54 protein-coding genes (1 of these 54 running past the window's edge) are annotated in these 54,887 nt (G+C 68.3%); 24 read left to right on the forward strand and 30 right to left on the reverse strand.

Going from position 1 to position 54,887, the window contains the following annotated elements; all coding sequences use genetic code 11:
• Nucleotides 1–25 precede the first annotated feature (25 nt).
• Together ACFOLC_RS04145 and ACFOLC_RS04150 are read left to right on the forward strand one after the other, a co-directional pair.
• Nucleotides 26–244 (forward strand): DUF4287 domain-containing protein, encoded by a 219-nt coding sequence (locus ACFOLC_RS04145; RefSeq protein ID WP_386757780.1) that lies wholly within the window; start codon nt 26–28, stop codon nt 242–244.
• A 56-nt stretch (nt 245–300) separates the two neighbouring features.
• Nucleotides 301–1,584, forward strand: coding sequence for an RNA polymerase sigma factor (locus tag ACFOLC_RS04150; RefSeq protein WP_386757782.1), 1,284 nt, complete (start codon nt 301–303; stop codon nt 1,582–1,584).
• Here the strand turns inward: ACFOLC_RS04150 and ACFOLC_RS04155 are convergent.
• Complete coding sequence (locus tag ACFOLC_RS04155; RefSeq protein WP_386757784.1) at nt 1,566–2,420, reverse strand: helix-turn-helix domain-containing protein; 855 nt, start codon at nt 2,418–2,420, stop codon at nt 1,566–1,568. The two genes, ACFOLC_RS04150 and ACFOLC_RS04155, sit on opposite strands and share 19 nt — an antisense overlap.
• A 167-nt stretch (nt 2,421–2,587) precedes the next feature.
• Between ACFOLC_RS04155 and ACFOLC_RS04160 the strand changes: the two genes are divergently transcribed.
• Nucleotides 2,588–3,577, forward strand: coding sequence for an alpha/beta fold hydrolase (locus ACFOLC_RS04160; protein WP_386757786.1), 990 nt, complete (start codon nt 2,588–2,590; stop codon nt 3,575–3,577).
• A gap of 141 nt (nt 3,578–3,718) precedes the next feature.
• On the opposite strand, the gene ACFOLC_RS04165 is transcribed toward ACFOLC_RS04160, so the two are convergent.
• Together ACFOLC_RS04165 and ACFOLC_RS04170 are read right to left on the reverse strand one after the other, a co-directional pair.
• A complete protein-coding gene (locus ACFOLC_RS04165; RefSeq protein ID WP_386757788.1) occupies nt 3,719–4,078 on the reverse strand; it encodes a DUF1428 domain-containing protein in 360 nt (119 codons plus the stop codon).
• A 446-nt stretch (nt 4,079–4,524) separates the two neighbouring features.
• Complete coding sequence (locus ACFOLC_RS04170; RefSeq protein ID WP_386757790.1) at nt 4,525–5,181, reverse strand: Pr6Pr family membrane protein; 657 nt, start codon at nt 5,179–5,181, stop codon at nt 4,525–4,527.
• Nucleotides 5,182–5,287: 106 nt separating this feature from the next.
• On the opposite strand from ACFOLC_RS04170, the gene ACFOLC_RS04175 reads away from it, so the two are divergent.
• The 4 genes from ACFOLC_RS04175 to ACFOLC_RS04190 all read left to right on the forward strand — a co-directional run bounded on the left by ACFOLC_RS04175 (nt 5,288) and on the right by ACFOLC_RS04190 (nt 9,181).
• Entirely contained in the window at nt 5,288–6,229 is a 942-nt protein-coding gene (locus ACFOLC_RS04175) for a DMT family transporter (protein ID WP_386757792.1), read from the forward strand.
• A gap of 75 nt (nt 6,230–6,304) precedes the next feature.
• Nucleotides 6,305–7,921 (forward strand): ExeA family protein, encoded by a 1,617-nt coding sequence (locus ACFOLC_RS04180; protein WP_386757794.1) that lies wholly within the window; start codon nt 6,305–6,307, stop codon nt 7,919–7,921.
• A gap of 4 nt (nt 7,922–7,925) precedes the next feature.
• On the forward strand, nt 7,926–8,705 hold the full coding sequence (locus ACFOLC_RS04185) for a general secretion pathway protein GspB (protein WP_386757796.1): 780 nt from the start codon (nt 7,926–7,928) through the stop codon (nt 8,703–8,705).
• An 80-nt stretch (nt 8,706–8,785) separates the two neighbouring features.
• Nucleotides 8,786–9,181, forward strand: coding sequence for a DoxX family protein (locus ACFOLC_RS04190; protein WP_386757798.1), 396 nt, complete (start codon nt 8,786–8,788; stop codon nt 9,179–9,181).
• 52 nt (nt 9,182–9,233) lie between these two features.
• On the opposite strand, the gene dbpA is transcribed toward ACFOLC_RS04190, so the two are convergent.
• Nucleotides 9,234–10,622, reverse strand: a complete 1,389-nt coding sequence (gene dbpA, locus ACFOLC_RS04195) for an ATP-dependent RNA helicase DbpA (protein WP_386757800.1) — start codon at nt 10,620–10,622, stop codon at nt 9,234–9,236.
• A 98-nt stretch (nt 10,623–10,720) separates the two neighbouring features.
• Between dbpA and ACFOLC_RS04200 the strand changes: the two genes are divergently transcribed.
• Nucleotides 10,721–11,299, forward strand: coding sequence for a hypothetical protein (locus ACFOLC_RS04200; protein WP_386757802.1), 579 nt, complete (start codon nt 10,721–10,723; stop codon nt 11,297–11,299).
• A gap of 169 nt (nt 11,300–11,468) precedes the next feature.
• Complete coding sequence (locus ACFOLC_RS04205; RefSeq protein ID WP_386757804.1) at nt 11,469–11,972, forward strand: GreA/GreB family elongation factor; 504 nt, start codon at nt 11,469–11,471, stop codon at nt 11,970–11,972.
• Nucleotides 11,973–12,052: 80 nt separating this feature from the next.
• On the opposite strand, the gene ACFOLC_RS04210 is transcribed toward ACFOLC_RS04205, so the two are convergent.
• On the reverse strand, nt 12,053–13,069 hold the full coding sequence (locus ACFOLC_RS04210; protein ID WP_386757806.1) for a fatty acid desaturase: 1,017 nt from the start codon (nt 13,067–13,069) through the stop codon (nt 12,053–12,055).
• 158 nt (nt 13,070–13,227) lie between these two features.
• Here ACFOLC_RS04210 and ACFOLC_RS04215 point away from each other — a divergent pair, with 158 nt between their 5' ends.
• Nucleotides 13,228–13,509, forward strand: coding sequence for a GIY-YIG nuclease family protein (locus ACFOLC_RS04215; protein ID WP_386757808.1), 282 nt, complete (start codon nt 13,228–13,230; stop codon nt 13,507–13,509).
• A 62-nt stretch (nt 13,510–13,571) separates the two neighbouring features.
• Entirely contained in the window at nt 13,572–13,790 is a 219-nt protein-coding gene (locus ACFOLC_RS04220) for an RNA-binding S4 domain-containing protein (RefSeq protein ID WP_386757810.1), read from the forward strand.
• Nucleotides 13,791–13,983: 193 nt separating this feature from the next.
• Here ACFOLC_RS04220 and ACFOLC_RS04225 read toward each other — a convergent pair whose 3' ends face one another.
• The 7 genes from ACFOLC_RS04225 to ACFOLC_RS04255 all read right to left on the reverse strand — a co-directional run bounded on the left by ACFOLC_RS04225 (nt 13,984) and on the right by ACFOLC_RS04255 (nt 22,329).
• A complete protein-coding gene (locus ACFOLC_RS04225) occupies nt 13,984–16,356 on the reverse strand; it encodes a Tex family protein (RefSeq protein WP_386757812.1) in 2,373 nt (790 codons plus the stop codon).
• A gap of 211 nt (nt 16,357–16,567) precedes the next feature.
• Nucleotides 16,568–17,713, reverse strand: coding sequence for a hypothetical protein (locus ACFOLC_RS04230; protein WP_386757814.1), 1,146 nt, complete (start codon nt 17,711–17,713; stop codon nt 16,568–16,570).
• A 67-nt stretch (nt 17,714–17,780) separates the two neighbouring features.
• Entirely contained in the window at nt 17,781–18,962 is a 1,182-nt protein-coding gene (locus ACFOLC_RS04235) for a COG3904 family protein (protein ID WP_386757816.1), read from the reverse strand.
• Nucleotides 18,963–19,113: 151 nt separating this feature from the next.
• The gene (locus ACFOLC_RS16195) at nt 19,114–19,287 is read right to left on the reverse strand and encodes an AAA family ATPase (protein WP_449284288.1); all 174 of its coding nucleotides are present in this window, start codon (nt 19,285–19,287) and stop codon (nt 19,114–19,116) included.
• Nucleotides 19,288–19,404: 117 nt separating this feature from the next.
• A complete protein-coding gene (locus ACFOLC_RS04245) occupies nt 19,405–19,764 on the reverse strand; it encodes a hypothetical protein (protein ID WP_386757818.1) in 360 nt (119 codons plus the stop codon).
• A 22-nt stretch (nt 19,765–19,786) separates the two neighbouring features.
• A complete protein-coding gene (locus ACFOLC_RS04250; protein ID WP_386757820.1) occupies nt 19,787–21,457 on the reverse strand; it encodes a PQQ-dependent sugar dehydrogenase in 1,671 nt (556 codons plus the stop codon).
• Nucleotides 21,458–21,831: 374 nt separating this feature from the next.
• Nucleotides 21,832–22,329, reverse strand: a complete 498-nt coding sequence (locus ACFOLC_RS04255; RefSeq protein WP_386757822.1) for a hypothetical protein — start codon at nt 22,327–22,329, stop codon at nt 21,832–21,834.
• 353 nt (nt 22,330–22,682) lie between these two features.
• Here ACFOLC_RS04255 and ACFOLC_RS04260 point away from each other — a divergent pair, with 353 nt between their 5' ends.
• On the forward strand, nt 22,683–23,048 hold the full coding sequence (locus tag ACFOLC_RS04260; protein ID WP_386757824.1) for a DUF1428 domain-containing protein: 366 nt from the start codon (nt 22,683–22,685) through the stop codon (nt 23,046–23,048).
• An 85-nt stretch (nt 23,049–23,133) separates the two neighbouring features.
• Here ACFOLC_RS04260 and hutU read toward each other — a convergent pair whose 3' ends face one another.
• Nucleotides 23,134–24,798, reverse strand: coding sequence for a urocanate hydratase (gene hutU, locus ACFOLC_RS04265; protein WP_386757826.1), 1,665 nt, complete (start codon nt 24,796–24,798; stop codon nt 23,134–23,136).
• Nucleotides 24,799–24,929: 131 nt separating this feature from the next.
• Here hutU and ACFOLC_RS04270 point away from each other — a divergent pair, with 131 nt between their 5' ends.
• The gene (locus tag ACFOLC_RS04270; protein ID WP_386757828.1) at nt 24,930–25,550 is read left to right on the forward strand and encodes a TetR/AcrR family transcriptional regulator; all 621 of its coding nucleotides are present in this window, start codon (nt 24,930–24,932) and stop codon (nt 25,548–25,550) included.
• Nucleotides 25,551–25,700: 150 nt separating this feature from the next.
• Here ACFOLC_RS04270 and ACFOLC_RS04275 read toward each other — a convergent pair whose 3' ends face one another.
• Nucleotides 25,701–26,144, reverse strand: a complete 444-nt coding sequence (locus ACFOLC_RS04275; RefSeq protein WP_386757830.1) for a hypothetical protein — start codon at nt 26,142–26,144, stop codon at nt 25,701–25,703.
• Between the two features lie 72 nt (nt 26,145–26,216).
• Entirely contained in the window at nt 26,217–26,558 is a 342-nt protein-coding gene (locus ACFOLC_RS04280) for a hypothetical protein (RefSeq protein WP_386757832.1), read from the reverse strand.
• A 303-nt stretch (nt 26,559–26,861) separates the two neighbouring features.
• Between ACFOLC_RS04280 and ACFOLC_RS04285 the strand changes: the two genes are divergently transcribed.
• On the forward strand, nt 26,862–28,124 hold the full coding sequence (locus ACFOLC_RS04285) for an alkaline phosphatase family protein (RefSeq protein WP_386757834.1): 1,263 nt from the start codon (nt 26,862–26,864) through the stop codon (nt 28,122–28,124).
• A 7-nt stretch (nt 28,125–28,131) separates the two neighbouring features.
• Here the strand turns inward: ACFOLC_RS04285 and ACFOLC_RS04290 are convergent, their stop codons facing one another.
• Entirely contained in the window at nt 28,132–28,545 is a 414-nt protein-coding gene (locus ACFOLC_RS04290; protein ID WP_386757836.1) for a protease inhibitor I42 family protein, read from the reverse strand.
• A 111-nt stretch (nt 28,546–28,656) separates the two neighbouring features.
• On the opposite strand from ACFOLC_RS04290, the gene ACFOLC_RS04295 reads away from it, so the two are divergent.
• On the forward strand, nt 28,657–30,246 hold the full coding sequence (locus ACFOLC_RS04295) for a DNA-3-methyladenine glycosylase 2 family protein (protein ID WP_386757837.1): 1,590 nt from the start codon (nt 28,657–28,659) through the stop codon (nt 30,244–30,246).
• Nucleotides 30,243–30,746 carry a methylated-DNA--[protein]-cysteine S-methyltransferase gene (locus ACFOLC_RS04300; RefSeq protein ID WP_386757839.1) on the forward strand — a complete coding sequence of 168 codons (504 nt, stop codon included), beginning with the start codon at nt 30,243–30,245 and terminating at the stop codon, nt 30,744–30,746. Before ACFOLC_RS04295 ends, ACFOLC_RS04300 begins: the two co-directional genes overlap by 4 nt.
• Before the next feature lie 193 nt (nt 30,747–30,939).
• Here ACFOLC_RS04300 and ACFOLC_RS04305 read toward each other — a convergent pair whose 3' ends face one another.
• Complete coding sequence (locus ACFOLC_RS04305) at nt 30,940–32,283, reverse strand: formimidoylglutamate deiminase (protein WP_386757841.1); 1,344 nt, start codon at nt 32,281–32,283, stop codon at nt 30,940–30,942.
• A gap of 63 nt (nt 32,284–32,346) precedes the next feature.
• Here ACFOLC_RS04305 and hutI point away from each other — a divergent pair, with 63 nt between their 5' ends.
• A complete protein-coding gene (hutI, locus tag ACFOLC_RS04310; RefSeq protein ID WP_386757843.1) occupies nt 32,347–33,600 on the forward strand; it encodes an imidazolonepropionase in 1,254 nt (417 codons plus the stop codon).
• Nucleotides 33,601–33,642: 42 nt separating this feature from the next.
• Nucleotides 33,643–34,854 (forward strand): dipeptidase, encoded by a 1,212-nt coding sequence (locus tag ACFOLC_RS04315; RefSeq protein ID WP_386757845.1) that lies wholly within the window; start codon nt 33,643–33,645, stop codon nt 34,852–34,854.
• A 129-nt stretch (nt 34,855–34,983) separates the two neighbouring features.
• Here ACFOLC_RS04315 and ACFOLC_RS04320 read toward each other — a convergent pair whose 3' ends face one another.
• Both ACFOLC_RS04320 and ACFOLC_RS04325 read right to left on the reverse strand, forming a co-directional pair.
• Nucleotides 34,984–35,169 (reverse strand): 30S ribosomal protein THX, encoded by a 186-nt coding sequence (locus ACFOLC_RS04320; protein WP_386757847.1) that lies wholly within the window; start codon nt 35,167–35,169, stop codon nt 34,984–34,986.
• 438 nt (nt 35,170–35,607) lie between these two features.
• Nucleotides 35,608–36,018, reverse strand: coding sequence for a MerC domain-containing protein (locus ACFOLC_RS04325; protein ID WP_386757849.1), 411 nt, complete (start codon nt 36,016–36,018; stop codon nt 35,608–35,610).
• Nucleotides 36,019–36,100: 82 nt separating this feature from the next.
• Between ACFOLC_RS04325 and ACFOLC_RS04330 the strand changes: the two genes are divergently transcribed.
• The 3 genes from ACFOLC_RS04330 to ACFOLC_RS04340 all read left to right on the forward strand — a co-directional run bounded on the left by ACFOLC_RS04330 (nt 36,101) and on the right by ACFOLC_RS04340 (nt 40,198).
• Nucleotides 36,101–38,311, forward strand: coding sequence for a TonB-dependent receptor domain-containing protein (locus ACFOLC_RS04330; RefSeq protein ID WP_386757851.1), 2,211 nt, complete (start codon nt 36,101–36,103; stop codon nt 38,309–38,311).
• A 16-nt stretch (nt 38,312–38,327) separates the two neighbouring features.
• Nucleotides 38,328–38,837, forward strand: a complete 510-nt coding sequence (locus ACFOLC_RS04335) for a DUF2938 domain-containing protein (RefSeq protein ID WP_386757853.1) — start codon at nt 38,328–38,330, stop codon at nt 38,835–38,837.
• 122 nt (nt 38,838–38,959) lie between these two features.
• Nucleotides 38,960–40,198, forward strand: a complete 1,239-nt coding sequence (locus ACFOLC_RS04340; RefSeq protein WP_386757855.1) for an MFS transporter — start codon at nt 38,960–38,962, stop codon at nt 40,196–40,198.
• A gap of 91 nt (nt 40,199–40,289) precedes the next feature.
• Here the strand turns inward: ACFOLC_RS04340 and ACFOLC_RS04345 are convergent, their stop codons facing one another.
• The gene (locus ACFOLC_RS04345) at nt 40,290–40,781 is read right to left on the reverse strand and encodes a transcriptional repressor (RefSeq protein WP_386757857.1); all 492 of its coding nucleotides are present in this window, start codon (nt 40,779–40,781) and stop codon (nt 40,290–40,292) included.
• Nucleotides 40,782–40,820: 39 nt separating this feature from the next.
• On the reverse strand, nt 40,821–42,242 hold the full coding sequence (gene gltX / locus ACFOLC_RS04350; protein ID WP_386757859.1) for a glutamate--tRNA ligase: 1,422 nt from the start codon (nt 42,240–42,242) through the stop codon (nt 40,821–40,823).
• A gap of 239 nt (nt 42,243–42,481) precedes the next feature.
• Between gltX and lpxH the strand changes: the two genes are divergently transcribed.
• On the forward strand, nt 42,482–43,216 hold the full coding sequence (gene lpxH / locus ACFOLC_RS04355) for a UDP-2,3-diacylglucosamine diphosphatase (RefSeq protein WP_386757861.1): 735 nt from the start codon (nt 42,482–42,484) through the stop codon (nt 43,214–43,216).
• Between the two features lie 107 nt (nt 43,217–43,323).
• Here lpxH and ACFOLC_RS04360 read toward each other — a convergent pair whose 3' ends face one another.
• The 7 genes from ACFOLC_RS04360 to ACFOLC_RS04390 all read right to left on the reverse strand — a co-directional run bounded on the left by ACFOLC_RS04360 (nt 43,324) and on the right by ACFOLC_RS04390 (nt 49,806).
• A complete protein-coding gene (locus ACFOLC_RS04360; protein WP_386757984.1) occupies nt 43,324–44,139 on the reverse strand; it encodes a ferritin-like domain-containing protein in 816 nt (271 codons plus the stop codon).
• Nucleotides 44,136–44,492, reverse strand: coding sequence for a ribonuclease E inhibitor RraB (locus tag ACFOLC_RS04365; protein WP_386757863.1), 357 nt, complete (start codon nt 44,490–44,492; stop codon nt 44,136–44,138). The genes ACFOLC_RS04360 and ACFOLC_RS04365 overlap by 4 nt, the downstream gene beginning before the upstream one ends.
• 2 nt (nt 44,493–44,494) lie before the next feature.
• Nucleotides 44,495–45,961 carry an amidophosphoribosyltransferase gene (gene purF, locus ACFOLC_RS04370; protein WP_386757865.1) on the reverse strand — a complete coding sequence of 489 codons (1,467 nt, stop codon included), beginning with the start codon at nt 45,959–45,961 and terminating at the stop codon, nt 44,495–44,497.
• Between the two features lie 117 nt (nt 45,962–46,078).
• Complete coding sequence (locus ACFOLC_RS04375) at nt 46,079–46,642, reverse strand: CvpA family protein (RefSeq protein WP_386757867.1); 564 nt, start codon at nt 46,640–46,642, stop codon at nt 46,079–46,081.
• A gap of 17 nt (nt 46,643–46,659) precedes the next feature.
• A complete protein-coding gene (locus ACFOLC_RS04380) occupies nt 46,660–47,679 on the reverse strand; it encodes an SPOR domain-containing protein (protein ID WP_386757869.1) in 1,020 nt (339 codons plus the stop codon).
• A gap of 142 nt (nt 47,680–47,821) precedes the next feature.
• Nucleotides 47,822–49,126: a bifunctional tetrahydrofolate synthase/dihydrofolate synthase gene (gene folC / locus ACFOLC_RS04385; RefSeq protein ID WP_386757871.1), complete on the reverse strand. Its 1,305-nt coding sequence runs from the start codon at nt 49,124–49,126 to the stop codon at nt 47,822–47,824.
• Nucleotides 49,127–49,164: 38 nt separating this feature from the next.
• A complete protein-coding gene (locus tag ACFOLC_RS04390) occupies nt 49,165–49,806 on the reverse strand; it encodes a histidine phosphatase family protein (RefSeq protein WP_386757873.1) in 642 nt (213 codons plus the stop codon).
• 132 nt (nt 49,807–49,938) lie between these two features.
• Between ACFOLC_RS04390 and ACFOLC_RS04395 the strand changes: the two genes are divergently transcribed.
• Both ACFOLC_RS04395 and ACFOLC_RS04400 read left to right on the forward strand, forming a co-directional pair.
• Nucleotides 49,939–50,334 (forward strand): DUF3224 domain-containing protein, encoded by a 396-nt coding sequence (locus ACFOLC_RS04395; RefSeq protein ID WP_386757875.1) that lies wholly within the window; start codon nt 49,939–49,941, stop codon nt 50,332–50,334.
• A gap of 287 nt (nt 50,335–50,621) precedes the next feature.
• A complete protein-coding gene (locus ACFOLC_RS04400) occupies nt 50,622–50,849 on the forward strand; it encodes a hypothetical protein (protein ID WP_386757877.1) in 228 nt (75 codons plus the stop codon).
• 82 nt (nt 50,850–50,931) lie between these two features.
• Here ACFOLC_RS04400 and ACFOLC_RS04405 read toward each other — a convergent pair whose 3' ends face one another.
• Both ACFOLC_RS04405 and ACFOLC_RS04410 read right to left on the reverse strand, forming a co-directional pair.
• Nucleotides 50,932–53,088: a S46 family peptidase gene (locus tag ACFOLC_RS04405; RefSeq protein ID WP_386757879.1), complete on the reverse strand. Its 2,157-nt coding sequence runs from the start codon at nt 53,086–53,088 to the stop codon at nt 50,932–50,934.
• 113 nt (nt 53,089–53,201) lie between these two features.
• A protein-coding gene (locus ACFOLC_RS04410) for a S46 family peptidase (RefSeq protein ID WP_386757881.1) crosses the window boundary here: on the reverse strand, nt 53,202–54,887 show its 3' portion. Its footprint extends 495 nt past the window's final position; the window shows 1,686 of its 2,181 coding nt (coding positions 496–2,181); the start codon falls outside the window, past its right edge — the gene reads right to left on this strand; its stop codon occupies nt 53,202–53,204.

Genomic DNA, 54,887 nt, shown 5'->3' on the forward strand with positions numbered 1-54,887 from the left:
GCAGTTCAACCCACATGGAGCACGCATGACCGAGAATGCCAAAGTGAAAGGCCCCGCCTCGTACTTTCCGTCGATCGAGAAGCAGTATGGCCATCCGATTGCGCACTGGCTGAGCCTGCTGGAGACGATGGCGGAGCGTCGGCACATGGCAATGGTCACCTGCCTCAAGACCGAGCATCAGATGGGCCATGGCCACGCCAATGCCCTGGTCGCCTACCATCTTTCGCGCAACAACAACGCTTGAACACATTCCGACCGTGGACTTGCACCGATGCAGCAGCGGTGGTCTGATCGGTCGCCATGACGGCGACCGACATCCATCGCACCATCGACGCTGTCTGGCGCATCGAATCGGCACGGCTCATTGCCGGCCTCGCGCGCATGGTGCGCGACGTCGGCCTGGCCGAAGAACTCGCGCAGGACGCGCTGGTCACCGCGCTGGAGCGCTGGCCTGAATCGGGCGTGCCGGACAATCCCGGTGCCTGGCTCATGGCGACGGCCAAGCACCGCGCCATCGACCGGCTGCGCCGCAGCAAGCTGCTGCAACGCAAGCACGAGGAAATCGCCCGCGAGCTGGAAGCCGAGCAGGCGCACGCCGGCGATGCCCAGCTCGATGCGCTCGACGACCCCATCGGCGACGACCTGCTGCGCCTGGTGTTCACCGCCTGCCATCCAGTGCTGTCGACCGAGGCCCAGGTCGCGCTCACCCTGCGCCTGCTCGGCGGCCTGAGCACCGATGAAATCGCGCGCGCCTTCCTCGTCCCGGAACCGACGGTTGCCCAGCGCATCGTCCGCGCCAAGCGCACCCTGGCCGACAAGCAGGTTCCGTTCGAGGTGCCGCGCGGCGACGAGCTGACCGCGCGCCTGGCCTCGGTGCTGGCGGTGGTGTACCTGATCTTCAACGAAGGCTATGCCGCTACCACCGGAGACGACTGGATGCGGCCGGCGCTGTGCGAGGACGCGCTGCGCCTGGGCCGCATCCTCGCCGGACTCGTGCCCAACGAGCCGGAAGTGCACGGCCTGGTCGCGCTGATGGAAATCCAGGCCTCGCGCGCCGCCGCACGCACCGATGCCTCCGGCCAACCGATCCTGCTGCTCGAACAGAACCGCGCACGCTGGGACCACCTGCTGATCCAGCGCGGGCTGGCCGCGTTGGAGCGCGCCGAACGTCTCAACCCCGCGCGCGGCCCGTACACGCTGCAGGCCGCGATTGCCGCCTGCCATGCCCGCGCCGCTACCGCCGAGGACACCGACTGGGCGCGCATCGCCGGCCTGTATGCCGCCCTCGCCCAGCGGGTGCCCTCGCCGGTCGTCGAACTCAACCGTGCGGTCGCGCTGTCGATGCTGTTTGGCCCGGAGGCTGGCCTGCGACTGGTCGATGCCTTGACCGGCGAGCCGTCGTTGAAGGACTACCACCTGCTGCCGGGCGTGCGCGGCGATCTGCTGCGCAAGCTCGGTCGCTTCGACGAGGCGCGGACAGAGTTCGAGCGCGCCGCCGCGCTGGCCCGCAACGCGCGCGAACGCACGTTGCTGGAGCAGCGTGCGCGCGACTGCGCCGCGCAGGCTCAGGCCGGCACGGCGTGATCGCGTCCTGCGCTGGCTGATCTCGGCGCCATGGGCGCTTCCACGTCCTCGCGTGCCAGTCGCCTGCACAGGTCCGCTGTCGCCTCGTCCACTGGAAAGCAGCACTCGATGTGCAGCTCGTCGATGGTCACGTCGCGCGACGTGCCGAAGGTGGTGAAGGTGGAGAAGAAACCCAGTTCCTGTGCATCGCGACGGAACCGCACCGTCAGCAGCGGCAACGGCGCGGCTCCCAGCTCGCGCGTGCGCCAGCGCGCCGGAACGCCGGGATAGGCGAGCACTTCGTCCAGCAACGCGCGTGATTCCGCGTCGGGCGCGGCCGCGACCGCGCTGTGGAGGTGGCGAAGGATGTCGCCGGCGACTTCCTCCCAGTTCACCACCGCTGCGCGCAGGTCGTCGGGGTCGAAGAAAGGGCGCAACAGGTTCTGGTGCGGGCTGTCGCGACCGCCCAGCACGAAGCGGTTGACCCGCGCGGCGGCGCGATTGGCCATCAGCACGTCCCAGCGCCGGTTGAGGACGAACGCCGGGTACGGCTCCTGCTGCTCGAGGATGAACTCGACCGCACGCCGGATCTGCGCCAGCTCCGGCGTGGCCAGTGCCGTCTCCGGGTATTTCGGTGCATAGCCCGCCGCGACGAACAATGCATTGCGCTCACGCAGCGGCATCTCCAGCACATCGGCCAAACGGGTCAGCAGCTCGCGGCTGGGCTGCGATTTTCCGGTTTCGACACAGCTCAGGTGCCGCGACGACAGCCCCGCATCGAGCGCGAGATCGAGCTGGCTCAGGCGCCGCGCCGAGCGCCATTCGCGGAGCAGGGTGCCTACGTGCGCTGCGGACATGGTCGACGACCGGGTCGGGAGAATGGTCCGGAGCATAAGGTTCCGCCTCGGCGAAAACCATGACCTGCCAAGTCATGACGCCATGACCTCCCAGGTCATTGCCGGCATGCCCTGGCGCGCCAATCATTTGCCCAACAACGGCTCCCCCCTTTCCAGGAGAGACACACATGCAGCGCAGGAATTTTCTCGTCATGGCCGCCAGTGCCATCGCCGTGGGCACGATCGGCGGCGGCCTGTCCCGCATCGCCGGTGCCACCGCCCCGTCGTTGGCGACGGCCAGCCGCCCGCTGGATGCCGCGGCCTTCCATGCCGCGCGCCGCTTCGCGAAGACCCGCTTCGGCAACATCGCCTACATCGACCGCGGTGCAGGCGACGCCGTGCTGTTCCTGCACGGATTCCCGCTCAACAGTTTCCAGTGGCGCGGCGCCATCGAACGCCTGTCACCGTACCGTCGCTGCATCGCGCCCGACTTCATGGGCCTGGGCTACACGCAGGTGGCGCATGGCCAGAGCCTTGCCCCCGAGGCGCAGGTTGCGATGCTGGTGACCTTGCTCGACCGGCTGTCGATCAAGACCGTCGACCTCATCGCCAACGACAGCGGTGGCCAGGCGGCGCAGCTCTTCGTTGCACGCCATCCCGAGCGGGTGCGCACGCTGCTGTTGAGCAACTGCGACACCGAGATCAACAGCCCGCCCGCGGCGATGGCGCCGGTCATCGCGCTGGCCAAGCAGAACCAGTGGGTGGACCAGTGGATCGCCCCCTGGCAGGCCGATCCGGCGCTCGCGCGTTCGGCGCAGGGCATCGGCGCGATGTGCTATGCCGACCCGGCAAACCCAAGCGACGAAGCGGTGGCGACCTACTTCACTCCGCTGGTCAGCACACCGCAGCGCAGGGAACTGGCCAATGGCTATGCCGTCGCGCTGGCGCGTAACCCGCTGGTGGGCATTGCAGCGGCGCTGAAGCGCAGCAAGGTGCCGACGCGGATCGTCTGGGGCATGGCCGACACCATCTTCGCACCGACCGATGCCGAGCATCTGGACCGCGCGTTTGGCAATTCGCGCGGCGTGCGTCGCCTGGACGGCAGCAAGCTGTTCTGGCCGGAAGAGCGTCCGGACGTGATTGCCGAAGAAGCGCGGCAGCTGTGGGGTGTGGCCTGAGTGCGCAGCGCCGGCACGGCGTCGCGATCGCCAGCATCCGGCAGCCGGTCAATGACTGGGCCTGATTCCAGGCGATCGCGCCGCGCGGCGTAACAGTCGGGAAAGGGTCGGCCCGGCAACCGGGCCGACCTCGAGCCTCGTTCAGAGCGTGACGATGGGCTTGAAGCCGCCCCAGAACATGCGCTTGCCGTCGAACGGCAGCTTCTTGGGATCCATCATCGAGGCCAGGCGCGGATCGCTCATCACCTTGGCGTTGATCTTGTCGCGTTGCGCGCGCGACTTGTAGACGATCCACGAGAACACCACGACCTCGTCGGGCTTGAGCTTCACCGCCTGCGGAAACGAAGTGACCTTGCCGGGCTGGACATCGTCGGCGACGCACTCGATGTATTCGATCGCGCCGTGCTCGCGCCAGACCTTGCCAGCCTTGCGCGCCATGCTGCGGTAGGCCGCGAGGTTTTTCTTGGGGACCGCCAGAACGAAACCGTCGACGTAACTCATGGGACTCTCCTGCGTTGGGGTTTGCAAAAGTGCGTACCGGTAGAACGGATGGCTGCGCCGCGGTGGCAACGCCGCATCCTGCAACAGTCGGCGTCAGCGCAGCGGCAAGGCCGCGTTGTGCGCGACCGCGTTCACTGCGCCTGCGTCGTCTAGACCTGAATGCGCAAGGTCATGTTCATGTCGAAGCCGAAGTCCTTGCCGGCATCGATGCCACTGGCCACGAGTACGGCCGTCAGCGGCGGCGTGGACGCAGTGTGTTGCGATGCGGCGGGAGATCGCGAAGGGCATGGCGGGTTCCTGGGTGGCGGTGGACGCGGGGAGCCAATCGGCGATGACGTCGGATTGCGGCCCTTATGAACCTGACGAACAGGGGCCGGCCAGATCGACATGCCGTCGACGGACCAAACGCATGCTGCGAGGACTGGCTCCGCCGCGACGGCGGGGCGTTATGCCCTGCCCCGGCCAAGCATTCGATCCACCCCGACCAGCACCGCGCCGACCGCCACAAACACGCCCAGCACCACCACGGCGTTGCCTATCACCACGCCCCAGCCGTGCTGGTCGACATCGAGGAAGGGGTACGGGTACTCGTGGACGACGGCCCCGCGCAGGAACACCCACAGCACGTAACCGGCCGGAAACAGCAGCCAGGCCGGCAGGTCGCGCCAGGCCAGGCGACCGTGCGGCGCCACCAGTGCCCACCAGGACAGATACAGCAGCGGTGTCGCGTAGTGCAGCCCGCAGTCAGCCCACCACTGCAGGCCTTGCGGGTGCCAGAGATGGCGCAGCACCGTGACGTACACCAGACCGGTCACGCCGATGTACAACGCGACCGCCGCCTGCACCCGCGGCTGACTGAGCTGGCCGTCGCCGTGCCCGCGCAACGCGGCACGGCCGGCGGCCGCGACCACCAGCAGGTTGCTGAGTACGGTGAAGAAACTGAAGTAGCGCACCGTCGCGAAGCCCGGTCCGACCGTGTCGAGGGTGGCCCGGATCAGCAGCAGGTACTGCAGCGCCAAGGCGGCCAGGGCCACTGCGACCACCAGCAGGGCACCGGCACGGCCGGGCCAGCGGATCGAAGGAGTCGACTGGATGGCGGGCATGCCGGGATCCTGTGCGCAACGGATCGAGCTTGGCACGGCCCACACGGGAGCGCATCCATCGGCGACTGCGGCGAGAATAGCGGTACCCCATCACTGCCCGGCCGCAATGACCCCGAACCGCAAGGCGCAACTGCAAATCCACTTCTGCGTGCTGCTGTGGGGCTTCACGGCGATCTTCGGCAAGCTGATCACCCTGCCGGCGCTGCCGCTGGTGTGGTGGCGCATGCTGCTGGTGGTCGCTGCGCTGGCGCTGGTGCCGCGCGTGTGGCGCGGGCTGCGCGCGATGTCGCCGCGGCTGATGCTGGCCTACGCCGGCATCGGCGCGCTGGTCGCGTTGCACTGGCTGACCTTCTACGGCGCGATCAAGCTGTCCAATGCGTCGGTCGGCGCGACCTGCATCGCGCTGGGCACGGTGTTCGTGGCGATGATCGAGCCGTGGCTGACACGCACGCGCTTTTCCAAGCGCGAGCTGGCGCTGGGGCTGATGGTGCTGCCGGGCGTGGTGATGGTGGTCGGCGGCGTGCCGGTGTCGATGCGCGTCGGCATCGCGGTCGGCGCGGTGTCGGCGTTGCTGGTGGCGGTGTTCGGCTCGCTCAACAAGCGCCTGGTCGAGCACGGCGACCCGCTCACCGTGACCGCGCTGGAGCTCGGTGCCGGCGTCCTCACCCTGACCTTGCTAGCGCCGGTCATGCCGCTGCTGTTCCCTGCCTTCGCCGGCCCGCTGCTGGTGCTGCCGAGCGACCACGACGCGGTCCTGCTGCTGGTGCTGGCCCTGGCCTGCACGTTGCTGCCGTTCGCGCTGTCGCTGGTCGCGCTGCGGCACATGAGCGCGTTCGCGCAGCAACTGGCGGTCAACCTGGAGCCGGTCTATGCGATCGTGCTGGCGGCGCTGCTGCTGGGCGAGCAGCGCGAACTGACGCCGCTGTTCTATGTCGGTGTGGTGGTCATCCTGGCGGCCGTGTTCATCCATCCGTTGCTGGGCACGCCGCGGCCGCTGCAGCATCCGGAAGTGCTCGGCACCTCCGAAGCCAAGGGCGTTGCCGAATGATCGCCAGTGCGTCGCGCATCGCGCCGGCGTGCCGATTCGTGGCAGGCTAGCGCCCTCACCTCCACCAGGCCGCGCATGTACCTCGAGCACTACGGCATCAAAGAGCCGCCGTTCTCGATCACGCCGGACCCGCGCTTCGTTTTCCTCAGCGAGCGCCACCGGGATGCACTCGCGCACCTGCTGTTCGGCATCGGCCAGGGCGGCGGCGGCGGCTTCGTCCAGCTTACCGGCGAGGTCGGCACCGGCAAGACCACGCTGTGCCGGCTGCTGCTGGAGCAGGTGCCGGAGAACACCCGCGTCGCACTGGTGCTGAACCCGCGCCTGACCCCGGCCGAGCTGCTGGAGACCCTCTGCGAGGAACTGCACCTCGATCCGGCGAACGCACGCGGCAGCCTCAAGGCCCTGGTCGACCGGCTCAATACCTATCTGCTCGACGCCTACGCGCAAGGGCTGCGCGTGGTGCTGATCGTCGACGAGGCGCAGAACCTGTCGATGGAAGCGCTGGAGCAGGTGCGGCTGCTGACCAACCTGGAAACGCCGACGCAGAAGCTGCTGCAGATCGTGCTGCTGGGCCAGCCGGAGTTGCGCGACCTGCTGGCGCGCGCCGACATGCGCCAGCTCGCGCAGCGCATCACCGCACGCTACCACCTGACCCCGCTCGACGCCGCCGAGACCGGCGAGTACCTGCGCCACCGCCACCGTGTCGCCGGCGGCACGCACTTCCCGTTCACCGCCGCGGCGGTCGCGCGCATCCACCGCCATGCCGGCGGCGTGCCGCGGCTGATCAACATCATCGCCGAGCGCACCCTGCTGGCCGGCTACGTCCACGACCAGTCCATGCTGGATGCGCGCTGGGTCGACCGTGCAGCCCGCGAGGCCTTGCCCGAGCGGCCACGCCGGCTGACGCCGCTGCGCATCGTCGGCCTGGCCGGTGCGGCGCTGGCGCTCGTTGTCGCGGTGGCCTGGTGGTGGCCGCGCACGGCGACGCTGCCGGCGGCGAGCGCGGCTTCCGCCGTCAAACCGGCCGTCTCGACGCCAGCGCCGCCACCCGCAACCGCGGCGGCGGCCGCCCTCGACGCCGAGGCCCTTGCCCAACGCATTGCCACCGCGTCCTCCTCGCTGCAACCGGCCTGGCAGCGGTTGCTGTCACTGTGGCAACTGCCCACCGCCAGCGGCGACGTCAATGCCGCTTCGGCGTGCCCGCCGGTGCTGGCGCCGGGCGTCTATTGCCTGCGTGCCCGCGCCCGCCTGGACACGCTGGTCGCGCTCGGTCGACCGGTCGCGCTGCGCCTGCGCGAGGGCGCGCACACCGCCTGGGCCGTGCTCGAAGGCGCCGACGCAGTGAATCTGCGCCTGCAGCTGGACAACAGCAGCCTTGACGTCGAGCGGTTGGCGCTGGAGCGGCATTGGGACGGCGAGTACGCCGCCCTGTGGCGCGCCCCTGCCTTCCTCGCCGAGCCGCCACGCGCCGATACCCGCGGTGCAGCGGTCGACTGGGTGCAGGCGCGACTGCAGCCGCGCTACCTGCCGGCGCAGGCCGGCCCGGCCGTGTTCGACGCCGGCATGCGCGAGGGCGTGCGTCGTTTCCAGCGCGCGCGCGGCATAGCCAGCGACGGCGTGATCGGCCCCGAAACCCTGATGGCGCTCGCGGCCAACGACGACGGCCCGCGCTTGCAGCGGGAACGGGAGTGAGCCGATGTCGCTGATCCTCGACGCCCTGCGCAAATCCGAAGCCGAGCGCCGCCGCGGCCAGGCCCCGGGCCTGTATGCCGAGCTGCCGCCGCTGGTGCCGGCGCCACCGCCGGCCCCGGCACGCCGGCTGTGGTGGTTGCTTGGCGTGGCCGCCGCGCTGGCGGCGACCGCCTGGCTGATGCGCGACCACTGGAGTGCGCCACCGGCGGCACGGGTGGCGACTGGGCACGTCGCCACGGCCGCCGCGACCGCGCCGCAGAGCCCACGCGCCATCGCGACGGAAACTCCTCCACCCGCGCCGGTGGCGATTGCGACGCCCGCTCCTGCTGCACCACCGCCGGCCACCGCCGTCGTTGGCGCAACGACCGCGCCACCGGTGCTGCCCCCCACACTGGCACCCGCGCCGCTGGCCGAACGCGCCCCGCCCCGCCCCGCCCTTGCCGACGCCATCGACAGCTCGCCTGCCGCCACCGCCGGCACACCCCCCGCCGAGCCGCTGCCCGCACCGTCGCACGAACCGCCGTCACCCGCAGCGCCGGAACCGCGCACGGCCGGGGACCCGCTGCGGCTGGCCGACCTGTCCGCCAGCCAGCGCGAGCAGCTGCCGCCGCTGAAGGTCAGCATGCACATGTGGGGCCCGGCACCGGCACAGCGCTTCGCCATCATCGACGGCGCCCGCGTCGGCGAGGGTGCCCGCGTCGGCGAGGCCGTCGTCGACGAGATCACCCGCGACGGCGTGGTGCTGAGCTGGCACGGCCAGCGCGTGGCATTGCCGATCCGCTGAGCACCCCCATCCCGCCCGCAGTTGCGCGCAGGCCGCTGCGGGCGTGACTATCTCCGGGTCTTCCACCCAGGGGTTCGGCCATGAACAGCAGCACCCAGCAAGACACCGGCAAGCTGATCCTGCGCATCGCGCTCGGCACGCTGATCTTCCTGCACGGCATCACCAAGCTCGAAGGCGGCCTCGACGGCATCATCCAGATGGTCGAGACACAGGGCTTCCCCGGCATCTTCGGCTACGGCGTGCTGATCGGCGAAGTGCTGGCGCCGCTGCTGGTCCTCACCGGTTTCTTCGCGCGCATCGGCGGCGTGCTGATCGCGATCAACATGCTGTTCGCGCTGTATCTGGTGCACCAGGGCGACATCGGCCGCCTCAACGAGACCGGTGGCTGGGCCATCGAACTGCAGGTGATGTTCCTGGCCACCGCGGTCGCGGTCGCCCTGCTGGGGCCGGGCAAGTACGCCTTCAACCAGCGCTGAGTGCCCCTCTCCCGGCCTTCGGCCACCCTCTCCCACCAGGGGAGAGGGACGGCTACAGCCGGCTGACCCGGAATCTGCGTCCCTTGATCTTGCCCTCGCGCAACCGCGCGAGGGCCTGCGTGGCCTGCCCACGCGCGACGGCGACGTAAGCGCGCGTGGCGAACACGTCGATCTTGCCGACCGCCTCGGCCTTGAGCCCGGCGTCGCCGGTCAAGGCGCCGAGGACGTCGCCGGGCCGCAACTTGTCGCTGCGCCCGGCGTCGATGCGCAGCGTCACCATCGCCGCGGGCGGTACGTTCGACGCCTTGCCCGCCAGCGGCGCCGCACGCTCCCAGCGCAACGGCTGGCCCTGTTGCTCCTCGATGGCCTTGGCGCGCGCGAGCTCGCGGGACGTGCACAGGCTCAGCGCGAGACCCTCGCTGCCAGCGCGGCCGGTGCGGCCGATGCGGTGCACGTAGCTGTCGGGATCGCTGGGCAGGTCGTAGTTGACCACCATCGCCAGTTCCTTGACGTCGAGGCCGCGCGCGGCCACGTCGCTGGCCACCAGCACCGTGCAGCTGCGGTTGGCGAAGCGCACCAGCACCTCGTCGCGATCGCGTTGCTCCATGTCGCCGTGCAGCGCCAGCGCGGTGAAACCGTAATGAGCCAGCGAGCCCGCCACCTCGTCGACGTCGCGGCGCATGTTGCAGAACACCACGCACGACTCGGGCCGGTACTCCAGCAGCAGCGCGGCCAGTAGTGGCGTCTTCTTCGTGACGTCGACCTCGTAGAAACGCTGGTCGATGGCGGCATGGCGTTCGCCGCCGGCGACCGTCACCTCGACCGGATCACGCAGCAGGCCGCGGCTGATCGCACGCACGGCATCGGGGAACGTCGCCGAGAACAGCAAGCCCTGCCGCGACTTCGGCGTCTTGCCGACGATCTCGCGGATCGGCTCCTCGAAGCCCATGTCGAGCATGCGGTCGGCCTCGTCGAACACCAGCGTGCGCAGCGCCGAGAAATCCAGCGCGCGCTTGCGCAACAGCTCCTGGATGCGGCCGGGCGTGCCGACCACGACCTGCGGCGCGTGCTCCAGCGAGGCCAACTGCGGCCCCAGCGGCATGCCGCCGCACAGGATCGACAGCTTCAGGTTGGGGATCGCGAAGGCGAGCTTGCGCAGCTGCTTGCCGACCTGGTCGGCCAGCTCGCGGGTCGGGCACAGCACCAGCGCCTGGGTGCTGCTGAGCGCGGGGTCGAGCCGGCGCAGCAGGCCAAGGCCGAACGCGGCGGTCTTGCCGCTGCCGGTCGGCGCCTGCGCGATCAGGTCACGGCCGTCGAGGATCGCCGGCAGGCCCTGCGCCTGCACCGGCGTCATCTGTGTGTAGCCCAACGCCTGCACGCCCTGCAGCAAGGCCGGGGTCAGCGAGAGGGACGAAAAGCAATCGGGGAGCAACTCGGTCATGCGCCATGATCGCAGCAATCGTCCGAGTGCGGGCTCGACGGGCCCGATTCGCTATCCTGCGGCCATCGGCTGACCGGCCCGCCAGGACGCGCACAGGCATGACCACCGACCCGCAGTTCATGCACATCCGCATCGTGCTCGGCATCGTGCTGGGCCTGGCCCTGACCACCCTGCTCAAGGGCATGGCGCGCTTCGTCCAGCACCCCGGCCGCGAGCGCATCTACTGGGTGCATCTGGGCTGGGCGATCTCGATGTTCGTGCTGCTGGTGCACTTCTGGTGGTGGGAGTTCAGCCTGATCCACGTGCATCCGTGGAGCTTCATCGCCTACGCCTTCCTGATCGGCTACGTGGTGGTGCTGTTCCTGCTGTGCACCCTGCTGTTCCCCGACGACCTGGCCGACTACAGCGGCTGGCGCGATTATTTCCAGTCGCGGCGCGGCTGGTTCTTCGGGATCATGGCCGTGGCGTACCTGATCGACTTCGTCGACACCCTGATCAAGGGCCGGCCCTATTACCACCACTTCGGCATCGAATACCCGATCCGCAACATCACGATGATCGCGCTGTGCCTGGTCGCCATGAAGCTGCGTTCGGAGGCTTTCCACCGCGGCTTCGTCGTCGTCGCGGTGCTGTACGAACTGTCCTGGATCTACCGGCTGTACGACTACGTGCAATGACGCGCCGGCAGTGGTCAGTCAAGGTCGACTGGCGGCATGACATGAGCCTGCGCACCCGTGATGCCGTCGCCTCCCGAGGTGCGCCGAACCCCTGGCCGTCCTCACAAGGCGCTGCCCCCGCCTGTGGCTATGCTGCCGGCATGAACCGACCACCCATTCCGGCACCACCATGAGCCGCGCCTTCGTCAAGGAGCACGACGACGACGCGGGCGACCTGCCCGAGCTGCCGCTCAGCGAGCACTCCAACTACGTCACCTCGCGCGGGCTGGCACAGCTGCGCGCGCGCCTGGGCGATGCCGCGCAACGTTTCGACGCGATCACCGACGATGCCGCCGACGCCAAGCTGCTGCGCGCCCACCTGGCCCGCGAACTGCGCTGGCTGCAGGCGCGCATCGCCGGCGCCATCCCCGTCGCTACCGAAAACCAGCCCCCGGATCGGGTCGGCTTTGGCGCCACGGTCGAACTGGTCGATGACGACGGCCAGACGTACCGCTACCGCATCGTCGGCGAGGACGAGGCCGACCCCGAGCATGCGCTGGTCAGCTGGGTCTCGCCGCTGGCGCGCGCGCTCAGCGGTGCCCGCGTGGGCGATACCGTGGTCTGGCTGCGTCCGGCCGGCGACCTCAACATCGAGGTGATGGCCATCGACTACGCGCCCGGCGCGGACGCCTGAGCGGCGGAGACGATCGCATCAAGGCAACAAAAAAGCGGGCCGAAGCCCGCTTTTTTTGTCCTTCCATGAGGCCGATATGATCAGGCCCGAACGCGCTTCGGGAACCCCACCATGCGCTGCGTTTCCTCGCACCACAGCTTGAGCCGCGCGCTCTTGAGGCTGGTCCACAGCGTCAGGCGCGGCGCCGCCTGCAACAGCGGGCTGGACTCGTAAGCCTCGCGCAGGCGGTAGTTGGGGATGCGACTGGCGAGGTGATGGATGTGGTGGTAACCGATGTTGCCGGTGAACCAGTGCACCACGCGCGGCAGGTCGTAGAACGAACTGCCGGCGACCGCGGCACGGCTCGAATCCCATTCGCCCTTGCGTGCCCAGTACGCGTCCTCGAAGGTGTGCTGCACGTAGAACAGCCACACTCCGGCGGCACCGGCGATCAGAACGATCGGCAGATGCACCAGCAGCACCGTGTGCCAGCCGATCGCGAAGCCGAGCGCGACGAAAGCGACAATCAGCATCAGGTTGTTGAGCAGCACGCTCGCCCATTCCTTTTTCCACGAGAACGGCAGGTCGAACGGGAAGCGGTGCTTGATCACGAACTGGTACAGCGGGCCGACGCCAAGCAGCACCGGCGTGCTGCGGTACAGGCGGTAACCGAAACGGCGATGCCACGGCAGGGCGCGGTACTCGGCCACGGTGAGCGTGTCGATGTCGCCCATCTCGCGGCGATCGAGATTGCCCGAGGTGCCGTGATGCACGGCGTGGGTTTTCTTCCAGTAGCCGTACGGAAACAGCGTCACCAGGCCCAGGCAACGCCCGACGATGTCGTTGGCACGCGAACTGGCAAAGAACGAACCGTGGCCGCAGTCGTGCTGGATGATGAAGGTGCGCACATACAGGCCGGCGGCTGGCAAGGCGATCAGCAACGTCCAGCCGTAGCCCCACTGCCCGACCACGCTCCAGGCCATCAGCGTCCACAGCACCGCGAACGGCACCAGGGTGTTGATCAGTTGCCATACGGCGCGGCCGAGATGCGGTTTGGCGAAACGTGCGCACAACTGGCGCAGGTTGGTGACGGGGGCGTGCGGGGCAGCGTCGTTCAAGGAGGCATCTCGGGACTGGACACTGCATTCTCCGCGCCCGCCGCAGTCGCGGCAATGACATCCGCAGGCGTATGGCCATTGGTCACGCCCGAACTGCGACGCAGCGCCATTCATGACAGCGATTCGTTCAGACAACGCGTGTCGGCTACGCTGTACCGATGCCCGCCTGGTACGTCTACCTGCTCGAATGCCGCGACGGCAGCCTCTACACCGGCATTGCCACCGACGTGCAACGGCGTTATGCCGAGCACGCCGCCGGCAAGGGCGCACGCTACACGCGCTCGCACCCGCCGCTGCGGCTGCTGGCGAGTTTTTCTTACCCGGATCGCGCCACGGCCAGCCGCGCCGAGTACGCGATCAAGCGCCTTAAGCCGGCGCGCAAGCGCGCGCTTTGCGCTGACGGCGCCGCCGCCTTGGCCTTCACCGCCGCCGACGCGTGAGTCGTATTGCGCAATGCCGGTCGCACTGCGACCCTGTGCGCCATTCCATCCGTGCCCAGACCATGCAGCAGATCGATTTCGAACTCGACCGCGATCACGTCGAACTCAACCAGCTGCTGAAACTGGTCGGCCTGTGCGACAGCGGAGGCGCCGGCAAGGCCATCGTCGCCAGCGGTGCGGTCACCGTCGACGGCACGGTCGAGCTACGCAAGACCTGCAAGATCCACGCGGGCCAGGTGGTGCGGCTGGACGATGTCGAAATCCGGGTGATCACCACTTGAGCCTTGTTCGTCATGGGCACTACCTTCTCCTCCGGGAGAAGAGATGAGGGTACGGCGAAGCGGTAGAGGTCTGAGCCTTTGCGACTTCGCCGTACCCTCACCCCCACCCCTCTCCCGGAGGGAGAGGGGCTTCAAGACGACCGGGGGATTTCCCTCAGTGCCATGACGGACCTCGGCGATGTTGGGGACCGCCCTAGCTGTTGCCCTTGGCGCGGGCAAAGGCCGCGGCCAATGCGTTGTTGGCCGGTGGTGCCGGCAGCGCCGGCTTGCCGCCACCGCGCGCGACATCGCGAGCACCGCGCGCCGGCGCACCGCGGTCATCGCCACGACCACTGCCACGCGGCTCACGCACGGCCGGCACGCTGTCGTCCAGGCGCCGCGTCAACGCGATGCGCTTGCGCGGGACATCCACCTCGAGCACGCGCACCTTGACCACGTCGCCGGCCTTCACCACTTCGCGCGGGTCCTTGACGTACTTGTCCGACAACGCCGAGATGTGGATCAGGCCGTCCTGGTGCACGCCGATATCGACGAAGGCGCCGAACGCGGCGACGTTGCTGACCACGCCTTCCAGGATCATGCCGACCTGCAGGTGCTTGATGTCCTCGACACCGTCGGCGAAGCGCGCGGCCTTGAACTCCGGGCGCGGGTCGCGACCGGGCTTTTCCAGTTCCTTGAGGATGTCGCGCACGGTCGGCACGCCGAAGGTGTCGTCGGTGAACTGCTCCGGCTTGAGTCCACGCAGCAGCGGCGCATCGCCGATCAACCGCTTCACTTCGGGCGCGCTCACTTCGCGGCCGCACTGCTTGAGGATGCGCTCGACCACCGGATACGCCTCCGGATGCACCGACGACGCGTCCAGCGGCTGCTCGCCGTCGGCGATGCGCAGGAAGCCGGCGCACTGCTCGAAAGTCTTGTCGCCCAGGCGCGGCACCTTGAGCAGCTCCTTGCGGCTCTTGAAGGCACCGTTGGCATCGCGGTAGACGACGATGTTCTCGGCCACCGTCGAGGACAGGCCCGACACCCGCGTCAGCAACGCCGCCGAGGCGGTGTTGACGTCGACACCAACCGCGTTGACGCAGTCCTCGACGCGCGCGTCGAGGGCGCGGGCCAGGCGGAACTGGTCGACGTCGTGCTGGTACTGGCCCACGCCAATGGCCTTGGGCTCGATCTTGACCAGCTCAGCCAACGGATCCTGCAGGCGCCGCGCGATCGATACCGCGCCACGGATTGACACGTCGAGATTGGGGAACTCCTTGGCGGCGAACTCGGAGGCCGAGTACACCGACGCACCGGCCTCGCTGACCACGATCTTCTGCATCTTGCGTTCGGGCGCGAGCTTGATCAGATCGGCTGCAAGCTTGTCGGTCTCGCGCGAGGCGGTGCCGTTGCCGATCGCGATCAGGTCGACCGAATGCTTGAGGCACAGCGCGCGCAGCGTGTGCAATGACTGATCCCACTGGTTCTTCGGCACGTGCGGGTAGATCGTGTCGGTGGCGACGAGCTTGCCGGTCTGGTCGACGACAGCCACCTTGACGCCGGTGCGCAGGCCCGGGTCCAGGCCCAGCACCGCCTTCGGCCCGGCCGGCGCGGCCAGCAGCAGGTCCTTGAGGTTGTCGCCGAACACCGCGATCGCCTCGGCCTCGGCCTTTTCGCGCGCCTGGCCGAACAGGTCGAGCAACAGGTGCAGGTGCAGCTTGGCCTTCCAGGTCAGGCGGCAGCTGTCGAGCAGCCACTTGTCGGCGGGGCGGCCCTGCGCCTTGATGCCGGCGTGGTGGGCAACTCGGCCTTCGCCCTGCAGGTGGCCGGCCTCGGCATCGCTGCCCGGGTCGAGGTCGAGGAACAGGAACTCCTCGCGACGACCGCGGAACAACGCCAGCAGCCGGTGCGAGGGAATCTTCGCCAGCGGCTCGGCGTGGTCGAAGTAGTCGCGGAATTTTTCGCCCGCTGCCTCCTTGCCTTCGGCGACACGGGCGCGGATCACGCCGACTTCCGCCAGCCAGCCGCGCAACTCGCCAACCAGAGTCGCGTCCTCGCCCCAGCGCTCCATCAGGATCGCGCGGGCACCGTCGAGCGCGGCCTTGGTGTCAGCGATGCCCTTGTCGGCGTCGATGAAACCGGCGGCGAATTCTTCCGGCACGTGCATCGGGTCGGCGAGCAGGCCGTCGGCCAGCGGCTCCAGCCCGGCCTCGCGCGCGATCTGCGCCTTGGTGCGGCGCTTGGGCTTGTACGGCAGGTAGAGGTCTTCCAGGCGCGCCTTGCTGTCGGCGGCCTCGATGTCGACGCGCAATGCGTCGGTCATCTTGCCCTGCTCGTTGATGCTGGCCAGCACCGCGGCACGACGCTCCTCGAGCTCGCGCAGGTAGGTCAGGCGCACCTCCAGATTGCGCAGCTGGGTATCGTCCAGACCACCGGTGACTTCCTTGCGGTAGCGCGCGATGAACGGGACGGTCGCCCCTTCGTCGAGCAGGCCGATGGCGGCGCGGGCCTGGGCCGGTTGCGCGCCGATCTCGTCGGCGATGGTCTGGGCGATCTTGAGGGCGAGCTTCGAGTTCGGATCTTGCATTGCTTCCAATCGGATGAACCGGCGCAGCCGGTGGACACACGGATTGTGGCAATGCCGGCGCGCTCGCGTAACCCGTTGACAGCACGGATGTTTGCGCTAGGGCCTGCGATGGTGTTCGCAGGTTCCGCGTGGGCAAGTCCGGGCATGTACCGGACTTGCGACGTCTGAAAAGTCCGCGATGGGCTTGTTCAGACCTTCCCGATGACAGGCCTCAGACCAGGATCGACAGCAGTTTGGTGATGATCTCGTCGACCGAGGTGCTGACCAACACCACCGCCAGCAGCGGCGACGCGGCGGCAACCGTGAGTGAGATCAACAGGTTGCGATCGAATGGCACCACGCTCATGCCGTTGACCGTGCCGTAGACGCCGGTCAGGTCGGTGAGCGCGGACGAATCGCCGGCCTCCAGGATCGGCGCGCCGGCGCCGCGGGTACGACCCAGCCACTTTTCCTCGAAACGCTCGCTGCAGTCGGTGCCCAGCGCGCCGTAGGTGAGCAACCCGGCCTGCTTCAGCATCAGCAGTTGGCGTGACAGCAACAGCAAGGGCGCCACCAGCAGCACCATGACCAGCACGACATAACCGCCCATCAGGAACTTCAGGCTGCCCAGAGTCGCGCCGTAGTACAGCACCTGCTCGACGCAACTGCCCGCGAGCAGCAGGCCACCGACCAGCGCCAGCACGGCGAAGGCGCGTTGCGCATAGCCGAGGAAGGCCAGGCCGCCACGGCCGTCCGGGTGCGCGGCATGCAGTGACAGTTCCATCCTGGCGTACTGCCACAGCAGGAACACCCACAACCCCAACCGCCACAACCACAGCAGGTTGAGAAAACGGAACACCGGCATGCCCACCCACACCAGCCATTGCCCGGCCAGGCTCAGCCCCTGCCCTTCGGTGCGCCAGTCGCTGACCGCATCGTGCAGACCCAGCGGCTGCGCGAGAAACGAGCCGGCGACGGCCAACACGAACAGGCCGATTTCCGGCAGGTTGGCGTCGCGCCAACCGCGCAGGCGCTGCAGTACCGCGTCGAAACGTTCCTGCGCTTCCGGTGCCACCATGTTGCGCAGACGCTGCACCGTGTGCCAGATGCGCTCGTCCGCGGCCGGCGCGGCCAGCACCAGCAGCGGCATGGCGATCAGGAAGCGGGCGATCACGGTGGGGTCGGAGAACAACGGGATCTGCACGCCGCCGGTCAACGTGCCCTTGGCGGCGGTAGCCACCACCATCGGCACCAGCACGATCAGCAGCAGGGCGAAGGTAAGCAACAACGCCGTCGGAACGCCCTCCCGGTGCAGGCCCACGGCGCGCGTGAGACGGAAGGCCGGCCCACCACGCAGCAGCGAATAGCTGTCATCCATCGTCCGTGACTCCACAAGGCTGATGCGGCCGGAGGCTAGCACGCGCCAAGCCGACGCACCGTCACGGTTAACGCACCGCAGCAGTCGCCGCCGCTTGTGCAGGGACGGTGACGCCCCCTGCCGTGGCAGGCTTGCCGGTGTGCTCCTTGGTTGTCGCGGCCGCCGAGCGCACCGGCACCAGCGCCGCGCCGAGGAACGAATCGAATTCGGACAACGGGCTTTCCGCCGGACAATCCGCGTCCGGGAAGCCGAAGTCCTGGCGCAGGTCGAGGCCGCAGGTGTTGAGCACGTCCAGCCCGATGTCCGGGGCCTTGCAGCGGCGGTCGAACGCGCGCGCGAATGAGTCGCGGCGGCGCACGAAGTCCTCGCCGCACTTGCGCATCAGGCGCAGCCGGTCGAGATCGTCCTGCGCCGGATTGATGCCATCGAGGCCGAACAGGGTGAGCTCCTCGTCGGTCAGCAGGCGCAGGCTGCGGTTGGGCACCGCCATCATCAGATCCGCCACGGCGACCGCGGCGCCGTTGCGCTCCAGGTAATCGCGGACCAGTTCGTAGACCACCCGCAGCTCGGCGTTGAGCTCGGCGCGCGTGGTCGCGGTGGAACTCATGCGGATGATGCGGTGGATGCCGACGCGGCCGGCGATCATGCGGTTGTCGCCGGCACTGAGGATGAACACGCAGGCGCTGTGGCAGATCGCCCCTTCGCGCACCCAGACCGTCCAGCGCGACTGGCCGATGAAGTCACCGGCCTTGACCGCATCCTCGACCTGGCCGCCGGCCGAATCGACATCGAGCACGCGCTTGACGATGCCCGCCTCGTCGGCCAGTCGGGTCACGCGCTCGATCAGTGCGGTGAAATCCGCGGCGATCTTGCCCTGGTAACGCAGCCGCGCGACGCCGCGCTCGGCGCAAGGTGCCAGCGCCTGTTTGAGGCTGTCACGGTCCAGGCCGGTCAGCGGCGGCTCGCCATCGCCCTTGGCCACGTAGTCCAGCTCGCAGCTGATCGAGGCCTGGCCGGACGACAACGCCTGCGCTGACCAGTCGATCGCGTCCTTGGCCTTGGCTTTCGCTGGCGCGGGTTTGGTCGCCGCCGCCGGCGCCGCCTTGACCGGCGCGACGCTGACGGCGCCACCGTCCTGCGGGCTGTCCACCTCTACGGTCTCGAAACGCCGCACCTCGTCGTCAGGGGCCTGTCGTTGACAGGCCACGAGCGACAGCAGGAGAACGAGCCACCAGGAAGGCTTGGGCATGCGACGGTTCGCGCTCGGATCAAAAACCGGGCTGTGCAGCATAAGCCGCGCCGGCTGACTCCCGGCCTAGCGCGCCGCGCTGGCCCGATTCAGACAAGCGCAGCCTCCGACACCGTCATGGCTCGGATCGGATGCGCTGCGGGGCATCGCGTTATCTTCCTCGGCCCAATCGCCGCACGGCCAAGCGGTCCGTTGCACGCGCGGTGGTTCCACAGCGGCGGCGTGTGCAGCGCGCGATCCACACAGGTCCGCCCTGCACGGTCTCGGCGAGCAGGCGCAACGCGCGGTACAGGTTGGACTTGCCGCTGTCATTGGCGCCGACCACCAGATTGAACCCATCGGCACGACCAGGTCACTCAGCAAGCGGTAGTTGGCGATGGCCAGCGTGGTCAGCATCCGCACGGCCGACCTGCGGAGCCGTCATGGGCACATTGTTGCCGCATCAACCGGCAAGCCGGGTGACACGCTGCCGTACCACACGGCCCAATGTGTCCTGCGCGCGCTCCATCGCACGCAGCTCATGGAACGGCGTGGCCGCGGTCAGTGCGCTCTTGGCCGCGGTGATGGTGTCCATCACGATCGGCGTGCCGTCGGGCCCAAGCATGTCGCTCAGGGTGCGGCGGTGGGCGTCGAGGCGGCGTTCGAAATCGTGATCGAGGCCGCGCCCGGCGCGGCGCGCGACCTGCCCGAGGGTGGCGCCGAAGCGGGCGAGTTCCTGCTGCAGTTGATCGGCGGTATAGGTCATGTCGTCATTGTCGGTGCGGCTGTCGCGCAGGGTGAGACGGGCCGGCGCACGGCCCATGAAATGCATTGCGGTCCGACGGTCAACGGCGCACCTCGTACCTGCGCACGCCGGTCCAGCGCGCGCCGTTCCGTGGTGCCTCGTCGCTGCGCATCGAGGCCCCGCGCGAAACGCGCTGCGGGCCATTCATCCAGGCCGCTGTGGGCGTGGCATTGGGTGCGGCCTCGATGACGAAGATCGCACCGTTGAGATCGAGCAGGTAGAGATGCCCGGAAGCGTCCACGCCGAAGCTGACGAGGTTGACGAAGGCACCGGCGTCCGGCGCGAAGTCGGCATTGCGCACGGTGAACTCCGTGCTCGGCAGGGTCGTGCCCGGTACCAGTCGCGCCACCGGCACCGACCAGACGTTTGGCCGGACGAAGTCAGCGAAGATGTACAGCCCGCGCAGCGATTCGACCGGCCCGCGGTACACATGCCCACCCGTGACCGAGTCGCCTTCGCGGGTGCCGGTGCCGTGCCGGTATTCGGCCACCGGTGGCGTCAAACCAGCGGTGGAACCGCCGCGGAACGGCGCCGTGCCTTCCAGGATCGGCCAACCAAAATTGGCGCCGCCATCGCCGGGACGCATCAGGTCGATCTCCTCGACATCGCCCTGCCCGACATCGCCGATCCACAGGTTGCCCGTCGCCGGATCGAAGCTGTTGCGGAACGGATTGCGCAGGCCGTAGGCCCACACTTCCGGCGCGCCACCGGCGGCCGCGAAGGGGTTGCCCGTGGGAATGGCGTAGTCGCGCGTCGGGTCGGCAGGGAACGCGTCGGTCGACGGATCGATGCGCAGGATCTTGCCGAGCAGCGTGTTCGGGTTCTGGCCGTTGTTGTCGGGATCGCCAGCACCGCCGCCGTCGCCGATCGCGATGTACAGCAGATTGTCCGGGCCGAAGCCGATCCAGCCGCCGTTGTGGTTGCTGCGCGGGTGCGGCACGCGCAGGATCGCATCGCCGCTGGCCGGATCGGCACGGTCACGGTCGCTCGCCAGCGTGCGGTAGCGCCGTACCTCGATGGTTCCGACGGGGTCGGTCACGAACACATAGAACGTGCCGCTGGCGCTGAAGTCCGGCGCGGTGGCAAAGCCCAGCAGACCGCGTTCGCCGTCGGTGGACAACTGGCCGGTGAGGTCCAGGAACGGCGTCGTCGCCACCGCACCGCTCGACGGGGTCAGGATCAGCACACGGCCGGACAGCTCCAGCACGAACGCGCGGCCGGAACCGTCTGGCACCGGCGCGAGGAAGACGGGCATGTTCAAACCGGACACGACACGCCGCACGCGGAAGCCGGCGCCGGCGACATCGGTGACCGTCACCGACAGCTGCTGCGTCGCCGTGGCGAGACCGTCGCTGACAGCAATAGCGACCAGATAGACGTTGTCGCGATTGGCATCTGCGGGCGCCTCGAAGTCCGGCGGCGTCTCGAACGACAGCATGCCCGCAGGGGTGATGCGGAACCGCGCCTGGTCGACGCCGCCCGAGAGCGAGAACGTGAGCGCATTGCCGTCCGGATCGCTGGCCGTGACCGCGTGGAAGGCCCCGGCCGTGTCCTCCGGCACCGACACGAACGCAGGCGACGTGAACGCCGGTGGACGATTGCCCGGTGCCACCACCACGGCCACCCGGCCGCGCCCACCGCCGCAGGCGGCCAACACGGCCGCAACCATCACCATTGCCAGCACCTGCAACGTGATTCGTCCGGGCAGCATGGCACCGCTCCTGCGCTCGATGGATGGGCTTGGGCCGTGCATTGGCAGGCCGATGCGGCAGGCTGGCAGGTGCTGCGCGTTGCGGGTGTGAAGGCTGTGCCAAAGAGCTTCATAAGCGGAAGCCTCCGCCCGCTGAAGCGGCCGGGTCACTTTCTTTGCTGCCCAAAGGAAGTAACCAAAGAAAGGGTTTCTCTCGACAAATCAGCCCCACGATCGGAGCGGTCAAGGGTATTTTCCGACTCGCCATCCTGTCTCGGTCGGAAACGGCGTGCATCCATGCACACCGCCCTCCGGGTCTGGAATGGAGTTGGCTATCACACAGCTCAAGAAAAACAACGAAAAGCGAAAAAAGTGCTTGCTATGGACTCCGACCGTCAGTCGATCCGGTACACCCGCGCCTTGGGCAGGTCCTCGTCGACCTGCAGGAACCAGCGCCCGGCCACGCCCGGGACAACCAGTATCTCGGGGGCTTCCAGCGGCTTGCGCAGTTTCATGTGGCCCTTGAGCACCTTCCACTGCTGGCCGTTATCCAGCGCGAAGACGGTGCCGGGCTCCCAGCCGTTCACCGTGATCTTCAGCCGACTCTTGATCGGCTGATCGTCCAGGCCGATGTACGACGCCGGGCTGCGTTCGCCTTCGCGCGGCGGTGCCGATTCCGGGTCTGGTCGGGTGTCCACCAGCCGGGGCTGGATACTCGCGTCCTGTTCCACCGCCTCGCGCAACATGCGATTGAGCATTTGCAGTTGCTCGGGCGACAAGCCGACGGTACGCAATTGCTCGGCGCTCAGGCGTTGCTCGATATCGACATAGGGCGGCTGTGCCAACACCGCGAAAGGCGCCGAGTACAGCGCCAAGGACAGGCCGATGGTCATCTTTGCAATCATGGTCACTGCTCGATCGTGGCGGGGAGCGCTTCGCCAACCTGTCTACGTTGGAGTGGCCAACTTTGCGTCATTTTCGTGTCGGATCATGACGCGACTGAAGCCAGCGCCTGTAGACGGCGCACCCAACCGCCCCCATTAAGCGATAACGCATCGTCATGGTCTGCCGTAATGGATCGCAAACGCGCACTCGAGCATAGTCAGTTCAAACGTGAACAGGCGCGAGGCCGCGCGCAAGCCGCTTGCACCGACGACCACCATCTGCAAACGCGACGAACACCGTTGTTTAACCCTGCCTGGCGCAGCGTGTATATCTCCACCCCCTCAGTTGCAAGGAGACAGACATGTCCTATGTCGATGGTTTCGTGATGGCGGTACCCACCACCAACAAGCAGAAGTTCATTACCCACGCCAAGGGGGGCGATTCCGTCTTCATGGAGTATGGCGCCACCCGTGTGCTCGAGTGCTGGGGCGACGATGTGCCGGAGGGTAAGCAGACCGACTTCCGTCGCGCCGTGCAGGCCAAGGACGATGAAACCGTGGTGTTTTCGTGGATCGAATGGCCGGACAAATCGACACGCGATGTCGGCATGGAGAAAGCCATGAAGGACCCACGGCTGACGCCCGAAGCAAACCCGATGCCGTTCGACGGAAAGCGCCTGATCTTCGGCGGCTTCTCCCCGATCGTCGAACTCGGGTCGAAGCACTGACCGGCAACCCAGAAGCGACTGGTAAGCGCAAATAAACGAATGGCCCGGAAATCCGGGCCATTCGTAACGCGCACCTCTGCAGGAATCAGAGCATCGGCAACTTGAGCCCTTGTTCTTTCGCACACTGTTTGGCAATGTCGTAACCGGCATCGGCATGCCGCATGACGCCGGTAGCAGGGTCGTTCCACAACACGCGTGCGATGCGCTTGTCGGCCTCGGCCGAACCATCGCACACGATCACCACGCCGCTGTGCTGCGAGTAGCCCATGCCGACGCCGCCGCCGTGGTGCAGCGACACCCAGGTCGCGCCGCCGGCAACGTTGAGCATGGCGTTGAGCAGCGGCCAGTCGGACACGGCATCGCTGCCGTCCTTCATCGCCTCGGTCTCGCGGTTGGGTGATGCGACCGAACCGCTGTCGAGATGGTCGCGGCCGATCACGACCGGCGCCTTCAACTCGCCGTTGCGCACCATCTCGTTGAACGCCAGGCCGAGCTTGTCGCGCAGCCCCAGGCCGACCCAGCAGATGCGCGCGGGCAGGCCCTGGAAGCTGATGCGTTCGGCCGCCATGTCGAGCCACCGGTGCAGGTGCTGGTCGTCGGGAATCAGCTCCTTGACCTTGGCGTCGGTCTTGGCGATGTCCTCGGGGTCACCCGACAGCGCGACCCAGCGGAACGGGCCGACGCCGCGGCAGAACAGCGGGCGCACGTAGGCTGGGACGAAACCGGGGAAGTCGAATGCGTTCTTGCAGCCTTCGTCGAACGCCATCTGGCGGATGTTGTTGCCGTAGTCGAACACCGGGATGCCCATGTCCTCGAACGCGAGCATCGCCTCGACGTGCACGCGCATCGACTTCTTGGCCGCGTCGCGCACGACTTCGGGGTGGTGTTTCTGCTCGGTCAGCCACTGCTCGACGGTCCAGCCGATCGGCAGGTAACCGTGCACCGGGTCGTGCGCGCTGGTCTGGTCGGTGACAGCGTCCGGGCGCATGCCGCGGCGCACGAGTTCGGGCAGGATCTCGGCGGCGTTACCGAGCAGCGCGATCGACTTGGCTTCGCCGGCTTCGGTGTACTTGTCGATGCGGGCGAGCGCGTCGTCGAGGTCGGTGGCCTGTTCGTCGACGTAACGGGTGCGCAGGCGCATGTCGATGCTCTTCTGCTGGCACTCGATGTTGAGGCTGCACGCGCCGGCCAGCGTCGCGGCCAGCGGCTGCGCGCCGCCCATGCCGCCCAGCCCGGCGGTCAGGATCCACTTGCCCTTGAGATCGCCACCGTAGTGCTGGCGGCCCATCTCGACGAAGGTCTCGTAGGTGCCTTGGACGATGCCCTGGCTGCCGATGTAGATCCAGCTGCCGGCCGTCATCTGGCCGTACATCATCAGGCCCTTCTTATCGAGCTCGTTGAAGTGCTCCCACGTCGCCCAGTGCGGCACCAGGTTGGAGTTGGCGAGCAGCACGCGCGGCGCGTCGGCGTGGGTGGGGAAGATGCCGACCGGCTTGCCGGACTGGATCAGTAGGGTCTCGTCGTCCTCCAACTCGCGCAGCGACTTGAGGATGGCATCGAAGCTTTCCCAATCGCGTGCGGCGCGACCGATGCCGCCGTAGACCACCAGTTCGGTCGGGTTCTCTGCTACTTCGGCGTCGAGGTTGTTCTGGATCATCCGGTAGGCAGCCTCGGTCAGCCACGACTTGCAGGTCTTGTCGGGACCGCGCGGGGCACGGATGACGCGGGCGGGATCTTTGCGGGTGGACATCGACGGGACTCCGGCTGAACTGGGACAGGCCCACGGCGGTGGGACCACTGACATGACGGGAATTATCGCGCCAGGCCGATACGTGGGCGTCGTCGCAGCCACCCTGCGGTTGCTGTCGGCCACGATATTTCGTGGTGGGCGGCGGTTTTGTATACGCTGTACACATGCCAAGCCCGCTGCCGACCGCCGATCGCATCCTGCGCGCCGCCCGCACCCTGTTCGAGCGCGACGGCGTACAGGCCGTGACCATGCGCCGCGTCGCCGATGCCGTCGGCATCACGCCGATGGCGATCTATCGGCATTTCGGTAATCGCGAAGCCCTGCTCAAGCGCATCAGCGACGACAGCTTCGACACGATCTCGCGCCATTGGCTGGCGCGCAATCAGGGAGGGGATGCCCTGTCACGGGTGATCGCACTGCAGCGGATCTATCTGGACTACGCGCTGGCCCATCCGCATCTGTTCGACCATGCGTTCTCGATGCGGCGGGCGGATGCGCGGCGCTATCCGCAGGACTTCCACGCAGGCCTGTCGCCGACGTTGACCGTGGCCGCTGACGCGGTGGCCGATGCGATGCAGGCGGGTCAATTGCGCCAGGACGACGCCTGGGACGTGGCCATGACGCTGTGGGCACATACGCACGGGTTGATCGCGCTGTATCGGGCAGGACGTTTCAGCTACGACGACACGCAGTTCCGGCAGCTCTACGATGCATCGCTGCAACGGCTGCTGCAAGGGCTGAAAGCATCCTGATTACCGACCGGTTCGATCTGGTCGCCAGGCATCGCATCAACCGCTTGCTGGAGAACACGGACAGGCGACGGGTCATCCAGCACGAGCCGGCGGACATCGCGGCACAGCCGAAGCTCCCGGGCTACCTGGACTAAGCAGTTGGAGCAGTGCTCAGCGATTGCCGTCGGGCGGCGGGGCCACCTGCTGGCGCTGGTGCTCCAACTCCACACGGCGGCGCTCATTGTCAGCACGACGCTGCTCGTAGTCATTGCGCAGGCGCTGCGATTCGACCGGATCGCGACTGGCCGCACGCAGGCGATCGGTGCGCAATCGGTCACTCTCGATCTGCACATCGCGCCGCTGGATCTCGCTGCCGATGCTGTCGGCCTGCACGCGGCGGCTGGCCGCCTGGATATCGCGGCTGAGCTTCGCCGCCGGGTCGTGTTGGGGATTGTTCTGCTGGCTGCCCAGTTGCGGTTGCGGCAACGGCGTGACCACGGCCGGACGCACGGTGTTGGTCGGAACCGGAAGCGGACGTTGCTGGGCGGACGCCGACGCCGCCAGCAGTGCCAGTGACAACGGCACCCACCTCGTGTTGAGCCGCATGGCGTTCACGCGGATGGCCTTATCCGGGCAATGGCCCCAGCACCGCTGGCAGCGCGCGAAGGCGCTGCCGGGCGGAAGCGGTCAGTACACCGCCGGGTCAAGCTTGCGCAGCGCATCGGCGACGTCGATCTCGCCGGTACGGTCGAGATCCTGCTTGCTGTAGGCGCGACCCGGGCCGGGGTTGCACACGGGCTTGCCGTTCTTGTCGCGCTGCTGGATGCGCGTGCCGGTGTAGCGCAGGCAGTTGTTGTCGAAGGCCGGCTTGGTCTTCTGGGCGTCGGCCGGTGCATTCGCATCGGCGGTCGCCGTGGTCGGTGCCTGCGCCTCGGCTTGGACGGCGACGACGCTCTGCGCCGAGGCCGCGAAGGCGCTGGCACCGAACAGGCCGGCGATCAACACGGAGGCTAGGGTCTGGCGATTCATGGCGTCACCTGGGAACTGCACGGCGGCATTGCCGCATTTCGACGATACGCCGGTTGGGCTGAACGGGTGGTGCCGATTGTCGCCGTGTTTAGGCGCACGTCAGCCTCGTGGACAGGTCGTGGCGCCCACCGACTGCGCGAAGCCCCGTTCGCGCGCCACACCGCGCACTCGTCGGCACCACGACGATGACCAGGCGATGCATGACGCGTGCTACCGGACAGGTCACGGCTACTCTCGGCAAAGCCGGGCAGCCGCACTGGCGACTAAAGTCATGCCGCAATACTGCCCCGCTATCATTGGCCGATGCCTTCGATCCGCTTCGCGGCTGCAGCCGCCCTGCTTTCCCTCCTCCTGACCGCCTGCTCCACCCCGGCCGCGCGCCCGGCGGCGACCATTCCGGTTGCAGCAGCACCCGCCGACCCGGTGCTGCTGGTCTCGATCGACGGCTTCCGAGCCGACTACCTCGACCTCGGCCTGACCCCGAACCTGGCGCGCATCGCGCGCGAAGGCGTGCGCGCGGCGTGGATGAATCCCTCCTACCCGTCGCTGACATTCCCGAACCACTACAGCATCGTCACCGGCCTGCGTCCGGACCGCCACGGCATCGTCCACAACAGCATGAGCGACGCCGCCCTCGGCACGTTCCGGCTGTCCGATCGCGAGGCGGTCGGCAATACCCGCTGGTGGGGCGGCGAACCGATCTGGGTCGGGGTCGAGAACGCCGGCCTGCCCAGCGCGACCATGTTCTGGCCGGGCAGCGAGGCCGAGATCCAGGGCGTGCGGCCGACGCGCTGGCGGCCGTTCGACTACGCGGTGACGCCGGACCTGCGCGTCGACGATGTCGTCGGCTGGCTGTCCGAGTCGCCAGCCACGCGCCCGCGCCTGGCGACGCTGTACTTCGAGAAACTCGATTCGGTCGGCCACCGGTACGGCCCGGACTCGCCGCAGGCGCGCGAGGCGCTGCGGGTCATCGATGCCGCGATGGGCCGCCTGCTGGCCGCACTCGCCTCACGCGACCTGCTCGACCGCGTCAACCTGATCGTCGTGTCCGACCACGGCATGGCCACGGTGCCGCCCGGGCAGGTGCTGGCCGTGGAAGACATGGTCGCACCAGACGATGCGGTGGTGGTCTCGATCGGCCAGTCGGTCGGCATTGCGCCGAAGCCGGGACGCGAGGCGTTTGTCGAAAGCAAGCTGCTCGGCGCACATGCGCAGTACGACTGCTGGCGCAAGGGCGAGCTGCCGGCCCGTTGGCATTACGGCCGCAACCCGCGCGTGCCGCCGATCGTGTGCCAGATGCACGAGGGCTGGGACGCGCGGCCGCGCGATGACATCGCCAAACGGCCGAACACCGCCAGCGGCTCACACGGTTTCGATCCGGCCTTGCCGTCGATGCGGGCGTTGTTCCTCGCACGCGGCCCGGCGTTCCGGCCCGGTACGCGATTGCCGGCGTTCGACAACGTCGACGTCTACCCGCTGCTGGCGCGGTTGATCGGCATCCGCCCCGCCGATAACGACGGCGACATCACCCCACTGCTGCCGGCGTTGCGCGACGGCCGCCGCTGATCACGCCTCAACGCACCTGGATCTGCCAGCGCACGGTCTGTGCCGGCGCGGCGCCCGTTTCCCAGGGACGGCGATAGTCCAGGCGCAACTCGCCCTGGCCTGCGGCCGCGGCACGGAAGCGCCAGGTCTGGGTGCCGCCGCTGCCGACCGTCTGCGGATCGGGGTTGACGCCGGCCATGGCCGGCTCGCCGTCCTGCACGATCACGCCAGCGGCCGCGGCCTGATCCCAGGCCCAGCTGTAGCCGGTGCTGGCATTGCTCGGCAACCGCACGACAAAGACCTGACCGACCGTCACCTGCACCGGCACGCGGCTGTCGGCCGCGGTGAGTTCGCGCTCAGTCGAGGCTGCCGGTGCGGTGCCGGCGGCGCAACCCGTGACGAGGACCGTCAGGGCGGAAGCGAACAACAGGGCATGGCGCATGGGCGGTCCTCGCAGGGTGGGTCGCGGCGAGTATAGGCCGTGCTCCGCCGGCTCCATGTCGATGTCCGAATCCGGCGAGTCGGTGCCCCGGCACGGTGCTAGCCTGCGTCCATGATCTCTGCCGCCCCGCTTCCGCATTCCGAGGTTCTGCCCGACTGGCCGGTGTGCGAGCAGGCCCGCAAGAGCCGCGATCCGCGCTTCGACGGTTTGTTCTTCACCGCCGTGCTCAGCACCCGCATCTATTGCCGACCGGTGTGCCCGGCGCCGATGGCGAAGAAGGTCGTCTACTTCCGTCACGCCGCCGCGGCCGAAGCCGCCGGTTACCGGCCGTGCCTGCGTTGCCGCCCCGAGCTGTCGCCGGACGACGGCAGCTGGCGGCGCGGTGATGCGGCGGTGGCACGTGCACTGAAACTGATCGACGAGGGCGCGCTGGCCGAGCAGCCGCTGGCGGCGCTGGCCGAACGTGTCGGCGTCGGTGAGCGGCAATTGCGGCGGCTGTTCGTCGACCGTGTCGGCGCGGCTCCGATCGGCGTGCACGGCACGCGCCGGTTGCTGTTCGCCAAGCAGTTGCTCACCGAAACCGCGCTGCCGATCACGCAGGTCGCGCTCGCCGCCGGCTTTGGCAGCCTGCGCCGATTCAATGTCGTGTTCCGCGAGGCCTACCGCATGGCGCCGCGTGATCTGCGTCGGCATCAACGCCTGGACACCGCCGGTGCCCCTGGCGAAACGCTGACCTTGCGCCTGGGCTACCGGCCGCCGTACGACTTCGCCGCGATGCTCGCCTTCCTGCGCGGCCGCGCCCTGCCCGGGGTGGAAGTGGTCGATGAGCACAGCTACACGCGCGTGATCGGGCCCATTGAACAACCCGGCTGGTTGCGGATCAGCGCCTGGCCGCAGGGCGAGCACGCGCTCAAGCTGGAATTGCACGGACCGGCGCCGACGCGCTTGCTGGAGATCGTGCAACGCCTGCGTCGCATGTTCGATCTCGATGCCGACCCGCAGGTGATCGCGGAAGCCTTGTCGATGGATGCGTGCCTGGCACCGTTGCTGGCGAAACGTCCCGGGCTGCGTCTGCCGAGCGGCTGGGACGGCTTCGAGATCGCGGTGCGCGCGGTGATCGGCCAGCAGGTCAGCGTCGCCGCCGCGCGCACCTTGGCCGCGCGGCTGGCACAACGTTACGGCCAGCCCTTGCCGCAGCCGTTTGCACCGGGACTGGAGCACCTGTTCCCGACTCCAGAGGCATTGGCCGACGTCGACCTCACCGTCATCGGCCTGACCCGCGCACGCGCCGACACGGTGCGGACGATGGCGCGTGCGCTGCTCGACGGCCGCGTCGATTTCCGCGCCGAGCGCACGCTGGAAGATTTCACTTCACGCTGGGTTACGCTGCCCGGCATCGGTCCGTGGACCGCGCAGTACATCGCCCTGCGAGCGCTCGGCCATCCCGATGCGTTCCCGGCCGAGGATCTGGTGCTGCAACGCGCCGTCCCCGGCGACGGCTCGCGCCTGAGCGCGAAAGCCCTCAACACACGCGCCGAAGCCTGGCGACCGTGGCGTGGTTACGCGGTGATCCACCTGTGGCGCGACTCGATGCCGCAACCGGGAAGCCAACCCGCCAAACCCATCCGTGCCAAGCAACGCACGGCCGTCGCGGCGCGCACGGATTCGCATCCGGAACCGCCTTCGAGCCCTGCGCCATGATCGTCTACACCTCCATCGACAGCCCGGTCGGCCCATTGCTGCTGGCCGTCAACGACGACGGCCTGCACCTGATCGAGTTCCACGTCCCGCGCCACCCGATGCCGCGTGGCACGGATTGGCGCGAAGGCGACCACGCCCTGCTGCGTGCGACGCAAGCGCAGCTGGACGACTACTTCGCCGGGCATCGCCGCGATTTCGACCTGCCGCTGGCCCCGCGCGGCACCGAATTCCAGCGCAGCGTCTGGCACACGTTGGCGACGATCCCCTACGGCGAGACGATCAGCTACGCGCAACTGGCCACACGCGTGGGCAAGCCGTCGGCCACGCGCGCCGTCGGTGCCGCCAACGGCCGCAACCCGCTGCCGATCGTGCTGCCCTGCCACCGCGTGATCGGCAGTGACGGCAGCCTCACCGGCTTTGGCGGCGGCCTGCCGACCAAGCGTTACCTGCTGCAACTGGAAGGTGCACTGCCGAACGAGGACGACCTGTTCGCGGCGTGAAGTGTTTTGCCGGTCGCCCGATGCACCGGGCCCTCATGCCGGAGCAGCGGTTTCGCGCGGAGTGGATGCGGTGAAGAGATTGCGTCCGGTGAGCCTGCGAGATCGGGCGAACACAACGGCCGACCTGTCTCGTCAATGAGTGCGTGGCTCAGAACCGGCACGCCTTCGCCCACGACCTGCGGAAACGCTCCGCTCAATCGGCAAGCAATCGCTCGATAGCCGCACGGCAATGATCGGCGATCGCATCGCTGTGGAAGTGGCGCCCCTGCTCGACCACGCAACGCCCACCAACCCAGGTCTCGCGCACCAGGTTGCGGTTGCCGCTGAAGATCCAGCGGTCGAGCGCATCCTCGTCGCGCACGCCGGCGAACTGCGGCGCGGTGATATCGAACACGACCGCGTCAGCGAATTCACTGTCGTTCAAGCCACCGATGTCATGTCCGGTCGCCGCGGCCGCGCTGGCCGCGACACCGCGCATCAGGGTCTCGCCGACGCTGGGCGAATCGGCCTGCACCGCGATGTTGCGACGGCGCGTGACCAAGCGCTGGCCGTATTCGAGCCAGCGCAGTTCCTCGACCGGCGACACCGAGATGTGCGAATCCGAGCCGATCCCCCAACGCCCGCCGGCATCGAGGTAGTCGCGCAACGGGAACAGGCCATCGCCGAGGTTGGCCTCGGTGGTCGGGCAGATCGCAACGGTGGCGCCGCTGCGCGCGATGCCCTGCACTTCGGCTTCGTTGAGATGGGTCGCATGGACCAGGGTCCAGCGCGAATCGACCTGCGCATTGGCCAGCAGCCATTCGACCGGACGCGCGTTGCGCGTTGCCAGGCAGTCCTCGACTTCGCTCACCTGCTCGGCGATATGGATATGCACCGGACTGTCGGCGGGCAGCGCCTCCAGCACAGCGCCCATCGCATCGGGCGGCACCGCGCGCAGGCTGTGCAGGGCGCAGCCGACGCGCAACATCGCGTGTTCTTCCGCGCGCAGCGTGTCGAGCAGGCGCAGGTAGGCGTCGATGTCGTGGCCGAAGCGGCGCTGGCGCTCGCCCAGTGCGCGGCCGTCGAAGCCGCCGGTCATGTACAACACCGGCAACAGGGTCAGGCGGATGCCGGTGTCGTACGCGGCCTCGATCAGCGCGCGCGACATCGCCGCCGGGTCGGCGTAAGGCTTGCCGTCCGGGGCATGGTGCAGGTAATGGAATTCGCAGACCGTGGTGTAGCCGGCTTCGAGCATCTCGGTGTACAGCTGCGCGGCGACCGCATGCAGCATCTCCGGGTTGAAGCGCTCGGCGAAGCGGTACATGGTCTCGCGCCAGGTCCAGAACGAATCTTCGGGATTCGTCTGGCGCTCGGCCATGCCTGCCATCGCGCGCTGGAACGCGTGCGAATGCAGGTTGGCGATACCGGGCACGACGCGCTGCGGCGTGGTCCCGCCGTTGGTGCCACGGATGATGCGACCGTGCGCATCAACGTCGAGCTTGACGCCGTCCTGCCAGCCCTGCGGGTGCCACAGCCTTGCGTTGGGAATGGTCTGCATGGCGCCATTGTGGCCTGTCGGCGCCCGGCTGGCGACGCCGGCGGCCGCGCCTACAATGGCGCGATGAGCACGACATCAACGACTCCTTCACACAGCCTGATCGACGGGCCCCTCGATGGCCTCATCGTCGGCGCCTCGCTGGCGACCCTGGCCGGGGCACAGGGCTACGGCGAAATCACTGATGGCGCGCTGGGTTGGCGCGATGGCGTGATCGCCTACGTCGGCCCACGCAATGCGCTGCCCGGTGCGCCAGAGCGCCTGGCACGCAGCGTGATCGAGGTCGAAGGCTGGATCACGCCGGGCCTGGTCGATTGTCATACGCACCTGGTGTTCGCCGGCGACCGTGCGCGCGAGTTCGAGCTGCGCCTGCAGGGCGCGAGCTACGAGGAGATCGCCCGCGCCGGCGGCGGCATCCTGTCGACCGTGCGCGCCACCCGCGAGGCCGACGAGGACGAGCTGCTGCGCCAGTCACTGCCGCGCGCGCGCGCCCTGCTCGCCGACGGCGCGACCACGCTCGAGATCAAATCCGGTTACGGCCTGGACTATGCCAACGAGCGCAAGATGCTGCGCGTCGCGCGTCGCATCGGCGAGCAACTCGGCGTCACGGTGCGCACCACCTGCCTGGCCGCGCATGCGCTGCCGCCCGAGTTTTCCGGGCGTGGCGACGAGTACATAGCCGAAGTGATCGAATGGCTGCCGCGCCTGCACAGCGAAGGCCTGGTTGATGCGGTCGATGCCTTCTGCGAGGGCATCGGCTTCTCGCCGGCGCAGACGCGACGCGTGTTCGAGGCCGCGCGCGCACTCGGCCTGCCGGTCAAGCTGCACGCCGACCAACTCAGCGACCTCGGCGGCGCGGCGCTGGCGGCGAGCTTCGATGGCCTCTCTGCCGACCACGTCGAGCACACCTCGCTCGACAGCGTGCGTGCGATGGCCGCGCACGGCACGGTCGCGGTACTGCTGCCCGGCGCGTTCCATGTGTTGCGCGAGACCAGGCTGCCGCCGCTGGACGCGTTCCGCGAGCACGGCGTGGCGATGGCGCTCGCCACCGACTGCAACCCCGGCACCTCGCCGCTGCAGTCGCTGCGCCAGGCAATGCAGCTGTCATCGACGCATTTCCGACTGACGCCGCAGGAGGCGTTGCGCGGCGCTACCGTGCACGCTGCGCGGGCGCTGGGCCTGGATGACCGCGGCGTGCTGCGCGTTGGCGCGCGCGCCGATTTCGCGTTGTGGCGCATCGGTCATCCGTCCGAGCTGTGTTACTGGCTCGGCGGGCAACTGGCGCAAGCTGTCTATTGCGGTGGCCGTCGCCTCGACTGAGCGCGGTCGCCGTCCAACTGTTGCATCCAAAGGGGAGAAAACATGCGCGTGACCACCATGTTCGGTTTGTCATTGGGTTTGTCGCTGTCGATCGTCGCGGGCGCGTCAGTGGCCGCCGACACGGCCACCGCACAGCGGCTGGCGCAGGACGCAGTCATCGTCGATACCCATATCGATGCGCCCGGCGAACTGCTGTCGCACTGGGACGATCTCGGCCTGGCCACCCCCGGCAAGGAGTTCGATTACCCGCGCGCGCGCCAGGGCGGCCTCGATGTGGCGTTCATGTCGATCTACACCTCGCCCGAGCAGGACACCACCGGCACCGCCAGGCAGACCGCGCACACCCAGATCGACGCGGTCGAGGCCCTGGCCGGACGCCATCCGGACAAGTTCGCGCTGCTGCGCTCGCCCGCCGATGTCGAGCGGCTGCGCGCCGGCGGCCGCGTGCTGCTCGCGCTGGGCATGGAAAACGGCGCGCCGATTGGCGATGACCTGTCGCAGCTGGCGGCGTTCCACGGCCGCGGCGTGCGCTACATCACCCTGGCCCACAGCGCCAACAACCGCATCAGCGACTCGTCCTACGCCCTGCAGAAGCAATGGGGCGGGCTGAGCCCGTACGGCGAGAAGGTGGTGGCCGAGATGAACCGCCTGGGCATCATGGTCGACGTCTCGCACCTGTCCGACGACGCGATTCGCGACGTGCTGCGCATCACCGACGTGCCGGTGATCGCCAGCCATTCCGGCATGCGCCATTTCACCCCGGGCTTCGAGCGCAACCTGAGCGATGAACTGGCGAAAGCGATCGCCGCCAAAGGCGGTGTCGTGCAGCTGGTGTTCGGCACCGGCTTCGTCAACCCGAAGGCGGCCGCCGACCTGCAGGCTTACTTCCAGGCCGAGGCGGAATTCGAGCGCGCCAACGCTGCCGCCGTCGCCGCCGGCAAACCGGTGCGGTCCGCGGACGAATTCGACAAAGCGTGGAAAGCCGCGCACCCGGTGCCGGTAACGCACATCGACGCCGTGCTCGACCAGATCGACCATGCGGTGAAGCTGGTCGGCGTCGACCACGTCGGCATCGGTTCGGACTTCGACGGGGTCAGCGGCAACCTGCCGGTGGAACTGCGTTCGGTCGCGGACTACCCCAACCTGGTCGCCGGCCTGCAGGCGCGCGGCCACAAGGACGGGGACATCCGCAAGATCCTCGGTGGCAACCTGCTGCGGGTGTGGACCGCGGTCGAGGCCGCGGCCCAGCACTGAGGGTTGCGGCTCCAGCCAGTTCGGGGGCGATCCACGCTGCAAACCTGAGGCTCCGCGGTTACCCGCGTCCGGCAGGCACAAAAAAGCCCCGCTTGAGCGGGGCTTTTTTTCACGCCGGTGTCCTGGCGCTTATTCCTTGGCGGCAGTCTTCTTGACCGCGACCTTCTTGGCCGGGGCCTTGGCCACGGTCTTGGTCGCCTTCTTCGCGACCGGCGCGGCGGCGGTGCCGGCAGCCTTGGTCACGGCCTTGCGGGCGTTGCCGTAGCTGGAGTTGTAGCGCTTGCCCTTGGCGGTCTTGCGGTCGCCCTTGCCCATGTTCGTGCTCCTGAAAGCTGTCAAAAGTCCGCACTGCGGGTGTGCGGGAATTTACGAGGTCTGCGTACGAATACGCGGTCGCGCCGCGCGCGAGACCGCGAAGTCTAGCACGCGGGCAGGCCTGCCCTGCGGCCCGCCAGCTTGGGTCTGCCTACATCGTTGCAGGAGCGGCTTCAGCCGCGAGCTTTGGGTGGTGCCCCGTAGACACGCGAAAAACTCGCGGCTGAAGCCGCTCCTACGTGAAACAAAACTCGGGCTTGTCGGGATTGATCCGATCCGCATCCGCCGCTCCAAACCTAGATGCCATCCCCCGGGACTGTCTGGTGGAAAGCCCCCTTGGTAAGGGGGCGCGGCGAAGCCGCGGGGATCGGAAACACATAGCGGGGCCCAAAACTTGCGCGGCAAGTTTTGGGATTGATCCCAATGCGCAGCATGGGATCAATGCACGCAGTTGGCGTCGTGGGTATGGCCGTGATTGAGGCGCAGGTTGGCCAGATGGGCCAGACCGACCAGGGTGCCGCCGAAGGTCATCGCGATCGCGTGCGGCACCAGGCTGTGGTGCAGCGGCTGATACAGCACGCCCAGCCACAACACGACCAGCCCCGGCACCAGCAGCGACAGCGCGCGCACGGCGCGATGGCGGCGGTAGCCCCAGATCGTGCTGAACAGGCCCAGCCCGGTCGCGAACAACACAAAGGCCTCTTCCAGCCCCGAGCCCAGCCAGGCGGCCACGCCCAGCGACGGCAGGGTCGCGATCAACAGCGGCAGCAGCGCGCAATGGACCGCGCACAGCAACGAACCGAAGGCACCGAGGCGGTCGAGCAGGCTGCGGGGGCGGAGTGGCGGCATGGGTGACTTCTGGGAGGGGTCGGAATCCGTTTCGTTATAATATAACATTTCAACGATCCCGCCACCCACTTTAACCGACCCCATGCCGAATGCCACCCTCCACGCCCCGCTTCGTCGCCTCCCGCTCGCCCTTGCGCTCGCGCTGCCGGTCGCCCATGCCGATGACCAGCAGACGCGCCATGGCCACGAGCCGACCGACCTGGCCGGCGTCGAGGTAAAGGCCACGCCACTGGCCGGCACCGCCGAAGACCTGGCCCGCCCGGTCGAGGTGCTGGCTGGCGCGAAGCTCGACGAGGCCAAGGCCAACTCGCTGGGCGAGACCGTCAACAAGCTGCCCGGCGTGCAGTCGTCGTACTTCGGTCCTGGCGTCGGCCGGCCGATCGTGCGCGGTTTCGACGGCGCGCGCGTGCAGGTGCTCAGCGACGGCCTGGGTTCGGGCGATGTGTCGACGGTCAGCGTCGACCACGCCGTCTCGATCGAACCGTTCCTGGCCGACCAGATCGAGGTGCTCAAGGGCCCGGCGACCCTGCTCTACGGCAGTGGCGCGATCGGCGGCGCGGTCAATGTGGTCGACGGCCGCATTCCCGAGGCCGTCACCGAGCAGCCGCTGCAGGGCCGCGCCGAGCTGCGCGGCAACACCGTCAACGACGAGAAGTCGGGCATGGTCCGCCTCGACGGCACCTCTGCCTCAGGCAATTTCGTGTTCCACATCGACGGCCTGCACCGCGAGACCGGCGACTACGACATCCCCGGCTTCGCCGAAAGCGCCACGCAACTGGCGGCCGAAGGTGAAACCCCGGACCCGGTCGAAAAAGGCACGCTGCCCAACAGCTTCGTGCGCACCGACAGCGGCGCGTTGGGCCTGAGCTGGATCGGCGAGCGCGGTTTCCTCGGCATCGGCGCCAGCCTGTTCGACACCCGCTATGGCGTACCCGGCCACGCGCACGAGCACGGCGGCGACCACGACCACGGTGACGAACCCGGCACCGAGGAAGGGCATGAGGAAGAAGGCGGTGTCAGCATCGCCCTGGACCAGCGCCGCTATGAGCTGCGCGGCGGCCTCAACGAGTTTGGCGCGTTCAAATCATTGCGCGCCAAGGTCGCGCGCACCGAATACACCCACACCGAATACGAAGGCGAGGAAGTGGGCACGGTGTTCGACAACACCAGCACCGAGGCCCGCATCGAACTGGTGCACCAGCCGCTGCTGGGCTGGGACGGCGCGTTCGGCCTGCAGTGGGCGCAGCGCGATTTCGAGGCGATCGGCGCCGAGGCCTTCGTGCCGCCGTCGAAGTCGCGCGACGCCGGCTTGTTCTGGCTGGGCGAGCGTCGGCTGTACGACGGCGTGCACGGGCCGATCAAGGCCGAGCTTGGCGCGCGCATCGACCGCAACAAGATCGACGTCGACGACGCCCTCGCCGACGTTACCGGCATGGCCCGTCCGGATCGCGACTTCGACACCGCCAGCCTGTCGGCAGCGTTGAAGTGGGACATCACCGACGCCTTCCACCTGTCGTTCGGGCTCGACCGCGCGCAGCGTTCGCCCACCGCCGAGGAGCTGTACTCCAACGGCCTGCACGTCGCCACCTCCAGCGTCGAGATCGGCACGCCCGACCTCGACGTCGAAACCGCCAACCGCGCCGAGATCGGCCTGCACTGGCACGGTGGCCCGTTCAAGGCCAGCGCGTCGCTGTACCACGTGCGTTATGACGATTTCATCTACCTGGCCCACACCGGCATCGAGGAGCACGACGGTCCGGTGCGGCTGTGGACCCAGGACGACGCGCGCTTCAACGGTGCCGAGGCCGAGGTCAACTGGACCTTCGCCGACAACGCCAGCGGCACCTGGGACCTGCGCGTGTTCGGCGACATCGTGCGCGGCGAATTGAGTGGCAGCGGCAGCCGCGAGGTCGACGTCTCGGTGCCGCACGGCGACCACAACCACGATTACACCGTCGATCTGCCGCGCAGCGGCCATCTGCCGCGCATCGCGCCCAAGCGCCTCGGCGGTGAAGTGCGCTGGGAGCAGGGCCAGTGGCGCGCGTCGCTCGGCGCGGTGCGCTATGCCAGTCAGGACGCCGTCGCAGAGTTCGAGACGCCCACGCCAGGCTACACCCTGGTCGACGCCCACGTCGCCTGGCACCAGGACACCGCCGCCGGCAACGGCTGGGAGCTGTTCCTCGACGGCAGCAACCTGCTCGACGAGGAAGCCCGCCCGCACACCTCCTTCCTCAAGGACGTGGCGCCGCTGCCGGGCCGCGGCGTCGCCTTCGGCGTGCGCATGTTCTTCTGACCGACGCGGAGCGCGCATGGACAACCCCTGGCGATGGTTCTCCTGCGCGCTTGCGATCGGCATCGGCGCAACGGCCCTGCTCGACGCGTGGGCATGGTCGTTGCGCCGCTTCGGCATTTCCTCGCTCGACTGGTGCCTGGCGGGACGCTGGATGGGGCATTCCCCGCGCGGCCGCTTCGTGCACGAAAGCATCGGCCACGCCACGCCAGTGAAAGGCGAATGCCTGCTCGGCTGGGGCCTGCATTACGCCAGTGGCATCGCCTTCGCTGCGCTGCTGCTGGCCTTGGCCGGGAGCGACTGGGCGCAGCGGCCGACGCTGGCGCCCGCGCTTGCCGTGGGCCTGGGCACGGTCATCCTTCCTTTCTTCGTGATGCAACCCGGCATGGGCGCAGGCATCGCGGCATCAAAGACCCCTGACCCCACCCGCGCCCGCGCCCGCGCCCGCCTGCGCAGTCTGCTGGCGCACGCGGTGTTCGGCGTCGGGATGTACGTGTCCTCGTGGATCGTGGCGGCATCGCTTCCATAGCCCAGCGTCAGCGGTTACCTGTCGTTCTCCTGCTGGAACATAGCCCCTGCGTCCTGCGACTCCCTCGATCCCGGCAAAGCGTGTAGATAGTGGGCACCCCACTCGGCCGAGGCAGGACCCACATGAACCCGACCCTGCCCCATCCCGCCTCTCGCTACTGGCCGCTGGTGCTGGCCGCAACGGCGATGCTGATGGTCACCATGGGCATCCGCCAGTCGATGGGCCTGTTCGTCAAACCGATTGGCCAGAGCACCGGGCTCGGCATCGCCCAGATCAGCTTCGCGCTCGCGGTCGGCCAGTTCGTGTGGGGCGCCGTGCAGCCGGTGTTCGGCGCGCTTGCCGACCAGCGCGGTCCGGGCCGCGTGCTGGTCGGCGGCGGCGTGCTGCTGATCGCCGGCATGGTGCTGGCGCCGCTGCTGGATTCGCAATGGGGCCTGCTGCTCACCCTCGGCGTACTCACCGCGGCCGGCGCCGGCGCCGGCAGCTTCTCGATCCTGATCGGCGCCACCGCGCAGCGCATGCCGGCGCAGAACCGCTCGATGGCAGCCGGCGTGATCAATGCCGGCGGCTCGTTCGGCCAGTTCGTGTTTGCGCCGCTGGTGCAGGCGGTGATCAGCGCCGCCGGCTGGGCCGCGGCGATGTGGACGCTGGCCGCTTCGGCGTTGCTGACGCTGCCGCTGGCCTGGCCCTTGCGTCGCCGCGGCGCGGATGCCGCGGCGGCAGCACCGCACGCGCCCCCGGCCGCGCCGGGTGCGGGCCTGCGCGCACAACTGCGCGTGGCCCTGCGCGATCGCAGCTACTGGTGCCTGCACCTGGGTTTCTTCACCTGCGGCGTGCACATCGCCTTCCTGGTCACCCACCTGCCGAGCGAGATCGCCCTGTGCGGGCTGTCCGACAATGTCTCGGCGGTATCGCTGGCGCTGATCGGCCTGTTCAATGTCGGCGGCAGTCTCGCTGCCGGCTGGCTCGGCCAGCGCTACCGCATGAAGACCCTGCTCGCGGCGATGTACGCCAGCCGCGCGGCGATGATCGCGATCTACCTGGTCTCGCCACCGACGCCGCTGACTTTCTTCGTGTTCTCGGCTGGGCTCGGCCTGACCTGGCTGGCGACGGTGCCGCCGACCGCCGGCCTGGTCGGCAAGCTGTTCGGCGCGCGCTACCTGGGCACGCTGTTCGGCCTGACCCTGTTCTCGCACCAGATCGGCGGCTTCTTCGGCGCCTGGGTCGGCGGCCTGGTCATGGAGCGCTTCGGCGACTACACCTGGATGTGGTACGCCGACATGGCGCTGGCGTTGCTGGCCGCGGCCGCCAACCTGCCGATCCGCGAAAGCCGGCCGACGCTGCAGCCGGCTACCGCTTGACCCCGGGTGCGGCCTTCGGCCTTACCCGGGCTACTCATCGGCGCTTGTAGCCCGGGTAAGCAAAGCGCACCCAGGAGCGCGCCGGCAATACTCAGGCCGCGTCGGCCTTCGCGCAATTCGCGCACAGGCCGTGCACTTCCAGCGACTGCGCCTGCGGGGTGAAGCCCAGTTCGCGCGCGCGCGCATCGAGCAGATCGACGATGCGCTCGTCTTCCAGCTCGGTCGCCGACTGGCAGCGGTCGCAGATCAGGAACGGCACCGCGTGTTGCTCGCCACCCGGATGGTGGCAGCCGACGAAGGCGTTGATCGAAGCGAGCTTGTGGATGAAGCCGTGCTCAAGCAGGAAGTCCAGCGCGCGGTACACCGTCGGCGGCGCCGCGGCGTCGTGCGTGGCCTTCATCTGGTCGAGCAGCTCGTAGGCCTTGACCGGGCGACCGGCGTCGGCGATCAGGCGCAGCGCGTGCGCGCGGATCGGCGTCAGCCGCAGGCCGCGCTGCTCGCACGCGCGCTCCACCTCGTGCACGAAGGCGTCGCCGTCGTGGACGTGGTGCTTCGGGTCGGTGCAGGCGTGGTCTTGGCTCATGGCGGTTCAGGGCGGCTTGTAACCGCTACATCCCCCGATCTAGGCACCGATCGGCAGTTTTGCAAGGGCAGCGTCGATGCGCTTGATCGCCTCGCCCTGCCCGGCCAGGTACACGGTATGGGAGATGTCCGGGCTGACCTGGGTGCCGGTGATCGCCACGCGCAGCGGCTGGGCAACCTTGCCCATGCCGATGCCGAGCGCCTGCGCGGTGTCGTGCAGAGCCGCGCTGACGCCGTCGGCGGTCCACGTCGCCAGCGCCGCCAGGCGCTCACGCGCGTCGGTCAGCGGCGCGCGTGCGGTCGCGGTCAGGTGCTTGGCGACGGCGGTCTCGTCGTACTGCGTCAGCGGACCAAACCACACCGCGGCGCGCTCGGCCATGTCCTTCAGCGTCTGCACGCGGTCGCGCAGTGCGATGACGATGTCGGCCGGCGCCGGGCCGTGGGCCAGGTCGTAGCCGTTGTGGCGCAGGTGCCATTCCAGGTGCTTGCCGACTTCGACCGGGTCGTCGCTCTTGAGGTACTGCTGGTTGAGCCAGCCAAGCTTGGCCGGGTCCAGGCGCGAGGCCTTCGAGTTCACGTCCTTGAGGTCGAACAGCTGCGTCATCTCCTCGATCGAGAAGATTTCCTGGTCGCCGTGCGACCAGCCCAGCCGCACCAGGTAGTTGAGCAGCGCGTGCGGCAGATAGCCCTCGTCGCGGTACTGCATCACGTCGGCGGCACCGGTGCGCTTGGACAGCTTGGCGCCCTCCGGGTCGAGGATCATCGGCAGGTGGGCGAAATGCGGCACCGACGCAGACATGCCGCTTTGAATCAGTGCCAGGTAGATGTTGATCTGGCGTGGGGTGTTGTTGACGTGGTCGTCGCCGCGCACCACGTCTGTGATGCCCATGTCGAGATCATCGACGACCACGGCGAAGTTGTAGGTCGGGTAGCCATCGGACCGGAAGATCACCAGGTCATCGAGCTCGCTGTTGGCGATCTCGATGCGGCCCTTGACCTTGTCCTCCCACGCGACCACGCCGTCCTGCGGATTCTTGAAACGGATCACCCGGTTCGGGTCGTCGCGGTAGCCGGCGTTCTGCTCGCGATAGGCGCCGTTGTAACGCGGCTTCTCGTTCGCGGCCATCGCCGCCTCGCGCATCGCTTCCAACTCGTCCTTGGTCTCGTAGGCGTAGTACGCGGTGCCGGCGGCGACCATCTGCTCGGCGACCTCGCGGTAACGCGCCAGGCGCTGGGTCTGGTAGATCGGGCCTTCGTCGTAGCCCAGGCCCAGCCACTCCATCGCCTCCAGGATCGCGTCGATCGCCGCCTGCGTGCTGCGTTCGCGGTCGGTGTCCTCGATGCGCAGGATGAACTGCCCGCCGCGACGGCGCGCCTCCAGCCAGCAGTACAGCGCGGTGCGCGCGCCGCCGATGTGCAGGTAGCCGGTGGGACTGGGGGCGAAGCGGGTGCGGCAGGTCATGCGGGGGCTCGGCTGACAACAGGAAGCGGGAATTTTACCGGAGCCGGCCCGGGCCCGCCCCATTGGCTCCACCGATCCCTGGCGCGCCCCTCTCCCCACTTCCCCTCCCCGTTCGTTTTGAGCGTAGCGAAGCGAAGTCGAAGGATGAGCGGGCTACGAGGCAGCCCCTCGACTTCTCTCGTCTACGGCGAACTACGCTCAGGATGAACGGATGGATCTTCTGCACCTACAATGACCCGATGACGACGTTGTTCATCTCCGACCTTCACCTCGACGCCGAGCGCCCGCAGATCACCGAGCTGTTCGGCCGTTTCCTCCGCGGCGAAGCACGCGGCAGCGATGCGCTCTACATCCTCGGCGACCTGTTCGAGGCCTGGGTCGGCGACGACGATCCGTCCGACACCGGTGCCTTCGTCGCCGCCGAACTGCGCGCACTGGGCGAAACCGGCACGCCGGTCTACTTCATCCGCGGCAACCGCGACTTCCTGCTCGGCCACGACTACGCGCGCCGCGCCGGCATGACGATCCTGCCCGACCCGTCGGTGGTGATGCTGTACGGCCAGCCGACGCTGCTGATGCACGGCGACCTGCTGTGCACCGATGACGTCGCCTACCAGCAGTTCCGCGCGCAGACGCGGCATCCGCAGTGGCAGGCTCAGTTCCTGGCGCAGCCGCTGGCCGCGCGCATCGCCTTCGCCCAGCAGGCGCGCGCCGCCAGCCGCGCGCACCAGAGCGGGCTGAAGCACCAGGGCACGATGGAAACGATCACCGACGTCGCGCCGGCGACCGTCGTAAGCACTTTCGTGCGCTATGACATCGACACCCTGATCCACGGCCATACCCACCGTCCGGCCGTGCACGAGCTCGACATCGAAGGGCGCCCCTGCCGCCGCATCGTGTTGGGCGACTGGTACGACCAGGGCTCGGTGCTGCGGGCGGATGCGAACGGCTTTGATCTGCAGGCGATCGGCTGATCACCGGCGTTGGGCGTAGCCCGGGTAAGCGAGGCGCACCCGGGGCGCTGCGACAACGATGATCCCGGGCGCGGCCCTACGGCCTTACCCGCGCGACACCGTTTGGATCAACCGGCCAGCTTCTCCAGCGCGGCCAGTTCGTCGGCATCGAACCCGGCGGCACTGCGCGCCTCATGATTGAACGGGCCGTACAGCACGGCACGCGCGTACTGCGCGAGCAACTCGCGGAAGCGCGGCGCCGGCTCGACCCCGGCACGTGCGCAGTACCAGCGGAACCAGTGGCTACCGGCGGCGACGTGCACGACTTCCTCGCGCAGGATCACTTCCAGAATATCGGCAGTAGCGTCGTCACCGAGCGAGCGCAGTTTGACGATCATGCCCGGCGTCACGTCGAGGCCGCGCGCCTCCAGCACGCGCGGCACCAGCGCCATCCGCGCCAGGCCGTCGTGCGCGGTCTTCTCGGCCATTTCCCACAGGCCGTTGTGCGCGTCGAAGTCGCCGTAGTCGTGGCCCAGCTCGCGCAGGCGTTCGCGCAGCATCACGAAATGCCGCGCCTCGTCTCCGGCCACGCTCACCCAGTCGGCATAGAACTCGCGTGGCAAGCCGCGGAAGCGGTACGCCGCGTCCCAGGCCAGGTCGATCGCGTTGAACTCGATATGGGCGATCGCATGGATGAACGCCGCGCGCCCTTCCACCGTACCGAAGCCGCGCTTGGGCAACTCGCGTGGATGCACCAGCGCCGGCCGCGATGGGCGGCCGGGCATGCGGATCGCTTCCGGCGGCGGCGCATCGGCGGGCGTGGCCAGCTCGCCGCGCTGGAAATCCTCCACCGCCGCGAAGGTCGCTTCGATCTTCGCGGCGGGCGTGGCCGCGTCGAGGCAGGCACGCGCGGCATCGAACAGCGTGGCGGCCACGCCGGTCAGTGCGCGGTATCGCCCGCGGGCGAACAGCCCCAGCCATCCGCGTAGCCGCGATGGACTTCGGCCAGTTCACCCAGCTGCCGTTCGAGCGCGGTGATCGCTGCGTGTCCGGGCGCCATGACGCGGATCGCGCAGACCTGCCAGATGCCTTCGTCGTCGACTTCGGGCGCATCCACCGTCAAATCCGGCAGCACCGCCGCGGCCTCGGCAAAGGCCTGTGCATCGGCTTCGGCAGAAAAGACCTGGTAGAACTCGATGCCGCGTGCACGCTCGAGGTCGTCACCGTCCTCAAGCATCTGCTTGAGCACCTGCCCGTTCTCGTCGTCGGGAATCATCATTGCCCGTAACTCGCGCATGCTCAGGCCCTCCGCGTCTTCTTGGCCTCGTCCGAGCGCAACTGCTTGATCCGCTCGAAGTAGCCCGGCTCGATGCCGGTGACGTATTCGCCGTTGAAACACGACGAGTCGAAATGGTCGATGCGGTGCTTGGGCCCGGACACGGCTTCTTCCAGGTCACTGAGATCCTGGTAGATCAGCCAGTCGCAGCCGAGCAGCGTCTGCACCTCTTCGTCGGTACGGCCGTGCGCGACCAGTTCCTCGGCCGACGGCATGTCGATGCCGTAGATGTTCGGGAAACGCACCGGCGGCGCGGCCGACGCCAGGTAGACCTTGCGTGCACCGGCGTCGCGCGCCATCTGCACGATCTGCTTGGAGGTGGTGCCGCGCACGATCGAGTCGTCGACCAGCAGCACCACGCGATTGCGGAATTCCAACGGGATCGGGTTGAGCTTGCGCCGCACCGACTTCGTCCGCTCGCCCTGCCCCGGCATGATGAAGGTGCGACCGACGTAACGGTTCTTGATGAAGCCCTCGCGGTACTTCACGCCGAGCACGTTGGAGATCTCCAGCGCGGCGTCGCGCGAGGTGTCGGGGATCGGGATCACCGTGTCGATGTCGTGCTCGGGCATCAGCCGCAGGATCTTCTCGCCGAGCTTCTGGCCCATGCGCATGCGCGCCTTGTGCACCGAGACCTCGTCCATCATCGAGTCGGGGCGGGCAAAGTACACGTACTCGAAGATGCACGGCGCGTGCTGGCGCGGCGCAGCGCAGGGCTGCACGAACAGCTCGCCGCGCGGAGTGACGACGATGCCCTCGCCCGGCTGCACGTCGCGCAGGCGCTCGAATCCGAGCAGGTCGAGCGCGACCGATTCGGACGCGACCGCGTATTCGTCCTGGCCGCCGCTGTGGCGCTTGCCCAGCACCAGCGGGCGGATGCCGTTGGGGTCACGGAACGCCACCAGGCCCAGGCCGAGCACGGTGGCGACCACCGCGTAACCACCGACGCAGCGGCGGTGCACGCCCTCGATCGCCTTGAACGCGGCTTCCGGCGTCAGCACGCGCTGCATGTCGAGCTCGTGCGCGAACACGTTGAGCAGCACTTCCGAGTCGGAATCGGTGTTGACGTTGCGGCGGTCCTGCTCGAACACCTCGCGGCGCAGCGCGTCGGTGTTGATCAGGTTGCCGTTGTGCGCCAGCGCGATGCCGTAGGGCGAGTTGACGTAGAACGGTTGGGCCTCGTCGGAGCCTTCACTGCCGGCCGTCGGGTAACGGCAATGGGCGATGCCGACGCGGCCGTCGAGCAGGCTCATCGAGGTCACGTCGAAAACGTCGCTGACCAGGCCGTTGCCCTTGTGCACGCGCAGCTTGTTGCCGTCGGCGGTGGCGATGCCGGCCGCGTCCTGGCCGCGGTGCTGCAGCACCGTGAGGCCGTCGTAGAGCTGGGCCGCGACGTCGTTATGGCCGACGATACCGAGAATGCCGCACATGGCTGGTGTCCTGCTGTCGTGTAAAGGGTCTTGCTGATTCGAGAAAACTGCGGGTTGCCGCGTTGCCGGTTGTTGAAAGAACTTGTCTGAAAAACCTTGTCTGAAAACCTTGCCTGCTCAGGCGTCGCTCACCGGCGCCGGCAAGGCCGCGGCATTCTCCGGAGATGGGGGCGGGACGGGCCCGATACCACCGCCGAGGTCCACCTGCTCCGCCACCCAGTCCGGCAGCCAGCCGCGCAGCCATTGCGCACCCGGCACGAACACCGGTACCACGGTGGAGCGTTGCCACTGCGGCTCCCGCGGCATCGCGGTCAAGCCCAGCACGAGCAGCAGCGCGCAGGCGACGAATGCACCGCGCGCCAGCCCCAGCACCAGGCCCAGCAGACGGTCCAGCCCGGACAGGCCGACCGACTGCACCATCTTGCGCACCACCCAGCCGACCAGGCCGACCACCAGCAGCACGCCGATGAAGCTCAGCGCGTACCCGGCGAACAGCTCGCCGGTGCCGGGTACGCCGTCGCTGGCCAGCAGCAACGCCACGTTGGCGCCGTAGCGGAACGCGGCCCACGCCGCCAGCACCCAGGCGGCAAGCGAGGCGAGCACGCCGATGAAACCGCGCATCAGCCCGAACAGCGCCGACACCGCGACCACCGCCAGCAACACCCAGTCGAGCGCGCCCATGGCCTGCGCCGGCGACCTTACGGGTGCGGCCGGACGATGCCGCTGACGCCGATCCTGGCCGCCACTTGCGCCTTGAGCTGGTCGGCGTCGCCACGGCTGGCGACCGGGCCGACGCGCACGCGACTCAAGGTGCCCTTGTCGGTACGGACCTGTTCGACAAAGGCGCTGAAGCCTGCCGCGCGCGCCCGATCGCGCAGCTTGCCGGCATCGTCGGCATTGGCGAATGCACCCAGTTGCACGGCGAAACCGACACCGGCAGCCGCCGGTCTGGTCGGCTCGGCCACGGGCTTGGCGGCGGTTGGCGCCTTCGCCACCGGTTGCGCCGGGGCCGGCTTGCTCGCGGCCGGCTTGGCCGGCTCCGGCGGCAGCGCGGCCGGCGGGGTCGGCTTCGATTCGGCCAACGGCACCGGCGCGGACACCGGCGGCGCGGCAGAGGCCACCGGCGTCGACACCGACGCGGCGGTGGAAGCCGGCGCCGGCGAGTCATCGGCATCGAGCACGACGACCTTGGCGCCCACGTCGTTGCGCACCTGCGCCGCACGCAGACGCGCGGCCTCGGCGTCGGCCTGCGACGCATACGGGCCGATCCGCACGCGGTACAGGGTGCGGCCCGTGGCGGCGCTGGTGGTTTCCTGGTAGCCCGGCAGCTGCGAAGTGCGCAGTGCCTGAACCACGCGCTGCGCATCGGCGGCGCTGGCGTAGCTGCCGAAGCTGACCGCGTAATCGCCGCCCGCAGTCGCGGCCGGCATCATCGAAGAGGAGGTGGACGCCGCCGTCGCCGCGGTATCGACCGTCGGCAGGCTGGCACCCTCGGCCGGCTCCAGGCCGACGGCGCCGCCCTTGGGCGCGTCGCCCGGCGTGACGAGGGGCAACTCACGGGTTTCGAACTGGCCCTGCGGCGCGTCCTGCAGCTTCAACGGTATGTCGGAGGCGCCGCTTTCGGGCGCCGGGCCCTTGATCAACATCGGCAGGAAAATCACTGCGAGCGCGACCAGAACGGCGGCGCCGATCAGTCGCTGTTTCAGGGCAGATTCCATCGGATCTCGCACGCCACTGGCGGATTGCCGGGCAAATTATACCGCGCCGCGACCAGCCTCCCGCCGCGAAAAACCTCAATGCGCCGCAGCACGTCGGGATATTCAGGCAATAGCCTCGCCCCCGGGATCGTTCCGGCAGTGTTCAGTCAGCGGCGAGCCCGGCCAAAGCCGCAGCGGCGGTGTGGAACGAACCGAACACGAGGATGCGGTCGCCCGCCTGGGCCTCCACACGCGCCGCCGCCAGGGCCGTGGCGACATCGGCATGGCGCGTGCCGGCGGCGGCCGCGGTATCGGCCAGCCGCTGCGCCAAAGCCTCGACCGCAGTCCCACGCGGCCCCGCTTCCGCCAAACCGGCCAGGTGCCACGCGGCGATCAGCGGCGCCAGCGCCGCGACCACGCCGGCCACGTCCTTGTCGCCCAATGCGGCGAACACGGCCTGGGTGCGGCCACTCGCCGGAGCCGCCTTGAGCCAGGCCGCGAGTTCGCGCGCGGCCTGCGGGTTGTGGCCGACATCGACCACGATCTCGACGCCGTCCCGCTCGAAACGCTGCAGGCGCCCGGCGACATGCGCACGGGCAATACCCTCGGCGATGACCGGCTTCGGCAGCGGCTTGCGCAGGGCGCGCAACGCCGCGATGGCGACGGCGGCATTGCGCAACTGCACCGGTGCGGCCAGCTGCGGCAGTGGCAATACCAGTGAATAGCCGACCTCACGCCAGTGCCACGTCGGCGCGGCGAGGCGACCCACCGGCGCCGGCTCGAAGAAGAAATCGTTGCTGATACGCCAGGTCGATGCCCCGATCTCGTAGGCGTGGCGCAGCACGCTCGACGGCGGATCGTCATCGCCGAGCACCAGCGGCTTGCCCATGCGGGCGATGCCGACCTTCTCGGCGCCGATGGCTTCGCGGTCCTCGCCCAGGTAATCCTGGTGGTCGAGGTCGACCGTGGTGATCACCGCGACGTCGGCATCGACCAGGTTGGTGGCGTCCAGTCGCCCGCCAAGGCCGACCTCGAGGACCACCAGGTCGAGTCTGGCACGCTCGAACAGCCACAGCGCTGCCAGCGTGCCGTACTCGAAGTAGGTCAATGGGATGATCCGATCATCCTGAGCCTGTCGAAGGAGCCGCGCGGCCTCGATCGCCTCGAACGCCGCAATGAAATCCGCGTCGGCGACATCGACACCGTCGATGCGCACACGCTCGTTGTAGGTCAGCAGGTGCGGGGAAGTGTAAGCACCGACCTTCCAGCCGGCGGCGCGCGCGATCGCCTCGATGAAGGCGACGGTCGAGCCCTTGCCGTTGGTGCCGGCGACGGTGATGACCTTCTTCGCCGGCCGCTTCAAGCCGAGCCGTTGCGCGACGGCGCGGATGCGCTCCAGCCCCATGTCGATGGACTTGGGGTGGATGCGTTCGATGTAGTCGAGCCAGTCGGCGAGCGTGCGGGTCATGTACGCATTATCCAACAGCCCGCGGACCAGCCAGCAGGTTACAGCGCGCGGTGCACCGCCTCACCGAAGAACGCGGTGTGGTGGCTGCAGTCGTTCAGGCGCACCACTTCCAGATGGTCGACGTCAGCGCCTTCCAGCAGGTTCAGCGTGGTCGGTGCCTGGCGGAAGGTCCACAGCCTCGCCAACGGGATGCCGAGCACGTGGCACAGCAGCACGCGGTTGACCGCGTCGTGGGCGACCACCAGCAGCGTGTCGCCGTCGCCGAGGCCCTCGGTGGCGCGCGCGAACGCCGGCCAGGCGCGGTCGAACACGTGCTGCAGCGACTCACCCTGCGGCATCAGCACCTCGTGCGGGGCGTCGCGCCAGGCGCGCAAGCGTTCGCCGTCGCGCTCGCGGATCTCGCTGGCGAGCAGGCCTTCCCAGGTGCCGTGGGCGATTTCCATCAGGCCGGGGTCCAGGGTCAACGGCAGGTCGCGCTCGCCCAGGGCCAGTTCGGCGGTCTGGCGGGCACGGCCCAGCGGCGAGGCCACGGCGCGGGTGATCGGCAACTCGCGCAGGCGTTCGCCCAGCGCACGCGCCTGGGCCAGGCCGACCGGCGACAACGGGATGTCTTCCTGCCCCTGATAGCGGCCTTCGGCGTTCCACGGCGTCTCGCCGTGGCGGGCTAGGAGAATGCGCATGCGGGGTCTGTACCTGTGAGGGATTGACGCGAAGCCCCGCAGACTAGGCAAACCCCGGCGCCTGCACAACCGTTGCACTGGCAACCGCTGCCTGGCTGCGCGACGATGCCTGCCTCGACAGGAGTCCATGCCATGACGCAGCAGGTGAAGGGCGAGTTTGACGTCAAGCGTTTTCCGGAAGGCGGCCTGGACCTGGGCGGTGGCGTTGTCGCCGGGCATTTCCGCTTCACCAAGGTGTTCCATGGCGCGCTCGACGCCACCTCGGTGGTGCACATGCTGGCGGTCGGCACGCAGGTCGAAGGCTCGGCGGGTTACGTCGCGGTCGAGCGCATCAACGGCACGCTCGACGGCCGCACCGGCAGCTTCCTGACCCAGCACAACGGCATCCTCGACCGCGGCACGCCGTCGTTGACGCTGACCGTGGTGCCGGACTCGGGCACCGACGAGCTGGAGGGCCTGCGCGGGAAGATGGCCATCGATATTGTCGACGGCAAGCACTACTACACGCTCGACTACGCTTTCGATTGATGCGGATGTCGCTTTTGCTCGTCATTCCCGTGAAGGCGGGGATGACGACGCTTATTCAACGTGTGCCGGCACCGCCGAGCTGTCCCGCCGCGCAGCGATTGGCATCGGGCAGTGCCGCTTTTTTGTTGGTGCCGATCCCTCTTGGCCAGTGATGCGCCTCACAGATAGGAGATGGCGCACCACACCGCTCGTAATTTTCATTCCGCGCTAACGACGCTCGACCGGAAACTCCCTAAAGTCGGCCGGTCGGCGAGGTGCCGGCCAAGACGCACAACATGGAGAGTGATATGCGCAACAAGACTGCACTGAGCCTGGGCCTGCTGGCCGCCCTCGTCGCCACCGCCGCGTTCGCCCGGCCACCGGGACCTGCTGTGGCCGGCGAGTTTTATGTCTACTTCGACCAGAGCGGGGAGGTGGTGGGCCGCGCCTCGATTGACTGCCTGGGCGAATTCCACCAGACCGGAAAGGCCACGAATTTCTACAGCAACGGTTACGCGGTCTGCAATCCGAGGTGATGGACCGGCACCATCGCAGCAACAAAAAAACGGCGGATCTCTCCGCCGTTTTTTTATCCGCCTTTTTTACCTGTCGCCAGGGTCAGTTCGGCGCGACGTTCAGCTCCTTCAGCAGCTGCGGCGCCGGATAGACTTCCTGCATGATCCAGCGCATGTAGCGCTGATCGACCGCGATCATGCGCGTCATGGTCGGGTCGAACACCCAGTTGCTGCTCACCGACTCCCAGTTGCCGTCGAAGGCCAGGCCGACCAGCTTGCCCTGCCCGTCCAGCACCGGTGAACCGGAATTGCCGCCGGTGATGTCCAGGTCGGAGAGGAAGTTCACCGGCACCGTGCCGAGCTTCTTGTCGGCCAGGCCGCCGTAGTTCTTCGCGGCGATGGCGTCGAGCAGCGTCTGCGGCGCATTGAACGGGTCCTGCCCGGTCGCCTTGGCCGCCACTTCCTCCAGCCTGGTAAACGGCACCTGCTTGCTGCCGTCGGTCTTGGTGTAGCCCATCACGCTGCCGAAGGTGATGCGCAGCGACGAGTTGGCGTCGGGATAGACCGACTGGCCCTTGCTCTTCTTGTAGTCGGCGATCGCCTGCAGGTAGACCGGGCGCGCGACCAATGCATCGCCGGCGCGGGCCTTGCCTTCCTCCTCCAGTTTCAGCACGGCCGGCATCACCGCCACCGCAAACTGGACGGCCGGGTCCTTGCTCTTCTCGAACTCGGCGCGGTCGGCGGTCATCAGCTTGAGGCGCGCGTCGGTGCTGCCCAGCTTGGTCTTGCCGAGCTTGTCGAGTGCGCGCTTGATCGCCTTCTCGTCCGAGCCGCCCAGCCACTGGTCGACCGCGGCAATGCGCTGCGCCGGCGGAAGCTTGACGTATTCGCGCAGCCAGTAGGCCTGCAGCTCGCGGTCCATCGACGGCACGTAACGACGCTCCATCTGGCGCATGCCGCCCTCGAAGGTCGGCAGGTCACGCTGCTGGTAACCCTGCTCACGCTGCGCATCGGGCTTCGCGCGCTCGATCGACAACCGGTACAGCTGCGTCGCCGCGCCCAGTGCGCCGGTGCCGCGCAGCTGGCCAAACACCAGGTCGCGCTGGCGATTCACGCGCGCCGCCTCGTCCAATGCGACCAGTTGCTGGTGCGCGGCCAACGCCGGCTGGCCCTTGTCGCCCTGCTTGCTCAGCCAGTCGAGCACGGCGGTTTCCTCGGCCTGCTTCTTGCCGGCGGCATCGATGCGCTTGAAGCCTTCCAGCTGACCGTCGTAGTTCTTCATCGTGTTCTGCCAGCCACGCACGGTGCTGGCGTACTTGACGGCGATGTCGGGATTCTTCTGGCCCTCGCTCTGGACCAGCGCCACCAGCTTCTTGTAGTGGCCGCCAACGGTCGGGTAGGTCCAGCCGGCGGTCTCGTCGAATTCCTCCGCCAATGCATAGCGCGCCGTCCGCCCCGGGTAACCGGCGACCATGACGAAGTCGCCCGCGCCCAACGGCTTGTCGGCCATCTTCAGCCAGTGCTTGGGCTGGTAGGGCACGTTGTCGGCCGAGTACGCGGCCGGCTTGCCGTCCTTGCCGACGTAGGCGCGATAGAACGAGAAGTCGCCGGTGTGACGCGGCCACATCCAGTTGTCGATCTCGCCGCCGTAGTTGCCGACGCTGCCCGGCGGTGCGTAGACCAGACGCACGTCCTTGATCTCGAGGTTGCGGAACAGGCGGTAGGTGTTGCCGCCGGCGAAACTGTAGAGGCGGCAGCGGAAGCCCTCGACGCTTTCGCACGAGGCGACCAGTTGCTTCTCGATGGTCTCCAGCGCCGTCGTGCGGCCCAGTGCGTCCGGTGCTGCGGCGATGGCGGCCTGCACCTGCTTGGTCACGTCCTGGATGGTGTCGAGTGCGTAGATGCGTGCATTCGGGCCGGCCGAGACTTCCTCGGCCACCGTGGCGGCGTTGAAGCCGTCCTTCATCAGGTTCTTTTCGGGCGTGGAATTGAGCTGGATCGCGCCATAGGCGCAATGGTGGTTGGTAACCACCAGGCCCTGCGGCGATACGAAGCTGGCGGTGCAGCCGCCGAGCGAGACCACCGCACCCATCGGGTCACCGGTGAGGTTGGCCAATTGCTTGGCATTGAGCTTGAGGCCGGCCTTCTTCAGCGGTCCGGAAATCTCCGGCAACTGCTGTGGCACCCACATGCCCTCGCCCGCCTGGGCGCTCCCGATCGCGGCGAACGCGATCGCCACGGCCAACACCGAATGACGCATGCACACACTCCTTGCAGAAAGTCAGTGGGCGAGTCTAGCCCGCCCGGTTTGGCCCGGCCACGACCCAAGGCCAGGCCGGGCTGTTCAGCATTTGCCGGATCGGGCCGCAGGGCTCATTCGGCCGGCAGGTTCATTTCCTTGAGCAGGTGCGGCGCCGGGTACACCTTGGCCAGCAGCCAGCGCATATAGCGCATGTCGACGTGGATCGCACGCTTGTAGCGCGGGTCGAACATCCAGCTGGCGCTGACCGCCTCCCAGTTGCTGTCGAAGTTCAGGCCGATCAGCCTGCCCTGCGCATCCAGCACCGGCGAGCCGGAGTTGCCACCGGTGGTGTCGAGGTTGGTGAGGAAGTCGACCGTCTGCGCACCCGCCGACGCGTTGCCCAGACTCGGCTCGGCAGTGCTGCCGAAATCGCCCTTGGTGATCGCATCGCGCAACGGCTGCGGCGCGTTGAACGGCTCGGCACCGGTGTGCTTCTCGACAATGCCCTGCACCGTGGTCAGCGGCCGGTAATGCACGCCATCGCGCGGGTCCATTGCGCTGATGCGGCCGTAGCTGACGCGCAATGTCGAATTGGCATCCGGATACACCGCGCGCCCCTGCGACTGGCGAAAGCCGATCAACGCGCGCATGTAGGCCGGGCGCAGGCGCAGCAGCTCGCCGGCGCTGGTCTTGTTCTCCTCGTCCAGGCGCAGGATGGCCGGCTGCAAGGTCGCCGCGGCTTTCAGCAGTGTGTCGCCGGACGCGGCCAGTGTCGCCGCATCGGCCTGCATCGTGGCCAGCCGCACGCTCTCGTCGCCAAGCCGGGTGCCGGCATACAACGCGTCGAGTCGGGTCTTCAGCTGCGCCGGCGTGGTGCCGAACACCGCATCGAACTCGGCCACGTGCTGCCTCGCCGGCAGCGCCTGGTACTGCGTCAGCAGTTCGGTCAGCAGTGCCTTCTCCACGGCCGGCGCGTAGCGGCGTTGCACCTGCTTGAGCTGACCGGTGATCAACACCGCGTCGCGCTGCTGGTAACCGGACTCGCGCTGCGCATCGGGCTTGCCGCGTTCGTACGCCAGCCGCTGCAGCGTGATCGCCGAGCGCAGCAGTTGCGTCTGCGACGCGATCACACCAAGCAGTTGGTCGCGCTCGCGCGTCGTCATGCCCTGGTCGAGTACTGCCTGCGCGGCAGCGATGTCGGTCCTGGCCGTGGCGGCATCGGGCTGCTGGTCGAGCCAGGCCACCATCGCCGCCTCGTCGGCCTTGCGTACTGTCACCGCATCGCTGCGGCGCAGGCCGTCGAGCTCACCCTGCGCGCGCTTGAGGCTGTTCTTCAGGCTGCGCACCTGCGAGGCATAGCTGACGCGCGCAGCCTCGTTCTTGCCCGTGGTGGACTCGATCGTGTCGATCATGCGCTGGTACAGCGCCACGCGCGCCGGCAGCTGCCACTGCACCTGGTTGGCAAACTCCGAGGCCATGCGATGGCGGAAGGTCACGCCCGGATAGCCGGCCAGCATCGCGAAGTCGCCTTCCTTGACGTTGCGCGTGGACACCTGCAGGTGTGCCGGCGGCACGTACGGCACGTTGTCGGGCGCGTAGTCGGCGGGCTTGCCGTCCTTGCCAATGTAGGCACGCAGCAGGGTGAAGTCACCAGCGTGGCGTGGCCAGACGAAGTTGTCGACCTCGCCGCCGTAGTTACCGATGTCGTTCGGCGGCGCGTACACCAGGCGCACGTCGCGCAGCTCGAGTTGGCGCACCAGGTAGAAGTCGGTGCCGTAGTACATGTTGGCGACGCTGCAGCGATAGCCCGGCTCACG

It is taken from the genome of Lysobacter cavernae, from assembly GCF_042648505.1.
Taxonomy (GTDB): domain Bacteria; phylum Pseudomonadota; class Gammaproteobacteria; order Xanthomonadales; family Xanthomonadaceae; genus Lysobacter_L; species Lysobacter_L cavernae.

What these genes read in the sequence shown, in the direction of transcription:
- ACFOLC_RS04405 (WP_386757879.1), bottom strand. Translation starts at nt 53,088, where the DNA reads ATGCGTCATTCGGTGTTGGCCGTGGCGATCGCGTTCGCCGCGATCGGG.
- hutI (WP_386757843.1), top strand. Translation starts at nt 32,347, where the DNA reads ATGAGCACGACATCAACGACTCCTTCACACAGCCTGATCGACGGGCCC.
- ACFOLC_RS04295 (WP_386757837.1), top strand. Translation starts at nt 28,657, where the DNA reads ATGATCTCTGCCGCCCCGCTTCCGCATTCCGAGGTTCTGCCCGACTGG.
- lpxH (WP_386757861.1), top strand. Translation starts at nt 42,482, where the DNA reads ATGACGACGTTGTTCATCTCCGACCTTCACCTCGACGCCGAGCGCCCG.
- ACFOLC_RS04250 (WP_386757820.1), bottom strand. Translation starts at nt 21,457, where the DNA reads ATGCTGCCCGGACGAATCACGTTGCAGGTGCTGGCAATGGTGATGGTT.
- ACFOLC_RS04315 (WP_386757845.1), top strand. Translation starts at nt 33,643, where the DNA reads ATGCGCGTGACCACCATGTTCGGTTTGTCATTGGGTTTGTCGCTGTCG.
- ACFOLC_RS04280 (WP_386757832.1), bottom strand. Translation starts at nt 26,558, where the DNA reads ATGAATCGCCAGACCCTAGCCTCCGTGTTGATCGCCGGCCTGTTCGGT.
- ACFOLC_RS04150 (WP_386757782.1), top strand. Translation starts at nt 301, where the DNA reads ATGACGGCGACCGACATCCATCGCACCATCGACGCTGTCTGGCGCATC.
- ACFOLC_RS04175 (WP_386757792.1), top strand. Translation starts at nt 5,288, where the DNA reads ATGACCCCGAACCGCAAGGCGCAACTGCAAATCCACTTCTGCGTGCTG.
- ACFOLC_RS04170 (WP_386757790.1), bottom strand. Translation starts at nt 5,181, where the DNA reads ATGCCCGCCATCCAGTCGACTCCTTCGATCCGCTGGCCCGGCCGTGCC.
- ACFOLC_RS04180 (WP_386757794.1), top strand. Translation starts at nt 6,305, where the DNA reads ATGTACCTCGAGCACTACGGCATCAAAGAGCCGCCGTTCTCGATCACG.
- dbpA (WP_386757800.1), bottom strand. Translation starts at nt 10,622, where the DNA reads ATGACCGAGTTGCTCCCCGATTGCTTTTCGTCCCTCTCGCTGACCCCG.
- ACFOLC_RS04190 (WP_386757798.1), top strand. Translation starts at nt 8,786, where the DNA reads ATGAACAGCAGCACCCAGCAAGACACCGGCAAGCTGATCCTGCGCATC.
- ACFOLC_RS04205 (WP_386757804.1), top strand. Translation starts at nt 11,469, where the DNA reads ATGAGCCGCGCCTTCGTCAAGGAGCACGACGACGACGCGGGCGACCTG.
- ACFOLC_RS04395 (WP_386757875.1), top strand. Translation starts at nt 49,939, where the DNA reads ATGACGCAGCAGGTGAAGGGCGAGTTTGACGTCAAGCGTTTTCCGGAA.
- ACFOLC_RS04305 (WP_386757841.1), bottom strand. Translation starts at nt 32,283, where the DNA reads ATGCAGACCATTCCCAACGCAAGGCTGTGGCACCCGCAGGGCTGGCAG.
- ACFOLC_RS04145 (WP_386757780.1), top strand. Translation starts at nt 26, where the DNA reads ATGACCGAGAATGCCAAAGTGAAAGGCCCCGCCTCGTACTTTCCGTCG.
- ACFOLC_RS04185 (WP_386757796.1), top strand. Translation starts at nt 7,926, where the DNA reads ATGTCGCTGATCCTCGACGCCCTGCGCAAATCCGAAGCCGAGCGCCGC.
- ACFOLC_RS04260 (WP_386757824.1), top strand. Translation starts at nt 22,683, where the DNA reads ATGTCCTATGTCGATGGTTTCGTGATGGCGGTACCCACCACCAACAAG.
- gltX (WP_386757859.1), bottom strand. Translation starts at nt 42,242, where the DNA reads ATGACCTGCCGCACCCGCTTCGCCCCCAGTCCCACCGGCTACCTGCAC.
- ACFOLC_RS04345 (WP_386757857.1), bottom strand. Translation starts at nt 40,781, where the DNA reads ATGAGCCAAGACCACGCCTGCACCGACCCGAAGCACCACGTCCACGAC.
- ACFOLC_RS04365 (WP_386757863.1), bottom strand. Translation starts at nt 44,492, where the DNA reads ATGCGCGAGTTACGGGCAATGATGATTCCCGACGACGAGAACGGGCAG.
- ACFOLC_RS04200 (WP_386757802.1), top strand. Translation starts at nt 10,721, where the DNA reads ATGACCACCGACCCGCAGTTCATGCACATCCGCATCGTGCTCGGCATC.
- folC (WP_386757871.1), bottom strand. Translation starts at nt 49,126, where the DNA reads ATGACCCGCACGCTCGCCGACTGGCTCGACTACATCGAACGCATCCAC.
- ACFOLC_RS04285 (WP_386757834.1), top strand. Translation starts at nt 26,862, where the DNA reads ATGCCTTCGATCCGCTTCGCGGCTGCAGCCGCCCTGCTTTCCCTCCTC.
- ACFOLC_RS04220 (WP_386757810.1), top strand. Translation starts at nt 13,572, where the DNA reads ATGCAGCAGATCGATTTCGAACTCGACCGCGATCACGTCGAACTCAAC.
- ACFOLC_RS04245 (WP_386757818.1), bottom strand. Translation starts at nt 19,764, where the DNA reads ATGGGCCGTGCGCCGGCCCGTCTCACCCTGCGCGACAGCCGCACCGAC.
- ACFOLC_RS04340 (WP_386757855.1), top strand. Translation starts at nt 38,960, where the DNA reads ATGAACCCGACCCTGCCCCATCCCGCCTCTCGCTACTGGCCGCTGGTG.
- ACFOLC_RS04400 (WP_386757877.1), top strand. Translation starts at nt 50,622, where the DNA reads ATGCGCAACAAGACTGCACTGAGCCTGGGCCTGCTGGCCGCCCTCGTC.
- ACFOLC_RS04215 (WP_386757808.1), top strand. Translation starts at nt 13,228, where the DNA reads ATGCCCGCCTGGTACGTCTACCTGCTCGAATGCCGCGACGGCAGCCTC.
- hutU (WP_386757826.1), bottom strand. Translation starts at nt 24,798, where the DNA reads ATGTCCACCCGCAAAGATCCCGCCCGCGTCATCCGTGCCCCGCGCGGT.
- purF (WP_386757865.1), bottom strand. Translation starts at nt 45,961, where the DNA reads ATGTGCGGCATTCTCGGTATCGTCGGCCATAACGACGTCGCGGCCCAG.
- ACFOLC_RS04390 (WP_386757873.1), bottom strand. Translation starts at nt 49,806, where the DNA reads ATGCGCATTCTCCTAGCCCGCCACGGCGAGACGCCGTGGAACGCCGAA.
- ACFOLC_RS04255 (WP_386757822.1), bottom strand. Translation starts at nt 22,329, where the DNA reads ATGACCATCGGCCTGTCCTTGGCGCTGTACTCGGCGCCTTTCGCGGTG.
- ACFOLC_RS04330 (WP_386757851.1), top strand. Translation starts at nt 36,101, where the DNA reads ATGCCGAATGCCACCCTCCACGCCCCGCTTCGTCGCCTCCCGCTCGCC.
- ACFOLC_RS04320 (WP_386757847.1), bottom strand. Translation starts at nt 35,169, where the DNA reads ATGGGCAAGGGCGACCGCAAGACCGCCAAGGGCAAGCGCTACAACTCC.
- ACFOLC_RS04375 (WP_386757867.1), bottom strand. Translation starts at nt 46,642, where the DNA reads ATGGGCGCGCTCGACTGGGTGTTGCTGGCGGTGGTCGCGGTGTCGGCG.
- ACFOLC_RS04165 (WP_386757788.1), bottom strand. Translation starts at nt 4,078, where the DNA reads ATGAGTTACGTCGACGGTTTCGTTCTGGCGGTCCCCAAGAAAAACCTC.
- ACFOLC_RS04380 (WP_386757869.1), bottom strand. Translation starts at nt 47,679, where the DNA reads ATGGAATCTGCCCTGAAACAGCGACTGATCGGCGCCGCCGTTCTGGTC.
- ACFOLC_RS04300 (WP_386757839.1), top strand. Translation starts at nt 30,243, where the DNA reads ATGATCGTCTACACCTCCATCGACAGCCCGGTCGGCCCATTGCTGCTG.
- ACFOLC_RS04235 (WP_386757816.1), bottom strand. Translation starts at nt 18,962, where the DNA reads ATGCCCAAGCCTTCCTGGTGGCTCGTTCTCCTGCTGTCGCTCGTGGCC.
- ACFOLC_RS04325 (WP_386757849.1), bottom strand. Translation starts at nt 36,018, where the DNA reads ATGCCGCCACTCCGCCCCCGCAGCCTGCTCGACCGCCTCGGTGCCTTC.
- ACFOLC_RS04155 (WP_386757784.1), bottom strand. Translation starts at nt 2,420, where the DNA reads ATGTCCGCAGCGCACGTAGGCACCCTGCTCCGCGAATGGCGCTCGGCG.
- ACFOLC_RS04290 (WP_386757836.1), bottom strand. Translation starts at nt 28,545, where the DNA reads ATGCGCCATGCCCTGTTGTTCGCTTCCGCCCTGACGGTCCTCGTCACG.
- ACFOLC_RS04225 (WP_386757812.1), bottom strand. Translation starts at nt 16,356, where the DNA reads ATGCAAGATCCGAACTCGAAGCTCGCCCTCAAGATCGCCCAGACCATC.
- ACFOLC_RS04160 (WP_386757786.1), top strand. Translation starts at nt 2,588, where the DNA reads ATGCAGCGCAGGAATTTTCTCGTCATGGCCGCCAGTGCCATCGCCGTG.
- ACFOLC_RS04335 (WP_386757853.1), top strand. Translation starts at nt 38,328, where the DNA reads ATGGACAACCCCTGGCGATGGTTCTCCTGCGCGCTTGCGATCGGCATC.
- ACFOLC_RS04230 (WP_386757814.1), bottom strand. Translation starts at nt 17,713, where the DNA reads ATGGATGACAGCTATTCGCTGCTGCGTGGTGGGCCGGCCTTCCGTCTC.